At 34.8% G+C, this 55,682-nt stretch carries 64 protein-coding genes, 6 tRNA genes and 1 rRNA gene (2 of these 71 only partly in view); 43 read left to right on the top strand and 28 right to left on the bottom strand.

Annotated elements, in window-relative coordinates; genetic code table 11:
• The 3 genes in view from K5790_RS07425 to K5790_RS07435 are tightly spaced (each overlapping or abutting the next) and all read left to right on the top strand, a layout consistent with a single transcriptional unit that may run on beyond the window.
• Positions 1–979, top strand: the end of a protein-coding gene (locus tag K5790_RS07425; RefSeq protein ID WP_297593793.1) for a DEAD/DEAH box helicase. It extends 1,151 nt beyond the left edge of the window; the window shows 979 of its 2,130 coding nt (coding positions 1,152–2,130); its start codon lies beyond the left edge, outside the window; the stop codon is at positions 977–979.
• Entirely contained in the window at positions 976–1,968 is a 993-nt protein-coding gene (locus tag K5790_RS07430; RefSeq protein WP_297593795.1) for a glycosyltransferase 4 family protein, read from the top strand. The genes K5790_RS07425 and K5790_RS07430 overlap by 4 nt, the downstream gene beginning before the upstream one ends.
• A complete protein-coding gene (locus K5790_RS07435) occupies positions 1,965–2,195 on the top strand; it encodes a hypothetical protein (RefSeq protein WP_297593796.1) in 231 nt (76 codons plus the stop codon). Before K5790_RS07430 ends, K5790_RS07435 begins: the two co-directional genes overlap by 4 nt.
• Here K5790_RS07435 and K5790_RS07440 read toward each other — a convergent pair.
• The 6 genes from K5790_RS07440 to K5790_RS07465 form a co-directional block, all read right to left on the bottom strand.
• Complete coding sequence (locus K5790_RS07440; RefSeq protein ID WP_297593798.1) at positions 2,192–2,668, bottom strand: acyltransferase; 477 nt, start codon at positions 2,666–2,668, stop codon at positions 2,192–2,194. The two genes, K5790_RS07435 and K5790_RS07440, sit on opposite strands and share 4 nt — an antisense overlap.
• A 4-nt stretch (positions 2,669–2,672) precedes the next feature.
• Entirely contained in the window at positions 2,673–2,942 is a 270-nt protein-coding gene (locus tag K5790_RS07445; protein ID WP_297593800.1) for a Trm112 family protein, read from the bottom strand.
• A complete protein-coding gene (locus K5790_RS07450) occupies positions 2,939–3,874 on the bottom strand; it encodes a Gfo/Idh/MocA family oxidoreductase (protein WP_297593802.1) in 936 nt (311 codons plus the stop codon). Before K5790_RS07450 ends, K5790_RS07445 begins: the two co-directional genes overlap by 4 nt.
• Positions 3,875–4,792 (bottom strand): branched-chain amino acid transaminase, encoded by a 918-nt coding sequence (locus K5790_RS07455; RefSeq protein ID WP_297593804.1) that lies wholly within the window; start codon positions 4,790–4,792, stop codon positions 3,875–3,877.
• Positions 4,793–4,866: 74 nt separating this feature from the next.
• Positions 4,867–5,469, bottom strand: a complete 603-nt coding sequence (locus K5790_RS07460) for a hypothetical protein (RefSeq protein WP_297593805.1) — start codon at positions 5,467–5,469, stop codon at positions 4,867–4,869.
• A 51-nt stretch (positions 5,470–5,520) separates the two neighbouring features.
• Positions 5,521–6,366, bottom strand: a complete 846-nt coding sequence (locus K5790_RS07465; protein ID WP_297593806.1) for a ferredoxin--NADP reductase — start codon at positions 6,364–6,366, stop codon at positions 5,521–5,523.
• A 124-nt stretch (positions 6,367–6,490) separates the two neighbouring features.
• On the opposite strand from K5790_RS07465, the gene K5790_RS07470 reads away from it, so the two are divergent.
• Positions 6,491–6,564 (top strand) — tRNA-Ala (locus tag K5790_RS07470).
• Here K5790_RS07470 and K5790_RS07475 read toward each other — a convergent pair.
• Entirely contained in the window at positions 6,565–7,092 is a 528-nt protein-coding gene (locus K5790_RS07475) for a HEAT repeat domain-containing protein (protein ID WP_297593807.1), read from the bottom strand.
• 125 nt (positions 7,093–7,217) lie between these two features.
• On the opposite strand from K5790_RS07475, the gene K5790_RS07480 reads away from it, so the two are divergent.
• The gene (locus K5790_RS07480; RefSeq protein ID WP_297593808.1) at positions 7,218–7,505 is read left to right on the top strand and encodes a DNA-binding protein; all 288 of its coding nucleotides are present in this window, start codon (positions 7,218–7,220) and stop codon (positions 7,503–7,505) included.
• A 26-nt stretch (positions 7,506–7,531) separates the two neighbouring features.
• On the opposite strand, the gene K5790_RS07485 is transcribed toward K5790_RS07480, so the two are convergent.
• The 3 genes from K5790_RS07485 to K5790_RS07495 all read right to left on the bottom strand — a co-directional run bounded on the left by K5790_RS07485 (position 7,532) and on the right by K5790_RS07495 (position 9,461).
• Complete coding sequence (locus K5790_RS07485) at positions 7,532–8,380, bottom strand: oxaloacetate decarboxylase (RefSeq protein ID WP_367182877.1); 849 nt, start codon at positions 8,378–8,380, stop codon at positions 7,532–7,534.
• 179 nt (positions 8,381–8,559) lie between these two features.
• On the bottom strand, positions 8,560–8,895 hold the full coding sequence (locus K5790_RS07490; RefSeq protein WP_297593812.1) for a hypothetical protein: 336 nt from the start codon (positions 8,893–8,895) through the stop codon (positions 8,560–8,562).
• A gap of 44 nt (positions 8,896–8,939) precedes the next feature.
• Positions 8,940–9,461, bottom strand: a complete 522-nt coding sequence (locus K5790_RS07495) for a PadR family transcriptional regulator (protein WP_297593814.1) — start codon at positions 9,459–9,461, stop codon at positions 8,940–8,942.
• A gap of 78 nt (positions 9,462–9,539) precedes the next feature.
• On the opposite strand from K5790_RS07495, the gene K5790_RS07500 reads away from it, so the two are divergent.
• Genes K5790_RS07500 through K5790_RS07515 form a run of 4 tightly spaced genes read left to right on the top strand, consistent with a single transcriptional unit; the run spans position 9,540 to position 12,800 of the window.
• Positions 9,540–11,252: an FAD-binding protein gene (locus K5790_RS07500; protein ID WP_297593816.1), complete on the top strand. Its 1,713-nt coding sequence runs from the start codon at positions 9,540–9,542 to the stop codon at positions 11,250–11,252.
• On the top strand, positions 11,253–11,684 hold the full coding sequence (locus K5790_RS07505) for a succinate dehydrogenase (RefSeq protein ID WP_297593818.1): 432 nt from the start codon (positions 11,253–11,255) through the stop codon (positions 11,682–11,684). It begins immediately after the preceding gene.
• Position 11,685: 1 nt separating this feature from the next.
• Positions 11,686–12,030 (top strand): succinate dehydrogenase, encoded by a 345-nt coding sequence (locus tag K5790_RS07510; RefSeq protein ID WP_297593820.1) that lies wholly within the window; start codon positions 11,686–11,688, stop codon positions 12,028–12,030.
• Positions 12,031–12,032: 2 nt separating this feature from the next.
• The gene (locus tag K5790_RS07515; protein WP_297593822.1) at positions 12,033–12,800 is read left to right on the top strand and encodes a succinate dehydrogenase/fumarate reductase iron-sulfur subunit; all 768 of its coding nucleotides are present in this window, start codon (positions 12,033–12,035) and stop codon (positions 12,798–12,800) included.
• A 1-nt stretch (position 12,801) separates the two neighbouring features.
• Here K5790_RS07515 and K5790_RS07520 read toward each other — a convergent pair whose 3' ends face one another.
• Complete coding sequence (locus K5790_RS07520; protein ID WP_297593824.1) at positions 12,802–13,119, bottom strand: iron-sulfur cluster assembly protein; 318 nt, start codon at positions 13,117–13,119, stop codon at positions 12,802–12,804.
• A gap of 49 nt (positions 13,120–13,168) precedes the next feature.
• On the opposite strand from K5790_RS07520, the gene argH reads away from it, so the two are divergent.
• Complete coding sequence (argH, locus tag K5790_RS07525) at positions 13,169–14,629, top strand: argininosuccinate lyase (RefSeq protein WP_367182878.1); 1,461 nt, start codon at positions 13,169–13,171, stop codon at positions 14,627–14,629.
• Positions 14,630–14,645: 16 nt separating this feature from the next.
• Here argH and K5790_RS07530 read toward each other — a convergent pair.
• Positions 14,646–14,719: transfer RNA gene (locus tag K5790_RS07530), tRNA-Lys, on the bottom strand.
• 97 nt (positions 14,720–14,816) lie between these two features.
• Between K5790_RS07530 and K5790_RS07535 the strand changes: the two genes are divergently transcribed.
• The 3 genes from K5790_RS07535 (at position 14,817) to K5790_RS07545 (ending at position 16,939) form a co-directional block, all read left to right on the top strand.
• Positions 14,817–14,894, top strand: a tRNA-Asp gene (locus tag K5790_RS07535).
• A gap of 134 nt (positions 14,895–15,028) precedes the next feature.
• Positions 15,029–15,850, top strand: coding sequence for a hypothetical protein (locus K5790_RS07540; RefSeq protein ID WP_297593827.1), 822 nt, complete (start codon positions 15,029–15,031; stop codon positions 15,848–15,850).
• A 12-nt stretch (positions 15,851–15,862) separates the two neighbouring features.
• Entirely contained in the window at positions 15,863–16,939 is a 1,077-nt protein-coding gene (locus K5790_RS07545; RefSeq protein WP_297593828.1) for a glutamyl-tRNA reductase, read from the top strand.
• Between the two features lie 6 nt (positions 16,940–16,945).
• Here K5790_RS07545 and K5790_RS07550 read toward each other — a convergent pair whose 3' ends face one another.
• Complete coding sequence (locus K5790_RS07550; protein ID WP_297593830.1) at positions 16,946–17,113, bottom strand: DUF1059 domain-containing protein; 168 nt, start codon at positions 17,111–17,113, stop codon at positions 16,946–16,948.
• Positions 17,114–17,326: 213 nt separating this feature from the next.
• On the opposite strand from K5790_RS07550, the gene K5790_RS07555 reads away from it, so the two are divergent.
• Together K5790_RS07555 and K5790_RS07560 are read left to right on the top strand one after the other, a co-directional pair.
• On the top strand, positions 17,327–18,163 hold the full coding sequence (locus tag K5790_RS07555) for a hypothetical protein (protein WP_297593832.1): 837 nt from the start codon (positions 17,327–17,329) through the stop codon (positions 18,161–18,163).
• A 148-nt stretch (positions 18,164–18,311) separates the two neighbouring features.
• A complete protein-coding gene (locus K5790_RS07560; protein WP_297593834.1) occupies positions 18,312–19,772 on the top strand; it encodes a thrombospondin type 3 repeat-containing protein in 1,461 nt (486 codons plus the stop codon).
• A 28-nt stretch (positions 19,773–19,800) separates the two neighbouring features.
• Here K5790_RS07560 and K5790_RS07565 read toward each other — a convergent pair whose 3' ends face one another.
• The 3 genes from K5790_RS07565 to cas5 all read right to left on the bottom strand — a co-directional run bounded on the left by K5790_RS07565 (position 19,801) and on the right by cas5 (position 22,524).
• Positions 19,801–20,643, bottom strand: coding sequence for an FAD-binding oxidoreductase (locus tag K5790_RS07565; protein WP_297593836.1), 843 nt, complete (start codon positions 20,641–20,643; stop codon positions 19,801–19,803).
• A gap of 125 nt (positions 20,644–20,768) precedes the next feature.
• Positions 20,769–21,575: an inositol monophosphatase family protein gene (locus K5790_RS07570; RefSeq protein ID WP_297593838.1), complete on the bottom strand. Its 807-nt coding sequence runs from the start codon at positions 21,573–21,575 to the stop codon at positions 20,769–20,771.
• Positions 21,576–22,440: 865 nt separating this feature from the next.
• Entirely contained in the window at positions 22,441–22,524 is an 84-nt protein-coding gene (cas5, locus tag K5790_RS10795) for a CRISPR-associated protein Cas5 (protein WP_178157402.1), read from the bottom strand.
• Between the two features lie 258 nt (positions 22,525–22,782).
• On the opposite strand from cas5, the gene K5790_RS07580 reads away from it, so the two are divergent.
• The 5 genes from K5790_RS07580 to K5790_RS07600 all read left to right on the top strand — a co-directional run bounded on the left by K5790_RS07580 (position 22,783) and on the right by K5790_RS07600 (position 27,911).
• Positions 22,783–23,937: an AAA family ATPase gene (locus tag K5790_RS07580; protein WP_297593842.1), complete on the top strand. Its 1,155-nt coding sequence runs from the start codon at positions 22,783–22,785 to the stop codon at positions 23,935–23,937.
• Positions 23,934–24,245 (top strand): hypothetical protein, encoded by a 312-nt coding sequence (locus K5790_RS07585; protein ID WP_297593844.1) that lies wholly within the window; start codon positions 23,934–23,936, stop codon positions 24,243–24,245. The genes K5790_RS07580 and K5790_RS07585 overlap by 4 nt, the downstream gene beginning before the upstream one ends.
• A 105-nt stretch (positions 24,246–24,350) precedes the next feature.
• Complete coding sequence (locus K5790_RS07590) at positions 24,351–25,898, top strand: acyl-CoA carboxylase subunit beta (RefSeq protein WP_297593846.1); 1,548 nt, start codon at positions 24,351–24,353, stop codon at positions 25,896–25,898.
• 6 nt (positions 25,899–25,904) lie between these two features.
• A complete protein-coding gene (locus K5790_RS07595; protein WP_297593848.1) occupies positions 25,905–27,392 on the top strand; it encodes an acetyl/propionyl/methylcrotonyl-CoA carboxylase subunit alpha in 1,488 nt (495 codons plus the stop codon).
• 6 nt (positions 27,393–27,398) lie between these two features.
• Positions 27,399–27,911 carry an acetyl-CoA carboxylase biotin carboxyl carrier protein subunit gene (locus K5790_RS07600; RefSeq protein WP_297593849.1) on the top strand — a complete coding sequence of 171 codons (513 nt, stop codon included), beginning with the start codon at positions 27,399–27,401 and terminating at the stop codon, positions 27,909–27,911.
• A gap of 4 nt (positions 27,912–27,915) precedes the next feature.
• Here K5790_RS07600 and K5790_RS07605 read toward each other — a convergent pair whose 3' ends face one another.
• A complete protein-coding gene (locus K5790_RS07605; protein ID WP_297593852.1) occupies positions 27,916–28,389 on the bottom strand; it encodes a peroxiredoxin in 474 nt (157 codons plus the stop codon).
• Positions 28,390–28,544: 155 nt separating this feature from the next.
• Between K5790_RS07605 and K5790_RS07610 the strand changes: the two genes are divergently transcribed.
• Genes K5790_RS07610 through K5790_RS07660 form a run of 11 tightly spaced genes read left to right on the top strand, consistent with a single transcriptional unit; the run spans position 28,545 to position 38,908 of the window.
• Positions 28,545–28,877 (top strand): NADH-quinone oxidoreductase subunit A, encoded by a 333-nt coding sequence (locus K5790_RS07610; RefSeq protein ID WP_367182879.1) that lies wholly within the window; start codon positions 28,545–28,547, stop codon positions 28,875–28,877.
• 40 nt (positions 28,878–28,917) lie between these two features.
• Complete coding sequence (locus K5790_RS07615; RefSeq protein WP_297593855.1) at positions 28,918–29,442, top strand: NADH-quinone oxidoreductase subunit NuoB; 525 nt, start codon at positions 28,918–28,920, stop codon at positions 29,440–29,442.
• A complete protein-coding gene (locus K5790_RS07620) occupies positions 29,442–30,053 on the top strand; it encodes an NADH-quinone oxidoreductase subunit C (protein ID WP_297593857.1) in 612 nt (203 codons plus the stop codon). Before K5790_RS07615 ends, K5790_RS07620 begins: the two co-directional genes overlap by 1 nt.
• Before the next feature lie 2 nt (positions 30,054–30,055).
• Positions 30,056–31,189: an NADH-quinone oxidoreductase subunit D gene (locus K5790_RS07625; protein ID WP_297593859.1), complete on the top strand. Its 1,134-nt coding sequence runs from the start codon at positions 30,056–30,058 to the stop codon at positions 31,187–31,189.
• Entirely contained in the window at positions 31,190–32,488 is a 1,299-nt protein-coding gene (gene nuoH, locus K5790_RS07630) for an NADH-quinone oxidoreductase subunit NuoH (RefSeq protein WP_297593861.1), read from the top strand.
• Positions 32,488–32,985 (top strand): NADH-quinone oxidoreductase subunit I, encoded by a 498-nt coding sequence (locus K5790_RS07635; RefSeq protein WP_297593863.1) that lies wholly within the window; start codon positions 32,488–32,490, stop codon positions 32,983–32,985. The genes nuoH and K5790_RS07635 overlap by 1 nt, the downstream gene beginning before the upstream one ends.
• Positions 32,978–33,490, top strand: coding sequence for an NADH-quinone oxidoreductase subunit J (locus tag K5790_RS07640; protein ID WP_297593865.1), 513 nt, complete (start codon positions 32,978–32,980; stop codon positions 33,488–33,490). The genes K5790_RS07635 and K5790_RS07640 overlap by 8 nt, the downstream gene beginning before the upstream one ends.
• Entirely contained in the window at positions 33,471–33,776 is a 306-nt protein-coding gene (nuoK, locus tag K5790_RS07645) for an NADH-quinone oxidoreductase subunit NuoK (RefSeq protein WP_297593867.1), read from the top strand. The genes K5790_RS07640 and nuoK overlap by 20 nt, the downstream gene beginning before the upstream one ends.
• Positions 33,776–35,329, top strand: a complete 1,554-nt coding sequence (locus tag K5790_RS07650) for a NuoM family protein (RefSeq protein WP_297593869.1) — start codon at positions 33,776–33,778, stop codon at positions 35,327–35,329. Before nuoK ends, K5790_RS07650 begins: the two co-directional genes overlap by 1 nt.
• Before the next feature lie 3 nt (positions 35,330–35,332).
• The gene (locus tag K5790_RS07655; RefSeq protein WP_297593871.1) at positions 35,333–37,411 is read left to right on the top strand and encodes an NADH-quinone oxidoreductase subunit L; all 2,079 of its coding nucleotides are present in this window, start codon (positions 35,333–35,335) and stop codon (positions 37,409–37,411) included.
• 12 nt (positions 37,412–37,423) lie between these two features.
• Complete coding sequence (locus K5790_RS07660; RefSeq protein ID WP_297593873.1) at positions 37,424–38,908, top strand: NADH-quinone oxidoreductase subunit N; 1,485 nt, start codon at positions 37,424–37,426, stop codon at positions 38,906–38,908.
• Here the strand turns inward: K5790_RS07660 and K5790_RS07665 are convergent.
• Positions 38,898–39,749, bottom strand: a complete 852-nt coding sequence (locus tag K5790_RS07665) for a polyprenyl synthetase family protein (RefSeq protein WP_297593875.1) — start codon at positions 39,747–39,749, stop codon at positions 38,898–38,900. The two genes, K5790_RS07660 and K5790_RS07665, sit on opposite strands and share 11 nt — an antisense overlap.
• Positions 39,750–39,789: 40 nt before the next feature.
• A tRNA-Glu gene (locus K5790_RS07670) sits at positions 39,790–39,883 on the bottom strand.
• Positions 39,884–39,963: 80 nt separating this feature from the next.
• Here K5790_RS07670 and K5790_RS07675 point away from each other — a divergent pair.
• Positions 39,964–40,596 carry a TenA family transcriptional regulator gene (locus K5790_RS07675; RefSeq protein WP_297593877.1) on the top strand — a complete coding sequence of 211 codons (633 nt, stop codon included), beginning with the start codon at positions 39,964–39,966 and terminating at the stop codon, positions 40,594–40,596.
• A 41-nt stretch (positions 40,597–40,637) separates the two neighbouring features.
• Positions 40,638–40,711: transfer RNA gene (locus tag K5790_RS07680), tRNA-Ile, on the top strand.
• 112 nt (positions 40,712–40,823) lie between these two features.
• Here the strand turns inward: K5790_RS07680 and pyrE are convergent.
• A complete protein-coding gene (pyrE, locus tag K5790_RS07685; protein WP_297593879.1) occupies positions 40,824–41,429 on the bottom strand; it encodes an orotate phosphoribosyltransferase in 606 nt (201 codons plus the stop codon).
• Positions 41,430–41,479: 50 nt separating this feature from the next.
• Between pyrE and K5790_RS07690 the strand changes: the two genes are divergently transcribed.
• Positions 41,480–42,562, top strand: coding sequence for a transcriptional regulator (locus tag K5790_RS07690; protein WP_297593881.1), 1,083 nt, complete (start codon positions 41,480–41,482; stop codon positions 42,560–42,562).
• On the opposite strand, the gene K5790_RS07695 is transcribed toward K5790_RS07690, so the two are convergent.
• The gene (locus tag K5790_RS07695; protein WP_297593883.1) at positions 42,554–43,660 is read right to left on the bottom strand and encodes a site-2 protease family protein; all 1,107 of its coding nucleotides are present in this window, start codon (positions 43,658–43,660) and stop codon (positions 42,554–42,556) included. The two genes, K5790_RS07690 and K5790_RS07695, sit on opposite strands and share 9 nt — an antisense overlap.
• Before the next feature lie 72 nt (positions 43,661–43,732).
• Here K5790_RS07695 and rimI point away from each other — a divergent pair, with 72 nt between their 5' ends.
• Both rimI and K5790_RS07705 read left to right on the top strand, forming a co-directional pair.
• Positions 43,733–44,230: a ribosomal protein S18-alanine N-acetyltransferase gene (gene rimI, locus K5790_RS07700; protein WP_297593885.1), complete on the top strand. Its 498-nt coding sequence runs from the start codon at positions 43,733–43,735 to the stop codon at positions 44,228–44,230.
• 37 nt (positions 44,231–44,267) lie between these two features.
• The gene (locus K5790_RS07705; protein ID WP_297593887.1) at positions 44,268–44,486 is read left to right on the top strand and encodes a transcriptional regulator; all 219 of its coding nucleotides are present in this window, start codon (positions 44,268–44,270) and stop codon (positions 44,484–44,486) included.
• A gap of 1 nt (position 44,487) precedes the next feature.
• On the opposite strand, the gene K5790_RS07710 is transcribed toward K5790_RS07705, so the two are convergent.
• Both K5790_RS07710 and K5790_RS07715 read right to left on the bottom strand, forming a co-directional pair.
• The gene (locus tag K5790_RS07710; RefSeq protein ID WP_297594068.1) at positions 44,488–45,315 is read right to left on the bottom strand and encodes a class I SAM-dependent methyltransferase family protein; all 828 of its coding nucleotides are present in this window, start codon (positions 45,313–45,315) and stop codon (positions 44,488–44,490) included.
• A gap of 5 nt (positions 45,316–45,320) precedes the next feature.
• Complete coding sequence (locus K5790_RS07715) at positions 45,321–47,108, bottom strand: ribosome biogenesis/translation initiation ATPase RLI (protein WP_297593889.1); 1,788 nt, start codon at positions 47,106–47,108, stop codon at positions 45,321–45,323.
• A gap of 91 nt (positions 47,109–47,199) precedes the next feature.
• On the opposite strand from K5790_RS07715, the gene rrf reads away from it, so the two are divergent.
• Positions 47,200–47,319: ribosomal RNA gene (gene rrf / locus K5790_RS07720) — 5S ribosomal RNA — on the top strand.
• A gap of 41 nt (positions 47,320–47,360) precedes the next feature.
• Positions 47,361–47,489: a hypothetical protein gene (locus K5790_RS07725; RefSeq protein ID WP_297593891.1), complete on the top strand. Its 129-nt coding sequence runs from the start codon at positions 47,361–47,363 to the stop codon at positions 47,487–47,489.
• 1 nt (position 47,490) lies between these two features.
• Here K5790_RS07725 and K5790_RS07730 read toward each other — a convergent pair whose 3' ends face one another.
• The 3 genes from K5790_RS07730 to K5790_RS07740 are packed head-to-tail and all read right to left on the bottom strand — an operon-like array spanning position 47,491 to position 49,568.
• Positions 47,491–48,951, bottom strand: coding sequence for a leucyl aminopeptidase (locus K5790_RS07730; protein ID WP_297593893.1), 1,461 nt, complete (start codon positions 48,949–48,951; stop codon positions 47,491–47,493).
• A gap of 37 nt (positions 48,952–48,988) precedes the next feature.
• Entirely contained in the window at positions 48,989–49,132 is a 144-nt protein-coding gene (locus K5790_RS07735) for a hypothetical protein (RefSeq protein ID WP_297593895.1), read from the bottom strand.
• A 43-nt stretch (positions 49,133–49,175) separates the two neighbouring features.
• Positions 49,176–49,568 carry a hypothetical protein gene (locus K5790_RS07740; protein WP_297593897.1) on the bottom strand — a complete coding sequence of 131 codons (393 nt, stop codon included), beginning with the start codon at positions 49,566–49,568 and terminating at the stop codon, positions 49,176–49,178.
• Positions 49,569–49,641: 73 nt separating this feature from the next.
• Here K5790_RS07740 and K5790_RS07745 point away from each other — a divergent pair, with 73 nt between their 5' ends.
• The 3 genes from K5790_RS07745 to fsa are packed head-to-tail and all read left to right on the top strand — an operon-like array spanning position 49,642 to position 52,942.
• On the top strand, positions 49,642–51,309 hold the full coding sequence (locus K5790_RS07745) for a ribulose-phosphate 3-epimerase (RefSeq protein WP_297593899.1): 1,668 nt from the start codon (positions 49,642–49,644) through the stop codon (positions 51,307–51,309).
• Positions 51,306–52,280 carry a transketolase family protein gene (locus K5790_RS07750; protein ID WP_297593901.1) on the top strand — a complete coding sequence of 325 codons (975 nt, stop codon included), beginning with the start codon at positions 51,306–51,308 and terminating at the stop codon, positions 52,278–52,280. Before K5790_RS07745 ends, K5790_RS07750 begins: the two co-directional genes overlap by 4 nt.
• Complete coding sequence (fsa, locus tag K5790_RS07755; RefSeq protein WP_297593903.1) at positions 52,277–52,942, top strand: fructose-6-phosphate aldolase; 666 nt, start codon at positions 52,277–52,279, stop codon at positions 52,940–52,942. Before K5790_RS07750 ends, fsa begins: the two co-directional genes overlap by 4 nt.
• Before the next feature lie 50 nt (positions 52,943–52,992).
• On the opposite strand, the gene K5790_RS07760 is transcribed toward fsa, so the two are convergent.
• Together K5790_RS07760 and K5790_RS07765 are read right to left on the bottom strand one after the other, a co-directional pair.
• On the bottom strand, positions 52,993–53,265 hold the full coding sequence (locus K5790_RS07760; RefSeq protein ID WP_297593905.1) for a hypothetical protein: 273 nt from the start codon (positions 53,263–53,265) through the stop codon (positions 52,993–52,995).
• A gap of 89 nt (positions 53,266–53,354) precedes the next feature.
• Positions 53,355–54,380 (bottom strand): magnesium transporter CorA family protein, encoded by a 1,026-nt coding sequence (locus K5790_RS07765; protein WP_297593907.1) that lies wholly within the window; start codon positions 54,378–54,380, stop codon positions 53,355–53,357.
• 272 nt (positions 54,381–54,652) lie between these two features.
• Between K5790_RS07765 and K5790_RS07770 the strand changes: the two genes are divergently transcribed.
• Both K5790_RS07770 and K5790_RS07775 read left to right on the top strand, forming a co-directional pair.
• Positions 54,653–54,724: transfer RNA gene (locus K5790_RS07770), tRNA-His, on the top strand.
• 79 nt (positions 54,725–54,803) lie between these two features.
• Positions 54,804–55,682, top strand: partial view of a M20/M25/M40 family metallo-hydrolase gene (locus tag K5790_RS07775; protein ID WP_297593909.1) — the start only. 1,287 nt of this gene lie beyond the right edge of the window; the window shows 879 of its 2,166 coding nt (coding positions 1–879); the start codon lies at positions 54,804–54,806; its stop codon lies off the right edge, out of view.

A 55,682-nucleotide genomic window follows, 5' to 3' on the forward strand; every position in this document is an offset into this window, starting at 1 on the left:
CGGTAGAGCAGGAAGACCTCAGTATGATGATTTTGGTGAATCAATAATTGTTGGAAATGGTAACGCTGAAGATCTAACTGATTACTACATTTATGGAGAACCAGAACCAATTATCTCAAAAATTACTGAAGACAAATCACTACGAACTCACATACTTGCTGTAATTGTGACTCATCCAGGAATTAAAAAAGAAGAAATTCTGGAATTTTTTATGCAGACACTTGGTGGTTTGCAATCACGAAAATTAACAATAAAGTTTGCCTTAGATATCTCTTTGAGATTTTTATCAAGTGAATTTTTGGTTGTAAAGAAAGGTGAGAGGTATGCTGCAACAGAGTTTGGCAAAAAGACATCGATGCTTTACATTGATCCTCTTACTGCAACTTATTTCAGAGATGCAATTGAAAATGTATCTCAAGACCGAACTCATACATTTGGATTTTTACATCTAATTACAAACTGTGAGGAATTTTTCCCAAAGTTTGGAATGCGTAACAAGGATTACGAAACTGCAAGTTTGGAAATTGAAAACCACAAATCTGAATTACTAGAGCCAATTTCAGAATATGATTGCTCTAGAAGTCTTTTGGCACTTCAAGCCTGGATTACTGAATCATCAGAGTTGAGCCTATCTGATAATCTGGGAATAGAGTCAGGCGACATGCATAGAATGGTTGAGAATGGAAACTGGTTATGTTATTGCCTCAGGGAGATTTCAAAGCACGTGGAGAGAGTAGATTTGCTTGAAGAACTGGATAATTTGGCAAAAAGAATTGTTTATGGAATTAGAGAGGAGTTACTTGAGCTTGTTAAAGTCAAGGGAATTGGTCGTGTTAGGGCCAGAACTCTCTACAAACACAATATTAAGAATTTAGATGATTTGGCAAAGATTCCTGTGAATAAATTAGCAGAGATAGATAAAATTGGTTCAACCCTTGCAGATAACATAAAGTCTGAATTACGAAAGGTAAGATATTGATTGACTTAATAGTTCCAGCAGTTGTTTCATGCATCATTGCATTTGTTGTTGTTTTTGCATTAACTCCGCCTCTGATAAAATTTCTAGAAAAAAGAAATCTTGCAGTCAAAGACATGAACAAAAAAGAAGAGGTCATGGTAGTTCGACCTGGTGGACCATCAATAATTATTGGAATCATTGCATCTGAGATTGTTATTTATGCATTTTTACAACTAAATGAAATACTTGCACTAGTTTTTACAACAACTGCTGCATTTGTAATTGGGTATGTAGATGATAGAAAAGTAATGGGAGGTTGGTTCAAACCAGTAGCATTAGCAGTTGCAGCAATTCCAATAATTACACTTGGTGCATATGATTCTAATTTGGCATTTCCGTTATTTGGAACTGTTCAAATTCCAGTATTGTATTTGGTCTTGATAATTTTTATGATTCCGATTACTGGTAATACTATTAACTCCATTGATGTTCTAAATGGTGTTGCAAGCGGCTTTATGGTAATTGCAAGCTTTTCTCTTTCTATCTGCTTATTCATTGTACAAAATTATGAAATTGCAATTGTTAGTTTGCCGTTGGGATTTGTATCATTGGCATTTTACAAATACCACAAAATTCCAAGTAAAATATTTCCTGGAGACTCTGGTGCACTAACCCTTGGTGCAATGTATGGTTCTATAGCAATTATTGGAGGTGTCGAAATCATTGCTGCAGTAGCATTATTACCTGCAATAATCAATTCATTTCTATTTCTTTCAAGTGTCAAGAGAATTGTTGAACACAGAGAGGTAAAAGGCAAGCCTGTAGATCATACTGATGATTTCAAATTACAGGCTACAACTGATAAAACTGCACCTGTAACTCTAGTGAGATTAATTCTTGCAGGAGGACCAATGTCGGAAAAACAAGTAGGGTTTGCAATCTTCAAGTTAGCAGTATTCTCAGGAGTTTTAGCAGTGATTACTGCGTTCATGATGGGAGTAAAGATATGAAGTTTGGTCTTTTTGGATTCTTGTTTATAATGTGGCTTTTGATACTTGCAGGTGGTGCAATTGTTGTGACAATTTTAGGACCAATCTCTGTTTCAGGTTATGGGGATCTTGATTGGTTTATCTCATCAGTAATTAAAGCAGTAATTGCAATCCTTCTAGTCGTTATTTGGATACTGATTTTATCAAAAGTAAAGAATTGGATTTTTAGAAAAGAGATTAACTCCTAGCTTTCTTTCCATTCTCTTTGTTTCTTGTCGTATTCTTCTCTTGTATATCTGATGGTAGCAGGTGAACCAATTACTACTGTATTCTCAGGAACATCTCTAGTAACTACTGCCCCCATTGCAACAACACTGTTCTTGCCTACTGTAACTCCTGCCTTGATTACTGCACGTGCACCAATAATTGCATTATCCTCAATTGTTACTCCTATCATTTTATCACACATTGGATAAGGATCGTTTGTTAATGCAGCTGCTGGTCCAATGAAAACATTTTTTCCAATTCTAGAAAGTGGTGGAATGTATGCTTGTCCTTCTATCTTTGTGTTTTCACCAATCTTTACATTATAATCAATGTGTGCAAGGGATCCTATCTTGACATTATTGCCAATCTCTACATCATCTCCAACATATGTAAAATGCCAGATCTGAACGTTTTGTCCAATTTTTGCTTTCTCAGAAATATAGTTAGTAACCATTATCTCACAAGTGCCATGGGTTTGCCTGTGTAATAATTTTTTCAGGAAGTTTGTCTTTGTTGTTTTTTAGAAATTCTATCTCTTGTTTTTTATCTCTTAGCTCATCAGGAAGCATAATTGGAATCTCTTCAATTATTGGATAAAATCTAGAACATTTTGGGCAAAATATTGCCCCTTCAGAAACTATGCTATCTTTTTGCTTTATCTCAAATAATTCCAAAGGGTGGGTTTTGTCAATTGGACAAGCCAAAATATCCATCATTGTTTTGTTCATTTTAGATCCAGATAGATTGGTATTCCTTTTTGACTAGATAAAAGTGCAGCTTCGGCAATCATAGTAACATTAACTGCCTGCTGAGATGTAACAATGTGTTCATTTTTTCCTTCAATAGCTCCAAGAAAACTTTTGATCTCCAATGATAGTGGTTCTTCTTTTTCATTTTGAACAGTTTGTGTATCATCATCTCTCTCAACAATAATTTCTTGTGTGATGAAATCTGATGAGATAATTGCATCAGTACAGACTGCATTGAATTTTCTTACTCTTTTTGGAGTTATCCAGTTTGATGAAATAATTGCTATTTTGTCATTTTTGTATCCTAGCATTATACTTGCAAAGTCTTCATGTTCATGCTTGATTTTTCCTGCTCTTGCAAATACGACATTTGGCATCTCATCAAATAGCCAATTAGCCGTATCAATATCATGAACTGAAGTATCATAAATTATTCCGACATCTTTGATATGAAGAGGCATTCTGTTTTCACGATGAAATTCAAGCATTACTAATTCGCCATATTTTTTTTCTCTGACTAGTTTTTTTACAACGTCAACTGCTGGATTGAATCTCTCAATATATCCACATGTTAGAATTACTTTATTTTTTTCTGCTAGTCTTACAAGTGCTTCACCATCTTCGGATTTGTATGTCATTGGTTTTTCTACAAAGACATGTTTTTTTGCTTGCAATAGTTTTGTTGCAATTTTTGCATGTGTTGATGTTGGAGTTACAACAAATGCTCCATCAAATTCTTCAGACTCTAGTAAATTATCTAATGAATCATAATGATTGACAGAATATTTTTCTCCATATTCCTTGCTTTTCTGAGAATCAGCATCACATACGGCAGTAAGTACACCTAATTGTGATAAAATTCTGGTGTGGTTTTTACCCCAACCACCGGTTCCAATTTGTACAATTTTCATCTAGTATACCTCAGTTAACCAATGAGAATAATCATTATTTTTGTTCATTACTATATCTGTATACTCTTGCATCATCTTTTTAGTAATATCCCCTGGTTTTCCATCTCCAATCTTCTTTGAATCTATTGAAATGATTGGAGTGATCTCTGCTGCAGTTCCTGTAAGAAAGATCTCATCTGAAATTGCTAATTCACTTCTTGTAACATCTCTTTCCACAACATCTAGATCCAAATCTCTTGCAATTCTAATTATTGCATCTCGTGTAATCCCCTCAAGTGCTGATGATGCTAATGATGGTGTTACTAGCTGACCATTTCTAACAATAAAAATATTCTCACCTGGTGCCTCACTTACATTTCCATTTTGATCAAGTAAGATTGCCTCGTCAAATCCATTTCTCTTTGCTTCCTGAGTTGCTATGATGGAATTGAGATAGTTGCCACCCATTTTGGCTTGTGGAGGTGTTGACATATCTGAAAATTTTCTCCATGATACCACCCCTGCTGTTATACCATTTTTGTTAAATAAATCTCCAAAAGGAAAAGTAAAGATTGCAACTCTTGTTGGAGCCTTTTCTGTTACATGAAGATTTATTCCATAATCGCCAATAAAATAAAATGGTCTTATGTAACATGATTTTTTTAAATTATTTTTCTTACAAATTCCAGTAATTGCATTTGTAATTTCCTTGTCTGTAAAGTTTAATGATATGTTATAAAACTGACCAGATCTTCTAAATCGCTTTACGTGTTCATCTAATCTGAATACATTAAGATTTTTTCCATTCCAATATGCTCTAATTCCTTCAAAGATCGATGTTCCGTAATGAATTGCATGTGTTGTAATTGGGACCTGAGCTTTTTCAGTTAGTACATACTTTCCATCAAACCAAACATATTTTGAGAGTGGAAGCTTCATAGAAAAATTCCAGCATGTGTGTATTAATTTATTTTCAATTCACTGTTTTAACTAGTCTTATCGAAAACCAATAATTATTTTGACCATCCTTCTTTAGGGAATTTCATTCCTGCAACCCTTGTAGTCAAATCCTCTGAATTTGCAAATTTCTCTATTGTTTTCCATTCATTTTGAATTATCTCGGCAATGCTTTCTGGAACGTCTTCTCTCCATGAAGTTTCCTTCCCAAGTGCAGCTTCATACAATTTCTCTTTAACTGCAGTAGCAGAGATTTTCCTTCTTTGCCCGACTTTTGGTTTTAATCGATAAATTCTTAACATTATTCCTTCAGCTTTATCCCCTGTGTATGAAAAATAATCCCCCTGAACCCCTCGTAGTACTTGCTTTCGCAGTTCCCATGATTTTGGTGCCAAAAGTGGTGGCATGTATTTTTTAAATGGAGCAAAGAATGCATAGTCTTCTGTAATTTGAATAGAATCTCCAAATATCGATTCTAACATTTTTTTTCTTGTTTGAAAATTAAACGGAAAACTTTTACTATTGATCTCAGTATCAGCATCCTTGAAAACCACAGGCATGACTTTAACAACATCTGCTTGTTTTTGCAAATCTAAAATTATTTCAACATGAGCTTTAGTTACAGGATTTAGATGTGCAAGATATAGTGCAGTAATCAATTAGATCCTCTAGATAAATCTCATATTTCAATGATTGATTCTTGAAAAATTCTAACCGTATGATTCGTATTTGACTTCAAAGCTTCCATCTTCACGTTTGTCATGTTCAGTGACAAAGCCTTTTGGATTCAAGAAGTCCATAACACCATCAATTGTTCCTTGCCATCCACAAACATAGAATATGGTATTTTCTTTGGTGATTTTATCTCCAATTAGTTCTTCTAGTGGTGACAAACCATTTTCTCTTGGTCTTAGGAACGTTTCAACTCTTCCTACCTGACCTGCCCATGATCTGTTAAACCATTCTTGAGGTCTACTAATTGCTGCTCTATATCTAAAGTTCCATTCTTCCTTTCCTCTTTTGATACTCTCATTTTCAAGATTGGTTAGCAAGTCTTTGTAGCTAAGCTCGTCAACATAACTGGCTCCATGTAGAACAATTATCTCCCGTTTATCTCCTGTATCATGGAGGTGTTGTGCAAAGCTTACAAATGGTGCAAGACCTGTACCTCCTCCAATACAAATAATTCTTCTGTTATCTTTTTGTCCATTAGGAAGTTCTTCATTAATTAATAAAGCACGCCCTGTTGGTTTTAACCAAAGTATCTCGTCACCTTCTTTTGCGTTAAACAATTGTGTTGTTAATCTTCCAGGAAGTGGTTTTCTTACCCATCTAATTACAAGTTCAATGTAATCTCTATTCTCTGGATGAGATGCAATAGAATAAGCTCTTCTTACAATCTTTCCACCTTCAGCGGGATTTGGTAATCCTAATGTGATGAATTGACCAGCTTGATATTCTGGAACTGGACCATCTTTAGGAACTATTCTGATAATAACTAAATCTTCTTTTAATAATTGAACATATGTCACTGTTGCCTTGTTATCTACTACCATAACGATTCAATCATATTTTTCACGGTTAAATATATTGTGTTAATTCTATTGTTGGATTACAATTTTACCGCTAAACGTTAATAACCAATTTGAAAAATGTTATTCAATCAGATTTCTGATTAATGGGCCGGTCGTCTAGCCTGGTAGGATAGGTGCATGGCATGCATCGGATCAAGGGTTCAAATCCCTTCCGGTCCACTATTTTTTCTTTATCTTCAAGAGTAGTTTTTCAATTTCAAGATCGTTCTCAGTATTGATCTCTCTGATTTTCTCATCAGACAATGAAACATTTAGATTAATTATTGATTGCAAGGCACTCTTTCTAACTTCTAAATTGGAATCAGATAGTGATTTTAGAAAAATTTCTTGAGCTTCCTGTGCTCTAAGATGACCAAGTGCACCAATTACACATGATCTAACCATAGAACTTTCGTCGTTTGCAAGTTTAATTATTTCATGAATTGCAGACATTTCTTTTCTGTTTGCTAAAACAAGTACTGCGTATCCTCTGATATTTTTACTTGTAGATTTTAAACTATCGATTAAGAAATTTGAAATTTTATTTTTATTTAATACTAATGCACTAAATGCTTCTCCTCTTACCTGAATATCATCATCATTTAATTTTGAAATTATTTTTTCTAAAATTTCTGGATTGTCAACTGTATCTAATCTTTCTAAAATTTTGATTTTCTCTTTACTGTTATCTGATTCTAGAATCTCCACTATGTTTTCCAACTTTGAATGAAATCGCTAATTCTTCTTAATAATGGTTAAAATTTTTCAAATTTTTTATCTGATTCGAAAAAAATCCTTTTAGCTTTAAATTATCCTTAAATAGCAATTTTCTCATGTCAAACGAAGCCAGAGACACCATATTCATTGGTAAGAAACCATTGATGGCATATGTTACATCAACATTAATTCAATTGGCAAACTTACCTGCCGTCAACATCAAAGCTAGGGGACTCAGCATAGGTCGTGCTGTCGATGTAGCTCAAATCATTGCACGAAAGACAGAAAATGCAGGATACTCTATCGGAAATATCAAAATTGGCTCAGAATCTTTAGAGTCACAAGATGGTAGAACCAGAAACGTTTCAACAATAGAAATTGAAGTAAAGAGAAACGCAGCATAACTGCACTTTACTTGAAATTTTTTCTTTTATTCTCGTTTAGAACTACCGTACTTCTTTTCCATTTTTCTGAACTTGGAAAGATCAACTAGTTCATTGAATTGATCAAAATTTACAACTTTTTGTTTTGATTTTTTAGTTGTACCTGTCTTCTTTAACTCCTTTAAGATTTCCATTGTTGCAAATGTATTTGCAAACAATACTGATAGTGGATAAAGAATAATATTGAATCCCATTTTGTGTAAGGTATCAGTTGAGCTTATTGGAGTTGCACCACCTTCTATCATATTAGCTACAAGTGGAGCTTTGATTGATTTTCCAATCTTTTTCATCTCATCAATTGATTTTGGAGCTTCAACAAATATCGCATCTGCACCTGTCTTTTTATTTTGTAAACCACGTTCAATAGCAGCATCTAATCCTTCTGTTGCTCTAGCATCTGTTCGTGCAACAACGATGAAATCTTTACTTTCTCTAGCATCAATTGCAGCTCCAAGCTTTTCAGTGTACTCTTCTTGTGAAATTACTTCTTTCCCACTCATATGACCACATCTCTTTGGCCATCTCTGATCTTCAAGAAAAATTCCTGATGCACCTGCTGTTTCTAATTCTTTTACAAGCTTCCAAACACTTAATGCATTACCATATCCCGTATCTGAATCAACAATTACTGGAACTGAAACTGCTCTACAAATTCTTCTTGCATTGTCTAGAGTCTCTGTTGCACCAATAAAACCATAGTCTGGCATTCCAAATAGAGTTGCAGATGTTCCATATCCTGTTTGAAACATTGCATCAAATCCAACCTTCTCTGCAATTTTAGCTCCAATTGCATCATAAACACCAGGAATAACAAGTGGCTTGTTTGATTTTAGCATACTACGTAAATTTTTCATGAATCTTCTCTTAATCTGAATTATTTATGATTTTAAAATCTGACTTATTGGGTAATACCCACATCTTTTGTTTCAGGATTAATTTTAGAACCAATTAAGATGATAATTGATCCAATGATTACATTAATTCCAAGCAATATGGGAATCAATTCAGCTCCTGCTTATAGCATTGCTATTGCAATTAGTGGTGCCCACGAACCAAAAATCAATCCACCGTTGTAAATAAAACCACTAGCACTGTTTCTTATTTCTGTTGGGAATCTCTCAGAAAGAAATACAGGAATTGGACCAAATCCTGTGGTTGCAATAATCATCAATACAACTGTATATGCTGCAAATGTTGCTAATAGTGAAAATGTTGGATCTTCTGCAGGAAAAAATAGTATACTGATTAATGGAGTTACTAATAACATCAAAACTAGATCATAACCATCTAGTGACCATCCAAGCCAAGATCCAAAAACTATGGCTTTTTGTTGCTTTGTTAATCCTGTCATAAGAATTTGTTAAAATACAAATAATTATTGCTTTTTGAAAATAATTAGTCTATTTTGATCTTTTTGCCTTTCTTGGTAGTATTATCATCAATTTTTTTGAGTTCCTCTTCTAGGAATTTCCTATACTTTTGAGTCTCCTCTTCAGTCATCTTTGTAACATTTGAGCTAAGAATTGATCCCATTGTGAATATTTTCTCTAGCAAATCAATTGCAACAAATCTTCCAACATTTCCTAATCTGAATAAAACCTCTAACTGTTTTTTTACAATATCATTTACCTTATCTACATCCTGTGCTGTTTCTGCACCTTTTTTTGTTAGTTGATACTTGCCATCCTTTGTCTCATCGATTAGCCCTTCATCTAGTAGTCTTCCCAATAATGGATAGATCAACCCAGGAGATGGTTTCCAAATTCCATTACTTTGCTCAATTGCATAATCGATAATCTCTTTTCCTGTGTGAGCTTTGTTTTTGAGCAATTCTAAGATGAAATATCTTGAGAATCCTCTAGGAACTGAACTTCCGACTCTCTGAAACCATTCAGATATCATCACTAGTGATATCACTAGTGATATATTTTAATTTTGTGATTTGAGGCTGAATTACTACATATTTAACTCACCCCTAGCAAGTTTGTCTGAAAAATGGTAGATTCTCTTGAATACGATCTGATTATTTGTGGTTCTGGGCTTGCTGGGTTAAGAGCAGCAATTGCTGCAGCAAAAAAAGGCCCTAACCTCAAAATTGGAATTGTATCCAAAGTCCAAGTTATGCGTTCGCACTCAGTATCAGCTGAGGGTGGTACTGCAGCAGTTCTCTTTGAAGATGAAGGCGATACTATAGAATCTCATATTTATGATACTGTAAAAGGAAGTGACTTTCTTGCAGACCAAGATGTAGCAGAAAGACTTTGTGTTGAGATGCCAAAAGAAATTCATCAACTTGATCATTGGGGAATGCCTTGGTCAAGACGAGATGATGGAAGAATTGATCAAAGAAATTTTGGTGGTTATAGTTTTCCTAGAGCAACTTATGCATCTGATAAAGTTGGCTTTTTTGAGATGCAAACATTGTATGATACATGTCAGAAGTTTGAAAATATTGAATATCTTAACGAGTGGTTTGCAACTGCAATTATTCATGATGGAAAACGATTCATGGGATTAACTGCGATTGAATTATCAACTGGAACATTTTACACAATCAAAGGCAAAGCGTTAATCATTGCAACAGGTGGAGCTGGAAGATTATACAGCTTTTCAACTTATGCATTATCATCAACACCGGATGGTTTGGATATGGGGCTACGAGCTGGAATGGCTCTCAAAGATATGGAGTTTGTACAATTCCATCCCACAGGAATTTTACCGTCTGGAATTTTAATTACAGAAGGTGCTCGTGGTGAAGGAGGTTATCTCTTAAACAACAAAGGCGAGAGATTTATGAAAAAATATGCAGCAGGGAAAATGGAATTAGCTCCAAGAGATATTGTATCAAGAGCTATCATGACAGAGATTCAAGAAGGTAATGGATTCAAACATGAAACAGGAGTTGATTGCATGAAACTTGATTTGAGACATTTAGGTGATGAAAAAATAAAAGAAAAGTTGGGTGGAATTAGAGAGATATCAATTAAGTTTTCAGGACTTGATCCTGCGACTGATTTGTTAGACATCAGACCAGTATGTCACTATATGATGGGAGGACTTCATACTGATATTGATGGGGCAACTGAAATCATGGGAGTTTGGGCAGCAGGTGAGGCTGCGTGCAATAGCGTTCATGGCTCAAACAGACTAGGTGCAAATTCAACTTCGGAATGCATAGTTTGGGGCAAAATTACAGGTGAATTAGCAGTAGAGTATATTCAAAAAGGAATTCCATCTAATCCATGGCCACATCATTTGGTTTCAGCTGAAGAGAAGAGAATCTATGATGGAATCTTTAGGGGAAATGGTGATGTTAATCCATATGAAATTAGACAGGAATTAACTGATACAATGACTGAGAAAGCATATGTGTATAGAAATGAAACTGATCTTGTTGCGGGTCTCAAAAGAATTCGTGAATTAAAGACAATGACATGGAAACATGTAGATGATAAAGCAAAAGAGTACAATACTAATTTTGCAAATGTAATGGAGCTTGATTCAATGTTCAGAGTTGCAGAAATTGTTTTGCTTGGAGCAATTAATAGAAAAGAATCACGTGGAGCACACTCTAGAACCGATTACACTAAACGTGATGATGCTAATTTCTTGCATCATACACTTGCTTACTATGATCCAACTGAGCCAATCATGAAAACATTTCCAGTAACAATTACTAAGTATCAGCCAGTGGAGAGGAAGTATTAGATGGATAACGAGAATAGACGAGAAGGAATATTTGGAATGGCCAATCCAGGTCGTTTTGGAATTGAACGTGTTGCATATTGGTTAATGAGATTGAGTGGTTTAGGATTATTAGCATATTTTGTAGCTCACATTTATGAAACTAGTACTATTTTACGTGGAAGAGCTGGATGGGATGATTTTCTAGCATTAACTCAAACCACTGAAGGACACATTGTTTTAGCAATTGTAATTGCAATGTGTGTATTTCACACTGTCAATGGAATTAGAGTGATGCTAGGACATGGTGGAGTTGGTGTTGGAAAACCAGCAAGACCTGATTATCCATATGATCCAGCATCACAAAATTACAGACACAAAATTGGAATCTACTCGGCTATTATTCTTGCAGCAATTGCAATGATGTATGGTCTGGCAGTTATGTTTGGTGAATGATATGAGAGAAAGCACAATAATGAAAATTCACTACGGGACTGCCTTAGCAGCCGTAGCCTTAGTGGCAGTGCATATTCTTATGCGTCTAACGCAGGGATTTGCAGAATCTCTTGAATTTGAGAGTGTTTTGGCAAATTACAAGTTCCTACCATATGCTCTAATGCTTGAATTAATTTTGATCTTACTTTCAATTCATGGTTTCAATGGACTTCGTGTAATTTTGCTTGAGCTAAAACAAGGACCAACTTATGAAAAAGCAGTATCGTATGGCTGCATTGCTGCAATGGTTGGATTAATAGCCTACGGCTCAAGAACAATTATTATGACTAACATGGGGATGGTTTAGAAATGGCACAAGTCTCTAGTATTGCAAACGAGCAAACCTCAACACCATTGTCTTCTCCAAAAACAATTCTTCTTAGAATCTCAAGGTATAATCCAGAACATGACGAATCAAGTAGATTCATGGAGTTTGATGTTCCATATCAGAGATGGACTACTGTCTTAGAAGCAATTCTTGAAGTCAAAAAGCACTTTGATCATTCAGTTGCGGTAAGATATTCTTGCAGACAAGCAACATGTGGATCTTGTGGAATGATAATTAATGGAAAACCAAGACTTGCATGCTTTACAAAAATTAGTGAACTAAATTCTGAAGTAGTTACAGTCGAACCAATGAATAACTTCCCAATTATTAGAGATTTAGCTGTAAAGTTTGAAAAATTATTTGAATCCCATCAAAAAATCAAACCATATCTAGTTAGAGATGACACTGAACTAGAAACAGATCAAAAAGAATTCTTACAATCTCCTGAAGAAGTTGAGCAGTACATCCAGTTTGCAAACTGCATCAAATGTGGCTTATGTAATTCTGCATGTCCTACCATGGCAACTGATTCGTCATTTGTTGGGCCACAAGCATTGGCTCAAGCCTATCGCTATGTTGCAGATAGCAGAGATAAGGGCAAAGATTCTAGATTAAAAATAATAGATGATTCTCACGGTATTTGGAGATGTCATTTTGCTGGATCTTGTAGTCAGGTATGTCCAAAAGGAGTTGATCCTGCTATGGGAATTCAACTACTTCGAGGATATTTACTAGGTTTTAGAAGTTAACCTACTTTTTTGGGTTTGGGCTATTGTTAACCTGATTGTTAATTTGTTCAGCCATAAAGTGATTTGAAACATTTACTTTAACATCATTTACACCATCTACTTTCAGTAGGTTGTCATGAATGTCTTGGCAAATTTTAAAACCAAATACTGCTGGACAAAATGGACTTGTTAGATGCAAATCGACTTTAACATCATTGTTGCTGATATCAACTTCATCAATTAATTCTAATTCCACAATTGATGTGTTAATTTCTGGATCCACAATCTTTGATAATTCATCGAAGATTTTTACTCGAAGCTGTTTGATATCTTGGCTCATGTGGGCAAAAGCGTCGATGCTATATATAACCATTATAGAACCATTGGTGATGTATCGGTCACGTCTTGATACTGATTTGAGTGATATCACTTTAGATTATGTTTCATCAATTAATGATGATTCTCAAATTGCACTTTATGATATTATTGGCAGTCAAGCTCACACATTGATGCTTCATCAACAAAATATTATTACAAAAAATGATGCAAAAAAAATTTTATCAGCACTAGAGAAATTGAAAAAACAAAAATTTGATAGCTCATCAGGTGCAGAAGATATTCATGAATTAATTGAATCACTTGTAATCAAAAATGTAGGTATGGCAAGCGGTGGGAAAATGCATACTGCAAGATCAAGAAATGATCAAGTTGTATTAGATATTCGAATGAAGATTCGAGACGACATTAACATCACTTGTAATTGCCTTCTAGATACTATCGAAGCTCTGGTTTCCGTGGCTAAAAATCACCAAAAAACCATCATGCCTTTGTATACTCATCTCCAACAAGCTCAAGCTGGACTGTTTTCTCATTATTTACTTGCACATGCAGATGTTTTATCTCGTGATTTTCAAAGACTTTACCAAACATATGATAGGGTTAATCAAAGTCCATTAGGAGCAGGACCTGTTGGTGGAACAAGTATTCCCATTAATCGAGATACAACTGCAAAACTTTTAGGCTTTGATTCACTAGTTGAAAATTCAATTGATGCAACAAGTACACGTGATTTTGTAGCAGAATACGTATCTGTAATTGCGATTTTGATGACTAATCTAAGTAAGATAGCAGAAGACTTTGTAATATGGTCTACTTCAGAATTTTCCTTTATTGAACTTGCAGATGAATTTACATCACCATCAAGTGTAATGCCACAAAAGAAAAATCCAGACATTTTAGAATTAACTCGAGGAAAAACTGCTGAAATTATTGGAACACTTACTGCAATACTAACTACCATCAAAGGTTTAGCTTCAGGTTATGGAAGAGATCTACAACAAATCAAATCTTCAATCTGGTCTACTTCAAAAACATCTATTAGTGCATTACTGATTTTAAAATCGCTTTTACTAACACTAAAAGTAAATGAAAAGCAAATGAAAAAAGTTACAGAATCTAGTAATTTAATTGCACTAGACATTGCTGAAAAATTAGTTCAAGAAGGAATTCCATTTAGAGTGACTCATAAAATTTCAGGAATTTTAGTTCAACTAGCACATCAATCAAAAAAACCGATCTCAAAACTAACATCTGTAGATATAAAAAAATCAGTAAGTGGCACAAATGTAGATCCTAAATTAGTCTCAAAAATTATCGGTACGACTACTGTGATATCTTCTCTAAAAGATAGAAATTCTCTTGGATCCTCAGGCTATGATGAGCAAAAAAGAATGATTTCCGATAGAACCCAAATGATAAACAACTATAGAATCGATGTGTCTTCAAGAGAAAATAAAATTAATTCATCAATTGATGAAATGACAAAACAAATTCAGAAGATCATAAAATAGTTAATAAAAAGAGCAGCGGGTCTAGTGGGATTCGGACCCACGACAACCGGATTAAAAGTCCGGTGCGCTACCTGGCTGCGCCATAGACCCCTGATGAAAAATGCTTTTCGTGTATAATTTAGTCTTTTACAAAATTTTTTGTTGTGACAGAAACTTTTAATCTGGCAATTTGATTCAAACAACTTGTGCCCTTGTAGTATAGCCCGGTCTAGAATTCGGCCCTGTCACGGCTGAGACGCGTGTTCAAATCCCGCCGAGGGCGCCATTATTTCTTAATTATTTCATTGAAAATGATTTTTTAACCGATCATACATGATAGATTTCGTTGTTACTGAAATTGAAATTATGATATAATTTCTTACAAGAATATTAAAATTCAGGCAATTTTAGTAAAAATTGATGTCTGAGGAGAAAAAAGAATCTGAAATTAAATCAGAAGACAAATCAGCATCAGAAAAAGTTACTGCACAAGAAAATGCAGACGTCAAAGTTAAAGCTGCAGAAGAAGCAAAGGCTGTTGTAGAAGAAAAAACAATAGAAACAACAGAAGCAGCTGAAGAAGCAGCAGAAAAAACTAAAGCTGCTGAAAAGGCCGCAGAGTCTACCAAAGCTGCAGATGAAGCAAAAATTGCTGCTGAAGCTGCAGCCAAAGCAATGGCTGCAGCAAAGGCCGCTGAAGAAGCAGAAGCTGCCGCAAAAGAAGCAATTGCAAAGGCACAAGCAGCAAAGGAAGCCGCAGAGAAAGCAGCTGAAGAAGAATACAAGGCAATTACCGCTGAGGTTAAGGCAGATACAGCAAAACCTGTTGAATATACGTTTAAGCGACAAGGCGAAGAGATCTTCCGTCGTGATATGGGTGAGCCAGAATTTTTCTTAGATAAAAAAGATAGATTTCCACGTCCCATACTATCACAAGAACAGCAAGAATCACTTACAAGAAAAGCAGAAATTCCACAGGATCAAACCCCAAAATATAATCCAGAACATGTTCTTAGTCCAGAATTTGGTGGTTTATCAAACTATGAACGTGGTGTTGATTCATTTTTAGCAGAAGCAAAAGCAACTCTTGCAAAATTAAAATCTGATCCTGAATCATCACTCAAACAAATTAGAGATGCAGAAAACGATATTAAATATTTAGAATCTATTCACGAAAATTATTTTATTGGCATGAATGTATTTAGAACAGCAAAAGGCGGACGAAGTAAACTAAAGGCATAATTGGTGATGATGATGGGTAAAGTAAATTTTGATGTTATGAATACACGAGTCACTTTCAAAAATATTCCACTTCATACATTATCAAAATTCACATTCAAAGATGTAACTGCTGCATGTCAAGAATTCAAAAAAATTCCAAATGTTGATGAATGCATAATTATTCAAACAGCAAGTAGAGTTGAAATCTTTACTGTTAGTAATGTGGAATCTGAAGATTCTCCAGATGCAAGACGTCCTGAAGGAAAAGGATTGGTGTTAAATCAAATTAAAGATACTTGGATTTCTTTGTCATCATTAGAACAAATAGACATTGATCATTTTGATCAAACATTAGAAGTTTACAAGGGTGATGATGTTTACCGAAATCTATTACGATTAGCAGCAGGACTGGATTCAGTAGTTGTAGGAAAAAGAGAAATTTTAAATGAAGTTTCCCAATCATTGGCCACTGCAAAATCTGCAGGCACCTCTGGAGACATACTCCACAAATTATTTGATAGTGTGATTAGATTAGCCGAGAAAATGAGAACAAGCACTGGAATTGAAAATAATGTGATCTCAATAGGTGATGTTGCTGTAAAACTAGTTGATGAGAAAGCAGGATTGGATGATAAAAAGAAAGTACTCTTAATTGGAACTGGTGAATCTGCCGCTCGAGTTGCTAAAACTTTGAACAAAAGAGGAATAAAATTTGATGTGACAAGTAGAACAGTTGATCGTGCTACAGGTTTTTCAGTAATCTTAGGTGGAACACCTGTCGATTTTAATGATGTGTTGGCTGGATTTGACAAGTATGATATTGTCTTTGTTGCAACAACAGCAGATTATTTCTTAATTACATTTGATCGAATTCATTTAGTAATGGAGGATAAGAAGAAAGGTACACTGATCATGGATTTGTCAGAACCAAGAGCCGTTGAAGAAGGAATAACTGCGTTACCTGGAATAAAATTGCTCTTCAAAGATCAGATAGCAGAAATTTATGAGGAAAATGTTAGAGCAAGAGTAGGTATTGTACCTGCTGTTGAGAAAATTATTGAAAAAGAACTACCTGTTTTATCTGCTAGAATGACTATACTAGAAGCGTAGTTTTTCTTAAAGACCCTGTTTTCTTAATAGGAATTGCATAATGGCTTCTTTTGAATAATCGATTCCGTGTTCTTCTTCTGTATGATTTCTAAAATTTTCAATTACTTCTTCCATCTCTCCTTCGGCAATAAAATCACATTCAAAACCGTAATCAATACACTTGAGATTTGCCATAATTTGATGAAAAATACTCAATATAAAAATCCACAGGTAAACACCATAATAGAGACAATGATCTTATTCGTAAATCAAATTTTTCTAGTTGACAAATTTGTTCTTCATAAATTGGAAAACATCCTCAAAGCATCTTGTATTAAAACCATCAGAATGATTTAGTCTGATAATTTCTACGAATCCCTATTAAGCAATTTTTCATTTCTGAGTTTAATGACTAGACTACTGTATGCATCAATCATTGCTTCAATAATTTTGATGTCTATTTTTAGTATCGATGCCTTCGCCCAGTCAAATTTTAAAAAAATTGAAGGTGACGAAATACAAAAAAATTCTGTTTCACAAGACATTCTTGCAAAAATAGAACTATCAAAAAAACAATTTCTAAAAGCAAAAGAGACTGAACAAAAGCGCAATGCCCAACAAAAATTCATTGAGGAACAACGAATTCTAGCACAAGAATCTCTAAAACAAGAGCTCCAAAGAATGGAAAAAACATACGAAGAATTTACTCCTAGAAATGCATTTGCAAAATATGTTTCAAATCTTAATGTGACAAATCATGGAATATTCTGGGATCAGTTTGATTATCTTCAAACAAAAATTGTTCTAGCAAGAGATGCAAGAGATTCTGTTCTTAAACAGGGAGGAACATTTTCTGATGCCATGAAGCAATATGTTCAATTTGCCAAGATGTCAAAAATTGAAATGCAAAACATTGTGCGTGAACTTAACATAAAACACAATCTTGCACAAGAAGACATCCAGTCTAATTTTGACATTAATGGAAAATTGCCAAGATATGAAAATGATCTTGAAGCTCCATGTTATGGATGTACCGCAAAAATATCTAAGGTTCAAATTGACTCAAATCAATCAGTCCCAATAACTAGGATTGTGTATGAGCCAAAACCTACACAAATTACTGAACTACAAGATTCTCTTTCAGATCTCCAAAAACAATTCCTAGAATCAAGAAACATTGTAGCTCAGAAAAAAATGGTATTTGAGATGAATGAAATCATAAAACAAATTCAAATTCTCAGATAATCCTTTCTTTTTTACTTAAAATTTTGATGTTGTTATCATTTTTTTTACTACGATTTCTTTATCGGAAATTAACCTAAAAATTAATCACTAGTTAAACTCTAAGTTCAAATATGTCTTCATTTAATTGGGCTTACTCTAGTGTATTTCTATGTTTGAAAAAAAATTCAAATTTTTACTTGGCATACTAGTCATATCAATTTCTATTTCTTTTCTAACTTGGGCTAATGTTATTTCTTTTGGAGATATGGATGATGATGGAATAATTGATTCAATTGATAATTGTCCAAGGAATTTTAATCAAGACCAAGAAGATTCTGATTTTGATAAAATAGGAAATTATTGTGATTCAGATGATGACAATGACGGAATAGTTGATTTTCTTGATTCCTTTGATATTGAACCTCTAGATTGGGCTGATTTTGATTTTGATGGTATAGGAAATTCAAAAGATGAAGATGATGACAATGACGGAATATTAGATTCAGAAGATTCTGAACCAATATTGGCCTCAGAAATTCTTGCTACAAAATATCTTGATGACATACAAGACTGTGCAAACATCAATGATGATACATCACGACATCTATGTTATACGGTATTTTTTGGTAAAATAACAAAGAATGAACAAAATAATTCTAATGCTCTTGAACTATCTATAGCATTATCTAAGATTGGAGCTATTGATGATTGTCATTTTGTTTCTCATGAAATTGGCCACGTGGCTTTTGAGGAGAACCCCAATGTCATTTCAAATTTGATAGGAATGGATGGAACAATGTGTAGAGGTGGATATTTTCATGGAGTCTTGGCATCCTATTTCCATAGTATCAAAGAACACAATGAATCATTTCCAAGTGATTACAATTTAGTTTGCAATGAATTAATTGGATCTTCAAATTACCAGGACTGTGTACATGGATTAGGACATGGTCTAGTTCATTACTTTGGTAATGATCTGGATTCTTCTTTGGAGCTATGTCATGAAATGTCATTTTATCAAAATATCCTATGTGTAAAAGGTGTGATGATGCAATACACAGACAATACTATGACCCAAAAGGGAATTTCTCAAAATGTTGTCTCTGATCTTTGCGATGAATCACAACTAGAGAAACTTGATTTTATTGAATGCAGTATGTCTTTAGGTACCACTTTGTCCTTTTTTAACAACCATGATTATGATAAAAGTTCAAAATTTTGTGAATATGTTGAAAATGAAAAAGGACAGTCTTATTGTCTTGATGGTTTAAGGTTAGAAATTTCTGATTCTGAAAACTACAAAACCAAACCTCTAACTGAAGAGATTAGAGAAAAATTCCAACCCCAGTTTGAATCAGATTATGTTATTGATATAAGAAGTCCCGCAATAGTTTCAAACTTTGATCATATTCAAGAGATTGACCTGATCACATTTTCTATAGACTCTCCACAATATGTCATAATGTATGTCCCAAGTGAGTTTGTATCATCCGATTTATGGATAACAGTAAATGGTCAAATCCCAAACAACTTAGTTGTAAAAAATAATATCTTAGATGAAGAAATTACAATGTTTAGTTTTGTTCCCAAAACCAAAGGAATTGTAATGATTTCTCCTTTCTCTGACTAAATTATGCCTGGATTATCTTTAAAATATTCTATCCGTAAGACTCAAACTTGATTGCAAAACTACCGTCAGGCTTTTTCTCATGTTCTGTTACAAAGCCTTTAGGCCCTAGGTACTCTATTACTCCATCAATGGTTCCTTGGTAGCCACAAATGTAGATTATGGTATTATCGGGTGTGATCTCCTCTCCTACCATCTCCTCAACTGGTGACAGACCTGTTTTTTTATCGGGTTTAAAAAAAGATTCAACTCTACCTACGTGTCCATTCCATGATCTGTTAAAGAATTCTTTTGGTCTGCTTATTGCTGCTCTGTATCTAAAGTTCCACTGGTCTCTCCCTCTCTTCTTACTTTCATTTTCTAAATCAGTTAACAATCTCTTGTAGCTTAACTCGTCAACATAACTTGCACCATGTAAAACAATTATTTCTCGTTTATCATTAGTGTCATGGAAATGTTTTGCAAATGCAATAAATGGTGCAAGACCTGTGCCTCCACCTACACAAATTACTCTACGATTATCTTTTTTTCCATTTGGTAATGTATCGCTAATTTGTAAAGCAGCGCCTGTTGGATCTCCAAGATAAACTTCATCGCCAACACTCGCATAAAACAATTCAGTAGTAACTCTTCCTGGAAGTGGTTTTCTTACCCATCTAATTACAAATTCATAATAATCTCTGTTTTCTGGATGTGATGCAATTGAATATGCTCTTCGTACAATTTTTTTTTCAGAAGGAATTGGCAAACCAATTGTTAGAAATTGACCAGTTTTGTACTGAGGCATTCCAGTATCTGGGACCAATCGTATGATTACAAGATCCTCTTTTAATAATTCCATATAGGTTACTTTTGCCTTGGTCTCAGTTACCATACAGAATCTTTTTTCGCTACTTTGGATAAATATATTTCTCTTGAAAATTGATTAAAAATTCAATTTCTATTCTAAAACATAAAAATTAGTTTGAAATCAATCAAAAAAATTGATTTTCCATCTAATCAACACTCATTGATATGTGACATTATTTCATTAAGAATTTCTTGATTTGAAGCTGCAATAAAAGAAACTCTTGTTTCATAACTCAGATCTGCATCAAGTGGTTTCAAGTTTGCATCAAGTAGTAATCCTCCAGCCTCTTTTACAATTAGATATCCTGCTGCGATATCTTGAATTCTAATCTTATCTCTTAAGTCAATAAAAATATCCATATATCCTCTGGCAAAAAATGCCATCTCAAGTGCATTTGCACCAAAATGTCTGGTATGGTGATTATGATTCTCAAAAATTGCATCCATTCTCCTCATCAATTCCTTTGACGCACCTGATGTGTTAATGCCAATTATTTTGTAAATTGGATCTTTATTGTGTACCTGAATTTTAACATCATTAAAAAATGAACCCTTGTTTTTTGATGCCCAATATGTATCCCCATTATCTAGATTAGTAATGACCCCATCAGTAATTGAGCTAAGTTTATCTTCAGTTGCAAATGCTAACGAACTACAAAAAAATGGAACTCCTCTTACTGCATTTGCAGAACCATCAATTGCATCCATGATGACATATCCTTTTGGATTCTCAGATAGATCAACTCTTCCACATTCTTCTCCTAGAACAATACATTCAAAATTAATTTCTTTAAGATAATCAAGTACTGTTTTCTCTGCAACAATATCGATATTTCTTGAAACATCTCCGCCTGCACCAATTCCAAAATCTCCTGCAGCATGATCTGTTCCTGCAAGATGTTTTACATTTTCATAAATTCTATCTGATGCTTCTCGTAGGATTTCAATTATTTCCATATTGCACATTTTTTGCTTCGTAATTTAAGTGAAGAATAATATTTTATTTGAAAGCATAAATAACAATAAAGAAGCTTACGTTTGTGAGTGGTAAAGATCAGTCTGTTGTAAGTAAAGAAGCTCTGATGAGCACAAAACCTGGAAAACAAATTATGAAACAGGGTTTATTCAAATCTAAAGGATATAAATTATTTAACAAATACAAAGAGGAAACTGAAAATGAATTTCCAAACTTTGCTCAAAGATTTGCTGAAGGATTATTGCATGAAATAAAATCTGATACAAATCCAAATGCAACTCAGCAAGCATTTGGTAATGAGGTAGGTTCTACTGAGATAATTCTTAATGCATCTGAAATTGAGCCTATTAAATCAAAATTAGAAAGTCCTGATGTTCTAAAAGATAGAGTATTGAGAATTTTAAATTCTAATTTCGTTAAAATGACTTTTCCTGTATTTAATGCACTATTTGACGGAGCAGCAGAGTATTCTGGAAAAAATGATCCTCATCTAAGACAAGATATGGTTGAAGGACACATCTTGGCAATTGATCTTAGCGAGCCAATGGATAGAATTGTAGATAAGGATGAAGACTTGGATTATTTGGATGATTACAAATTGATGAATCCTTACATTTTGAAATTAGCTAGAGATAAAATTGCAAAAGGAGGAGATCAGGTTCTAAAAGAATTTGAAGAGGGATTTAAAGATGCACGAGTTGGACAATATCTTGATGAGAAATTAAAATCAAAACCAACAACCATTACTGAAGAAGAAATGACACTATCTTACAAAAAATATCGCGCAGTTATGGGAACTGCAGGAAGAAACATGGCTTTAGCTGAAAGACCACTTGGTGAGATTTTCTATTTGGGCATGGCAAGAGCTGCAGAAGGTGTAGGATGTGGAAATGAGATTGAAGATTCTATTAAAAATGGATTTGTAAAGATTCCATCATGGCCTTTATACTACTCGCTATTGGCTAATGATGTCAAAAAAGGATTTGAACTAACACTTGAGAAAAGCAATCTATATCTACAAGATGCAAGACTTGCACTAGAACTACTTCCAGAAGAATTCACTCACAAGGAGTTCTTAGAATTTTTGTTTTTGACAGTTGAACATTATAATCAATATTGGTACAATCAATTACAGAAAGCCAATAAATGGTCAGAGTTTGAATCAAAACTTCCTAGGTGATTAAATTGATGTGGTCAGAAAAATACCGGCCTCAGATTATTTCTGACATGGTAGGAAATGAAGAATCTCGTGCAGCAATTATGGAATGGTTTGCCAAATGGAAGAAAGGAACAAAGCCTTTACTTATAGTTGGTCCACCTGGAATTGGAAAAACAACCATAGCATATCTTGTAGCTAAACAATTCAACTATGATATGATTGGCCTAAATGCAAGTGATGTTAGAAGTAAATCAAGAATTAATGAAATTCTCACGCCTGTATTGGCAAATGATACTGTTATTGGAACTCCAATGATATTTGTTGATGAAGTAGATGGTATTCATGGACGAGGAGATTATGGGGGAGCATCAGCCCTTATTGATATTCTAAAAGAGCCAACAGTTCCAATCATTCTTGCAGCAAACGATGACTCTTCAGATAAAATGAAGAGTATTAAAAAAGTTGTAAAAACAATTTCATTTAAAAAAATACCTCCACGATTATTGCGAATTTATCTAGAAAATATTTTGAATAAAGAAAGTGCAAAACTTAGTCCCGGTTCACTTATCAAAGTAATTGACAAATCTCGTGGAGATATTCGCTCAATGATTAATTTAGCTCAGTCTCAAGTTACGGGGTTCAATCCACAAACAGAAACTACATTTGAGAATATCAATGTAGAAGATGGTGTTAATGCATTCTTTAAAGCAAATTCAATTGAAGAAGCTAGGATAATTTTATATTCAATGCAAATTGATCCTAGAGAAAAAATTAATGCATTTTATTCTAGCATTATTACAAGTAATCTTGATAATGAAACACTTGCAAAATGTTTAGAAATTATTTCAAATGCAGATATGCTTTATGGTAAAATAATGAAACATCAAAACTGGCGTTTATTGCGTTATCTTAATGACATTTTGATAAATCTATACCAAAATGATGATCGAATTCGATATTCACAATACAATCTTTCATGGCCATTACTTAATAGAATTCGTTGGGATGGAGCAAAAATAAAATCATTATCTTCTGTCATGGCAAAAAAATTACATCTGTCATCAAGTGCATTTGTTACTATTTGTCTTCCATTTGTTTTGTTTTGCATTAAAAATAACACATTGGTGTTAGATCTTCAGGAAACGTATGGCGATATTATTGAAAAGGAGATTGAACTAATATGAGCTGGAGGAAAATTCCGATGAAGTTTCCAGGAACATGTATTGTTTGTAATGAAAAAATTGAAATCAATGAAATTGGTTTGTGGGCAAAAGGAATTGGAGTAAAGCACGAAAAATGTGCTCAAATCAATGAATTGCAATGTGTAGTTTGTGGTGGCCCTGCAGGATGTCAAAGTTGTGAGTTTCAAGAGATATGTAATATACAAAATGTCTCTCAATTATGCATATGCAAGAGTTGCAGTGAGAAAAAAGATGCTTATCTGACATATGTAAAATCTGTAAAAAAGAAATTTACAATTCTTAACTCCTGATTTTCTAAAATTATCAATGATCCATGATTTTTTATAAAATATTAGTCAAGTCATCAATTTCAAACTAAATTAATATAGGAAACCATCTTGCTTTAGATCACTGTTATGCATTCTGAAAAGATTGAAGGATATACTAAAAGAATTAACACAGCATTACAGGGTGGCGGTCAAGATCGAATAAAGGCCCAACATGATAAGGGTAAATTAACTGCTAGAGAAAGAATCGATCTCTTACTAGATGAAGGAACTTTTACTGAAATTGACCCATTGACAACTCATCACTATCACGAATATGACATGCAGAAGAAAAAATTCTTTACAGATGGTGTAGTTGGTGGATATGGTAATGTAAACGGCAGACAAATCTTTGTCTTTGCTTATGATTTTACAGTTTTAGGTGGAACCCTAAGTCAAATGGGAGCCAAAAAAATTACAAAATTAATGGATCATGCAGTTAGAACAGGTTGTCCAATTATTGGTATAATGGATTCTGGCGGTGCTAGAATTCAAGAAGGAATCATGAGTCTTGATGGATTTGCAGATATATTTTATCATAACCAATTAGCTTCTGGTGTAATTCCACAAATTACTGCAAGTATTGGACCATCAGCAGGTGGTTCTGTTTACTCACCAGCAATGACTGACTTTGTAATTATGGTAGAAAAAGTTGGAACAATGTTTGTTACAGGCCCAGATGTGGTCAAAACTGTTCTTGGTGAAGAAATTTCATTTGATGATCTTGGCGGTGCAATGACTCATGGAACTAAAAGTGGTGTCGCACATTTTGTTGCACAAAATGAATACGAATGCATGGATTACATCAAAAAACTAATCTCTTATCTTCCACAAAACAATACCGAATCTCCACCAAAAATCAAAACTGATGATGATCCAAACAGATTAGATCATAACTTGATCAACATTATTCCTGAAAATCCATTGCAACCATATGATATGAAAGAAATTATTAATTCGATTGTAGATAATCATGAATTCTTTGAAGTTCATGAACTCTTTGCTCCAAATGTTGTTGTAGGTTATGGTAGAATGGATGGCCAAGTTGTAGGAATTGTTGCAAACCAACCAATTCATCTTGCAGGTGCACTTGATATTGACTCTTCAAACAAAGCAGCAAGATTTATCAGATTTTGTGATGCATTTAACATTCCAATTATTACGTTAGTTGATACACCAGGATACATGCCCGGTTCTAACCAAGAACATAATGGCATCATTAGACATGGTAGTAAACTACTTTATGCATATTGTGAGGCAACAGTTCCAAGAATTACTTTGGTAATTGGAAAAGCATATGGTGGTGCTTACATTGCAATGGGCAGTAAAAATCTTAGAACCGACATTAATTATGCATGGCCAACTGCAAGATGTGCAGTTTTGGGAGGAGAGGCTGCAGTCAAAATCATGTATAGAAAAGAACTCGATGGTGCAGATGATGCTGAGGCACTAAAAAAACAATTAATTGATGAATTTGCAGAAAAATTTGAAAATCCATACGTTGCAGCATCTCATGGAACTGTGGATAATGTTATTGATCCAGCTGAAACACGACCTATGCTTATCAAAGCATTACAAATGCTTGCAAATAAACGTGAAAAACAACTTCCAAGAAAACACGGAAACATTAACCTGTGATTTGATATGATTGAAAAAGTACTGATTGCAAACAGAGGAGAGATTGCCTTGCGTGTCATTAGAACATGTAAGAGACTTGGAATTAAGACAGTTGCAGTTTATTCTGATGAAGATTATGATTCATTGCATGTTAAACAAGCAACAGAAGCATATCATATTGGAGAAGCAGCACCTGCAAAATCCTATCTTAATCAAGAAAAAATTCTTGAAGTTATTTTGTCATCAGGTGCAGATGCAGTTCATCCTGGTTATGGATTTCTTTCAGAAAATTCAGATTTTGCAAATACATGTGAAAAAAATAACATAAACTTTATTGGACCATCAGCTAAATCCATGGATCTTTGTGGTGATAAAATGCAATGTAAAGCAGCAATGCTTAAAGCTAAAGTACCAACAGTTCCTGGAAGTCCGGGACTTGTAAAAGATGTTGAAGAGGCATTAAAAATTGCAAATGATATTGAATACCCTGTAATGTTAAAATCAGTTTATGGTGGAGGCGGTCGTGGAATTAGAATTGTTACTAATGATAAAGAATTGCGTGAAGGTTTTGAAACTGTAACTAGTGAATCTATATCTGCAGTTGGTAAATCTGCAATTATTGTAGAAAAATTTCTTGAAAAAACTCGACACATTGAATATCAAATGTGTAGGGATAAGCATGGTAATGCAGTTCACATTTTTGAAAGAGAATGCTCTATTCAGAGAAGAAATCAAAAACTTATTGAACAAACACCTTCTCCAGTAGTTGATCAAGAAACACGAGACAGAGTAGGCGAATTAGTTGTAAAAGCATCTGAAGCAGTAGATTACACTAACTTGGGAACTGCTGAATTTCTTAGAGCTGATAATGGTGAATTTTACTTTATTGAAATTAATGCTAGATTGCAAGTAGAACACCCAATCTCTGAAATGGTTTCTGGTTTGGACTTTGTTAAACTTCAAATAGATATTGCAAATGGTGAACCATTACCATTCAAGCAAAAAGATCTTAAAATGAAAGGTTATGCAATTGAATGCAGAATTAATGCTGAAGATACTTTCTTAGATTTTGCACCTTCTACTGGACCAGTTCCAGACGTAACAATTCCATCTGGACCTAGTGTTAGATGTGATACTTACTTGTATCCTGGATGTACTGTTTCTCCATTTTATGACTCTTTAATGGCTAAATTGTGTACCTGGGGTCAAACATTTGAAGAATCTCGAACTCGTATGCTAACAGCACTAAATGATTTTTACATTCAAGGAGTTGAAACATCAATTCCATTATACAAAACAATTCTCAATTCAGAAGAATACAAAAGTGGTGATCTCTCTACTGATTTCTTAAAACGATATGAGATGATTGATAGATTAACTGAAGATCTAAAGAAAGAAAAAGTAGAAAAGAGTGAGGCTGCTATTGCTGCAGCAATAGTTCATTCTGAATACTTTAAGAGTCGTGTACAAAATGAAGCATCTGCAAGTTCTAATTGGAAATATAAATTGGATTGATGATAAATGGATTACAAAATAGCTGATATTGAAAAGTCATTTGAAGGAAAAATTGTCCAAAACCTAGGAAACAATGATTATGTAATTAAAATAAATGATGATGAACATCAGCTAAAAATTATTAATATGAATTCTAACGGAATTGAATTTCTTTTAGATCAAAAATATCATAAAGCAAAATATCTTGAACAATCAACTAACGAAATGTACATAGTAATTGATAATGTTCCAATTAGTATCAATCGCCACACTCACTTTGATGAAGTTGTGTACAAGCACTCTGGAGGCGCTGGTGCCAGCAATGCACAACTGTCATTGAAGAGCCAAATTCCTGGTAAGGTAGTTTCAATTGCAATAGCTGAAGGTGATACCGTAAAGAAGGGTGATGTTATTTGTACATTGGAATCTATGAAGATGCAAGTATCCGTAAAGGCTCACAAAGATGGAGTTGTAACATCAATTAAAATTAAAGAAACAGCAACTGTTGCCAAAGGCGACGCAATTGCTGATATAGAATAAAAAATTATTTTTCCGATTTCAGGAAATTTTTAATTTCTTCATAGTTTGGTTCCTTTAATGGATCTTCTGAAACCCATTTGTAACCAATTTTTCCATCTTCATTAATTACAAAGACAGAACGTTTTGCTGCATTGTAGCCTTTAATGTGCAGTAAGTCTGGCATTAGAATTCCGTAATCTCGAATTGTTTTACTACTGTAATCCCCCAATAATGGAAAATTAAAGTGATTTTTTTCTGCAAATGCTTTGTTTGCAAATGGACCATCATTACTGATTGCTACTACTTTTGCACCTAAATCTGAAATTTCTTTCCAAGAGTCTCTGAAATTGCACAGTTCAGTTTCACAAACTGGAGAGCTTGCAGCAACTATGAATGATAAAACGATTTTTCCGCCTTTAAAATCATCCAAAGTCCGCAATTTCAATTCTGTGTCTGGAAGCTCAAAGTTAGGAGCAATATCTCCGATATTCAATGACATGATCGCTATTTGATAATGTCCTATAAAGTACTTTAGAAAAATTTCTTTTTGAAAAAATTGATCGAAAAAAGGAAGAATACCTTTTTATACAAAAATCAGAGTCAGAAGATAAATTGGTCGGGGAATTAGCGGGCAATTATAGTACCGTGGTGTTAATGTTTGGTTTTGCAGTAGTAGCAATGGCACCTGCGTTGATTATTTCACGAATGATCTCTCCTCGAAGAAAAAGTAATCCTGTCAAGTTCTTGCCAATGGAATGTGGTCAAGTTCCTACAGGTGAAGGAAGAACTCACTTTATGATGCAGTATTATCCGTATATTCTGATGTTTGTAATATTTGATGTAATGGCAATTTTCTTATATGCATGGGGAAGTTCATTATTAGAACTTCCAAAGAGTGCAACATTGCCTATGATGGGATTTCTAGCAATAATGTTTGGTGCAATGGCCTTTGCATTATATCAATCAGGGAGACGTAACATATGGTAGTTATTTATACAAATTACATTTATGGGGATAGGGGATAAGATTGCTCAAAGACTTAGTAACACCAGAAAATGCAAATGTCTTCATAGGTAAGTTAGGGGATATTTTAGAAAAAGCAATCGACAAACCATTGGGCTATGCCATCAATTGGGGTAGAATTTGGTCACTCTGGCCTGTCCACATTGAAACAGCTTGTTGCAGTGTAGAATTTGGCGCAGCATCAAGTCCTAGATATGATGTTGAAAGATTTGGAATCATTGAAGCATTTGGATCACTACGACAATGTGATCTGATTGTAGTTCAAGGAACTATTACAAGAAAAATGGCGCCACGTCTCAGATTAGTTTATGATCAAATGCCAGAACCAAAGTATGTTATTGCTATGGGAGCTTGTGCTATTACTGGAGGATTGTATTTTGATTCATACAATGTACTTCCAGGAATTGACGGAGTAATTCCAGTTGATGTCTATGTTCCAGGTTGCCCACCTAGACCTGAAACTCTCATACAAGGTTGTATGTTATTGCAAGAAAAAATCAAGAGAATGAAGGCTAGGAAGTTTGTATAATGAGTTCGGATTCTGAAAAACCTGTTGCAGAAGCAAAACCTGAAACTAAACCAACTTCGCCACCACCAGCTAAACCTGCACCAAAACCAGCAGCAAAAAAACAAGAAGAAAAACCAATTCCTGTATTTGAGAAAGGAATCTCTGAAAAAATAGTTGAAAAGTTTGGTGATAAAGTCAAAGTCACATTTGTTAAAGAAGATAGGGTTGGAATCAATGCCACTAAAGAGAGTGTTCATGAAGTCGCAGAATTTATTCGTGATGCACTAAACTATGATCACGTAGAGTCTGTTTCAGGAGTAGACTATCCGGCAGATAACGAAATTGAGGTTGTTTATCATATTGGCTCTTATTCTGATAATACTCTAGCAAGACAAGTTCTTGAATTAACAACTAGAGCACCTCGAGAATCAAATCCTATTCCTGGAAATGATGCAACCAAACTACCAAGTCTTAGAGATATATTTTACAGTGTAGAATTTCATGAAAGAGAGATTTTTGAAATGCTAGGAGTTTACTTTGAAGGACATCCTGATAATAGACGATTACTTTTACCAGAAGACTGGGCAGATTTACCACCACTTCGAAAGGACTTTGCAATAAAGGGAAGATAGAGATGACTGCAGAACTGCCACCAGGATTAGCACTCCAAAAAGTTGACGAGAGAATAATGACTCTCAATGTCGGACCACAACATCCAGGTTCTGGACATATGAGAATTATTGTTCAAATTGATGGTGATTATATTGTTGCATGTGATCCTGATCCAGGATATGTACATCGAGGAGAAGAAAAGATGGCAGAGTATAGAAATTACATTACAAATATTCCACACTTAGAAAGACCGGTAATTCATGATTCATGTAATGTTTTGTATCCATATGTTTTGGGTGCAGAAGAACTGCTAGGAATTGAAGTTCCAGAACGAGCAAAATATGTCCGAGTTATTGCATCTGAACTAAACCGTTGTATCTACACAATGTATTGGCTTGCCATTTATGGAATTTTCCTAGGACACTCTACAATGTTTATGTGGCCAGCAGGTGATCGTGAACTCTTAATTGATTTAATGGAGAAGATGACTGGCGCAAGAGTAACACATGCACATTTTGTTCCAGGTGGAGTTCGAAATGACTTACCACCAAACTTTGAAGATGTTTGTTTACGTCAGGTGAATTATTTTGAAAAGCGTATCAAAGAATATGCAGCAATTTTTTATGATAATCCAATTCTAATCTCAAGAACTAAAGATACTGGTGTGTTATCACGCCAAGATGCAATTAGACTTGGAACAACTGGTTCTGTGCTTCGTGCTAGTGGTGTTGATTATGATCTTAGAAAGAAAGAACCCTATGATGTCTATGATGAACTAGACTTCCAAACAAATGTCATGAAAGAAGGAGACTCTTATGCAAGATCCAGAGTTCCATGGCTTGACATGATGGAGAGTTGCAATATTATTCGTCAAGCGTTACAAAAGATGCCAAAATCTGGTTCTGTTAGAGTAAAACTAAAACCAAACCCAAAAGGAATTGTAGGTTCTGTATACAAACGTGTAGAGTCTGGACGAGGCTCACTTGGTTGTTATATTGTATCTGATGGAAAACCAGAGCCATACAGAGTAAAGATGAGTGTTGGTTCTTTTAGAAATCTAATTGCATTACCCTATCTTCTAAAAGGAGAAAAACTTGGTAACATGCCCTCAGTTTATTGGAGTCTTAATTATTGGCCAGTGGAGGCAGACCGATAAATGTCAGTTATTGCACCAAATTTCAAGCTAAGTGAATTCATCAAATCCTTACTGGATAATGCATTCTGGGGATTGCTGCTGATGGTATTAATTGGCATCCCAGCAGTTATGATGGTTCTCTTTGTAATTGAGATGCCAGTAATTGATGGTGAGTTACTAACACCATTTCTTGCATTTACTTGGATTGCAGATCCATCACGTATTCTTCCACTTGTTCATGCGTTTATGGCAACTGATATGTTCAGAGTCATGGCATTTCCAGGATTTGGTTTTGCCGCGTTGCTTGCTGCTGGAACAATTTTTGTTGAAAGAAAGATGCTTGCAAAATTACAATTAAGAGTTGGTCCATTTTACTGTGGAAAAATCGAAGGTATTTTACAATTAATGGGAGATGGTTTGAAATTAATCTCAAAAGAAATCATTATTCCTGCAAAGGCAGACAAACCAATTTTCTGGGCAGCACCTGTTTTGTTTGTTGGAGCAGCTGCTGCATTTGTTGCACTTATTCCTGTTGCACCGGGTTGGGTTGTAGCAGACGTTGATCTTGGATTAATTGGTGTATTTGCAGTAATTGGTTTCTTCCCAATCATTACAATTCTATCTGCATGGTCTGCAAACAGCAAGTTCCCATTCATTGGTGGTATTAGAGCACTATTCCAAATGGTATCATTTGAAATTCCATTAATCTTGTCATTACTTGGTGTTGTAATTCTAACTGGTACACTTAACCTATCTGAAATTGCAGCAAGTCAGTCAAGTTTCCCATGGATTGTCTTCTTACCTGTTGGCGCAATTGTATTCTTTATCACAATGTTAGCTGAATTAGAAAGAATTCCATTTGATCTTCCAGAAGCAGAATCTGAAATTGTTGCAGGCTGGTTAACAGAACTTTCTGGAATGATGTATGGTCTTGTTCAATTAGGAACATATCTGAAACTTTATGCATTTGCAGCTTTGTTTGTTGTACTATTTCTTGGCGGTTGGAATGGTCCAATGGTTGTTCCACCATTCCCAGCAGAAATTCTAACTGACGGAATTGTAATGGGCCCAATCACAGCAAAGATTCCAGGATTACCATTATTCACTCAAGATATGCTCAATGGAACATTATGGTTTGTTATCAAAACAGTTGGGGTGATCTTCTTTATACTATTACCAAGAGGTGTTTTTCCAAGAATCAGAATTGATATGTTGTTAAGTCTTGGATGGACTAAATTAATTGGTCTTGCATTTGTTAACATCTTTATTGCACTAGGCTTGCTTTACGCTGGCGTGTTGGGTCCAGGAGGCTTACAATAATGGGAACTGCAACCGGAATTATCCGCGCATTAAACTCCGGAATTAAACACTTAGCAATTAAACGATTTACACTTCGTTATCCTGAAGAGAAACTAAAGTTTGTAGGAGACGGATACCAATTTGATCCATCAACAGGTGTTGGAATTGCAGGACTAAAGGGACGTCATATGTTGTTCCATGATCACTGCACAGGATGTCAATTATGTTCAATTGCATGTGAAGGTGTTGCAGAAGCCATTGCAATGGTCAAGGTTCCAGAAGAACACAAACAAAACAAAAAAGCAATCATGCCACAAATTGATTATGGCAAATGTGTCTTTTGTGGTCTATGTGTTGATGCATGTCCATTTTATGCACTATACATGACAAATGATTATGAATTATCTTCATTTTCTAAAGAAGGATTAATCTATACTCCTGCACAACTTGCTGTAAAGCCATACGTTACACAAGACAGTGAAATCCAAATTACTGACAGAGGTGCAACACATGGCTGATGCTGTATTTCTTGCATTATCTGTAATTACAATTGGTTCTGCAATTGCAGCACTAGAACTACGTTCATTAATTTATGGCTCTATTGCTTTAATGGGAACACTTGGTGGAATTGCAGGATTCTTCTTCTTGTTAGATTCACCTTTTGTTGCATTATTCCAATTAGCAGTTTATGTTGGCTCTATTGCAGTACTGATTCTCTTTACTGTTATGCTAGTAAAGCGTGAATTAATTTTCAAAAATATTGAAGATAAAAGAAGAAAGTTTGCAGGGTTTGGATTGATGTTGGTTGTAATGGTAGCACTTGGTGCTGTCTTTTTGGATTCAGGAATTAAGAGTATGAATACAGATGAGCCTGCAGTTGACTTTAGGGATATTGGTACTGACTTTGTAACATACTATTGGCCAGCATTAATTTTGATGGCCTTAATTTTAGCAGGCTCTGTAACTGGAGCACTAGTTTTAGCCAAACGAGAGGATGTGGAGAATGACCAGCGAACTAATTGACTTTACACTAGTTTCAGTAGCCCTATTGGGAATAGGAATTTACGGACTTGCCGTTAAACGAAATTTCATCCGTATGCTATTTGCAGTTGAAATAATCATCAACGCTGCAAATCTAAATCTGGTTGCATTTGCTAGATTCCTACCAGACAGTGGTGGTCAATCATTAGCATTATTCTCAATTGCAATTGCAGCTGCAGAAGTTGGAGTTGGATTATCTTTAATCATTGTAGCATACCGTATGTATCAGAATGTCGATATTGCAGACTTTAGGAGCTTGAAGGGTTAATGGAGTATGCATTATTACAGGCAGTTTTCTTGCCATTATTGTTATCGCCAGTAGCATACATTATCGGAAGAAAAGCTGGTCCAACTCCTGCAATGTGGTTTACATTTGCAATTCTATTATACACTACAGTTCTAGTAATTACATCCGCACTTTCTGGAACTGTCGAAGAACATTATCCGTGGACTGATATGTTTGGTGAGTTTGGATTTGTCTTAGATGGATTAGCATCACCATTTGCAATTATCATCTATGTATTATCTACCATTTTGGTTCTTTACTCCAAACCATACATGATTCACAAGTTCCATGAGCAGTTTGAAGAAGAACAAAACATCAATCATTCTGGAAGTGGTCAGACTTCGGTTGTTGAATCATCCTCTCTTTCTAATTATGTCAATGCAAAGTCAGGACTTTACTTTGCACTATATCTTGTCTTTGCAATGGGAATGCTTGGAACTGTCCTTGCAACAAATCTGATTGAATTTTACATCTTCTTTGAGGTAATGCTAATTCCAGGTTTCTTCCTAGTTGCACTTTGGGGTGATGGTCCACGAAGAAAGATTGGTTTAATGTTCTTGTTTTGGACTCACGCAGGAGCAGTAGTCTTACTCTTAGGATTCTTAATGATTGGCCTAACGATAGGCAGTTTTGACTTTGCAGACATTAACGAAGCAGAAATTCCAGCAGATATTGCGTTAATTTCTGCAGTAGCAATTGCTATTGGACTTGGGGTAAAACTTGCAGTCTTTATGTTCCATGTATGGCTTCCTTATGTCCACGGTTCAGCACCTACTCCAATTAGTGCACTCTTATCCCCTGCAATGATCGGAATTGGAGCTTATGGTATCTTTAGATTAATTGTTGAATTTTTGCCTTTAACATTTGCAGAACTTTCAATTTGGTTCCACATCTGGGGATTGGTTACAATGATTTATGGTGGCGCAATGGCGTTAATGCAAGATGATCTAAAACGCCTACTTGCTTATTCTAGTATCAGTCAAATGGGATATCTCTTGTTTGGAATTGGATCATTTTCTGTTCTTGGATTATCAGGAGCTGAGATGATGTATGTTACTCACGGTATTGGTAAAGGTATTCTCTTCATGATGGCTGGAGTAATTATTGTTAAAGTTGGAACTCGAAGCATCTCTAAACTTGGAGGATTAGCTGGTAAGATGCCAATCACTGCAACATGTGCAGTTATTGGTGCACTAACAATTATGGGTGTTCCACCAACAAGTGGATTTATGGGAGAATGGATTCTATTTTACGGAGCATTAGAAACTGCTATTGAAGAAGGCTCAACAATTAGAGCAGTAACATTTGGTTTAGGTCTTGTTGCAACAGCACTAACAATGTCTTACATGTTATGGATGCTAAAGCGTGTATTCTTTGGAAAAACACCTGAACATCTTGAGAATGTAAAAGAAGGAAGTTGGTACATGACAGCACCAATGATGGTATTAGCAGGATTTACAATTGTAGTTGGAATTTATCCAGACATTTTCTTGAAGACAATTATTCCGTACATGAATGGAGTGTTGGGAGTTTAGATTATGGCAACAGAATCTATTGGATTACCATTTGAAGTTGGGGCAGCAAGTGCTTGGTTAGTTTGGATTTTACCATTTATTGCGGCTCTGATTATGCCTGGAATAGGAAAGGCATCAAAGAGAGCAACTGGGTATGTAGCAGTTGGATTTGCTTTGATGAGTGCATTATCAGCTGCATCAATGTTGCCACTTGCACTAGAAGCACATGAGATTCATGATCAAATCATGTGGATTGAAGCAATTGGATTAAAGGGAGGAGTATTAGCTGATCCTCTTTCAATAATTATGGCAAATGTTGTAGGTTGGATTTCATTTCTCATTATGATTTACAGTACTGGATACATGAAAGGCGATAAAGACATTACACGATTCTGGTTTTGGATGATGTTCTTTATTGGTTCAATGCAATTAATTGTTTTATCTGATAACTTACTCCAAGTCTTCTTTGGATGGGAAGGAGTAGGACTTGCATCATATGCATTGATCAGCTTTTGGTATCGTGATAAAAAGAAAGATCATGTTGGTACAGAAGGAAGAACAGTTCTTGGAATGCTAGATTACTATGCACCAACACATGCCGGCATGAAGGCTTTCATCATGACCAAAGTCGGTGATGTGATGATGATAGCGGGAATGCTGTTGATATTTTTGTTTGCAGGAACATTTGGATTTAAAGAATTGATGGGTGATACAGAGTGGGCAACCACAATGGCTGCACAAGGATTGCTGGTTCCTGCATTTGTTTTACTATTTGGTGGAGCTGTAGGAAAATCAGCACAATTCCCACTAAACGAATGGCTCTTAGAGGCAATGACTGGTCCAACTGCAGTTTCTGCATTGATTCATGCTGCAACAATGGTAAAGGCAGGTGTCTTCTTGGTTGCAAGAATCGGCCCTCTTGTATTTGCATTAGGTGCAGCAGGAATTCTAGCTGATCAGTTCTTTGAGATTGTTGCATGGGTTGGAGCAATTACTGCATTACTTCTTGCAACACAAGGTATGGTTAATCCAGAAATTAAGAAAGTACTTGCATATTCTACAGGTTCACAAATTGGCTATATGATGATGGCATTAGGTGTAGCAGGACTATCTCATCAATATGTCGATGGATATACTGCAGGATTCTTCCATTTGATTTCTCATGCAATGTTTAAGGCTTCTCTATTCATGGCAGCAGGATCTCTGTTGCATATTGTTGGTTCTAGATTTATGACAGATATGGGTGGTCTGCGAAAACAGATGAAAAAAACGTATGCCTTCATGTGGGCAGCAGGTCTTGGATTAATGGGTGCACCATTTATCACAACAGGTTTCTGGAGTAAAGATGCAATCTTTGCAGCAGTCTATGAATCAGGAAATGAATGGGCATTGCCATTGTATGCTATTGCAGTAATAACTGCAGTAATTACAGCATTTTATACAACAAGAATGATTGGAATGGTTTTCTTTGGGAAGAAGAGCAAACACATCGAGAAGATGGAAGAAGAAGGTCATCATATTCATGAAGCATCACTATCAATGTGGGTACCTTATGGAATTTTAGCTGTACTAACTATTGGAATTGGATTAATTGGATTATCAACAGAAGAAGGACTACACCACTTGTTTACTGAATATCTAGAACACTCATTTGGCATTCACACTGAACATATTGCAGCTGAATCTTCAATACTCCCAGAATTCTTACAAGGACTTAACCCCGTTGCACTAGGATCATCACTTGCAGCATTTGCAATAGGAATTGGACTGGGATACATATTCTATATTGGCAGATGGGTGGATCCTGTCAAATTTGTAAATTCAAATCTATTCTTTTATGGAATTCACAAACTTATCTTAAACAGATGGTATCTTAATGCAATAATTTACTGGTGCTTTGTTGTAGCACCACTATGGTTAGCAAGAGGTGTATACAGATACTTTGAAAAGACCGCTATCGATTATGGTATGAATGATGGAGTCCAGAAAGCAGTTGGATGGAGCGCTAGAGTCGTCCAAGGCACTCAAACTGGTGTATCTCAGTCATATCTATTCGTATTTGGAGCAGGACTGCTATTCGTAGTTCTGATATTGTTGATTTAGGAGATTGATGAAATGTTAGAGATTACTTCCACACCATTGGTACTAATTGCAATACTAGGTACAGTTGGAGTAGTATTACCAATAATTAGCATTGCCAGAAAAGAGAGAGGTTCTAATTCATTTTATGCAGTAATTGCATTTGCTGCATTACTCGTATCCATGGGATATGTTGGATATCAATTCCTATCTGATAATGTATCGCCATCTGCACTATTTTCTGAAGATGTAATTGTAGATGATGCATTTGGTGGATTCTTTGCAATTGCAATGCTAATTGTTGCTCTGTTCACTACTGTTGGCTCTTTTAATTATATGAGAAAGCATAATGCTCCAGCAGTTTACTATTCTCTTATTTTACTTGCAACAATTGGTATGGTTCTTGTTGCATATTCGACTGACTTGGTAATGTTATTTGTTGCATGGGAGCTAATGAGTATTCCAACATATGTCTTGGTTGGATTTATGAAAAAGAATCCAAGCTCTAATGAGGCAGCATTAAAGTACTTCTTGTTTGGTGCACTCTCATCAGCCATCATTGTCTACGGAATTTCAATCTCATATGGGTTAACAGGTTCTACTAACATTGGCGAAGTGATTCAAGGATATTCAACACTTGATCCTTCATTACTTCCACTTGCATTACTTTCAGTTGGAATGTTTATTGCAGGATTTGGATTTAAGATGGGACTTGTGCCATTCCATCAATGGTTGCCTGATACATACGAGGGAGCTCCACCAACAATCACTGCATTACTAGCAGCTGCAACAAAGAAAGCTGGATTTGCAGCAACAATTAGAATTGTTATTTTGGGAATGGTTGTCCTTAATCTTGATTGGACACTTGCATTAGGAATTTTAGCAATAATGACTATGACTATTGGTAACGTTGCAGCAATTATGCAAAAGAATCTCTCAAGAATGCTTGCATACTCTAGTATTGCACACGCAGGATACATACTGATTGGTTTGGCAGTTGCACCTCACACCTCACTAGGTTTGCAAGGATCTCTTTACCAGATAATGAATCACGCCGTAATGAAAGGAGCAGCATTCATTGCAGTTGCAGGAATTATAACAACTTTGGCAGTTACTCATATTGATAAACTAAAGGGACTAGGACGTAGAATGCCAATAACTGCTTTAGGATTGGTAATTTCATTATTTGCATTAGCTGGAGTTCCACCACTTTCGGGATTCTGGAGTAAACTAATGTTGTTTGGAAGTGCACTTGATGCAAGCTCTGCATTATGGTGGGCACCATGGCTTGCAATTGCAGGAGTTCTAAATAGTGCATTATCACTTGCTTACTATGGTTGGATTACACGAAAGATGTACTTTGAAGGAGAAACAGAGAAGAGAGTTTCAGAACCAAAATCAGTTATTGGTGTTGTAATATTTTCAATTATATTCCTAGTTGGATTTGGTGTTTATCCAGATCCACTAATCAAGTTTGTAGAACTAGCATCCCCAGTAATTAGTTTAGGTATTATGCCTTAAACGAAGTAAATTTAATTAAATTCTCTAAATTATTTTTAGCATCATTTTCTGGAATCTTTCTTAATCCAACTCTTGCTTTTTCTGAATACTCTTTTAGTAACTCTTCCATTTTGTTAAAGACGTCTCTTGGATCAGAACTTTTCTTAATTAGTAAATTGAAAAGCTTGTCTTCGTTTTTCCAATCAAGTAAGTCATCTCTAATTTGATATGCAATTCCGATATTTTTTCCATATTCAGTTAATGCCTCTATTTGCTCTTCAGTTCCATTTGCAATAATTGCTCCTGTTCTAGCTGCTACTTCAAATGCTGTTGCAGTTTTGTATTCTATTACTTTTAGATAATCATCAAATGTAACATCTTCACTTGTCTCTAACCTGCTTTCAATCATCTCGCCTTCACTCATCAACATTGCAGTTGTTGCCAAATCTTTTGTAATTCTTGGATTATTAAGTCTTGAACAAATTGCAAGAATTAATCCTAAAACAAAATCCCCCGTAAGTACGCTAGTATTGTATCCATATTTGATATGAAAAGGATCCTTTTGCCTTCTCATTGTTTCATTATCTATGATGTCATCATGGATTATTGATTCCATGTGAAGAAACTCAACAGCACAAGATGCTGATAGAGTATTATCATCTATTTTACCTACACTTTCAGCAGATAGGGTCAAAATAATAGGCCTAATTCGTTTTCCGCCATCTAGAGAATATTTCAACGGTTCGATGAATTCTGATTCAGAATAAAGATCAAGTTCCTTCTCTAAAGCATGGTCTATTTTTTCAATATACTTGCCATAGGTTTCAAGTAAAGGATTAATCTCGATGTTTTTCCTGTCCAAGATGCCTGATCAAAAAATTTTCTCATTAGTAATTAAATCTTGGTGCTCCAGCCGGGATTTTCATCGATTGATTTTGAACCCGGGATCACTGCCTTGAAAGGGCAGTATGCTTGACCGGTCTACACCACTGGAACCCAAGAAAATTCAGTATTTTGACCATAAAATCTTTTGTAAACCACAAAGATTTTTTTATTGGCATCTTTGGAGATGAATTATGAATATAATAAAACAAATTGATCAAATGATTGAAGAGAGAAGTTTACTAAAACATCCATTTTACCAAATGTGGTCTGATGGAAAATTAACAAAGGAATCTTTAGCAGGTTATTCAAAAGAATATTTCCAACTTGTAAAAGCAGTTCCATCATTTATGACTTCCATCATAGAAAAAGCATCAGATAATCACGTAGAGGAATTAATTGAAAATCAAAAAGAGGAATCTGATCATATCAAACCATGGATTTCATTTGCTGGAGAGTTAGGTATTTCTGAAGAAGAACTTCTCCAATACACTGGATTGCCAAAAACCCAAAAAGCAGTATCTGATTTGAATGAATTAATGACTAGCTTTGAAGGCGGTGCATGTGCAATGTATGCATTTGAAAAAGAAATCCCAAAAATTAGTCAAACAAAACTTGATGGATTAGCACAATTCTATGGAATGTCAAATGATGAAGCAACTCAATACTTTAAGCTCCACACTGAAGCAGACATTAGACATGCTGCCTCTTGGCAAAATATTCTAGAAAAGTCATCAACTGATCCAGCAAAATTAATTGAAATTGCTGAGAAATCTATCACTGCACAAAACTTGTTGCTTGATAGTTGTTATGAAGCATATTGTTAATCTAATAACATTTTTTAGCCCAGGAAAAATTCATCTGCTTAGGGCCCGTAACTCAGCTTGGTAGAGTAACCGGCTCATAACCGGTGAGCCAAGGGATCGAAGCCCTTCGGGCCCATATATTTTCCATTAGTTTTAAAATGAGCAACTTCAAATTTTACTGGCTGCAATGAAGAATCAGAGTTATATCTGACTGATGATTGGAAGGCATTTGACTGAGCTGCCAATACTTATTTTCCTAATTGATTTTTCACTTTATCTAAAATGCTCTGATCCACAAGATTTTGCTCATGTAATGCTTCTGTAATTTGTAATATGTTCAACATTGAATGCATCTTTACTCCCAGTTCAGATAAAGCCTCATCTGCTCCTTCCATTCTATTTACAATTACATATGCATCTGAAATTGAAATGTTAACTTCTTTTAGAGATTTTATTGCATTAACTACTGAACCGCCAGTAGTTGCAACATCATCAATCATTACCACTTTCATTCCGTCATGGATTAGACCTTCAACTGATTTTGAAGTGCCATAGTCTTTTGGCTTGTTTCTAACATAGATTAGCGGTTTGACTGTCTCAATTGCAAGAGCTGATGCAATCACTAATCCTCCTGTTGGAACAGATACAATAGAATCAAATTCATCTAATCCTATTTCTTGTGCAATTTGATTTTCAAGATATTTCACCATTTTTCTGAATTCATGTGGATAGCTAGGAACTAATCTCAAATCTACATAGTAGGAACTCTTTTTTCCGCTTGCAAGCGTAAAATCTCCAAATTTTATTATGCCTTTTTTGTGCAAAAATGTTGCAAACTCTTTCACAAACTCCATACCAAAATTAACTACACTGGATTTATTTTGGTTTGTATTGTGTATTTATTATGCCTGAAATCTGGTTAAATTATGGTATTACAGACGTAGTTTTGGATATTAGGGCTGAGAATTTAGAGCAAAAAATTGATTCTGATGGCAAAATTTTAGACGATTCTGTAATTAATGAAAAACTTGGAACCTTAGATTTATCAAAACCAATGGAATTAGTTGTATTACATAATTCAAAATCAATTCAGAAAATCATCTCAATGTTATTTAGTTTATGTGAACAAAAATCAAAACCATTTCCAAAAATTTTAACTGATAAACGAATACTAAATCAGGTCAAAGCAGGCTTGCCTGAAGGAACCTCGATTAACGAATTTGATGATGTAGAAATTTCAAACTCAAATCTTGTTTTTATGAGTGAAATGGAATTTGATGGATTATTTGGCTATGAAACAATCTCTACTAGACTAATCAAAAAGTTTGGGCAAGATTCTATGTTATCTGCATATGCCAAAAGACAGGGAAATCTCCCAACTCCTGGTCAATATCCTGAAAGTTTAGGTGAGGCAAAAAAATTCTCAGATAATTTTGAAATTCAAGGAATAGAGATTATTGCAAACTCTCAGGGAATTGTAGATTTCTCAATTGGGCATCCCTCTCAAACAATGTCATCTACTAAAATTTTAGAATCACAATCAATCAAAGATGTTGGTCAACATAAGACCATGATAATTAGTTCTGGAAAAGATTCAAGTAATGATAATTTAGGAAAATCCCTTTCATCTTTATGGAATTGTGCAAATGCAATCAAAAAGGATGGATTAGCAATTTTAGTTGCAGAATGCAAAGGGGGTCTTGGTTCTGATGCATTGCAGCAATACATTGAAGACAGATTAACATTAGACCAATTAAAAAATCCCACAAAATACATTACTGGAATGGAGGATTTACTGTTTCTGTCAGAAATCCAAAAGAATTTCCAAATAGGCTTGGTATCTATTCTTCCAGAGTTTTATGCAAAGAAACTAAACATGCTATCAATGCAGGGGATAAAATATTCAATGGATTATATTCTAAAGACACAAGGTGCACGACAAAAAGTTGCAGTTGTTACTGATGGTGCTAGATTACTCCTAAGGTAAAAAGAAAGGCATAAAATCTGATGGTAGTGGTGCACACAAAATTGCTAGTCCAATAATTCCAATATATGCAAGTTTTCTATTTCTTGAAAGTGGAGAAATATCATCAAGTGGAGTTGCACCAGAATTTCGAGAACTCATTATTAGGATTAGCATTGCCATTAGCCAATAATTAAGCAAAACAAGAATTGCCATACTGCCATATGTTGCATATCTGTGAAGTTTTGGACCAAGTAGTGTTCTTGCCATATGTCCACCGTCTAGCTGCCATGCAGGTAGTAAATTCAAAAACGTTATCAAAAATCCAATCCATGCAGCAAACATTACTGGAGTCATAATCACTTCATGTCCATCTCCCCCTTTCCCAAACAAAGCTAGACTTGCAGTCATTAGTAATGGCTCACCTTGATTCCACTCAATCAATCTTGATTCGGCAAACAGTCCTGCAGCTACGTCTTGATCTAAAATTGGAGCAGTATATGCAGCAAAAATTGAAACAATTATTGCAATAACTAATCCGGCAATTGGACCTGCAATGGCCACATCAAATAAAATTTCTCTGTTAATTGTGAGCCCCTTTGATTGGATAAAAGCACCAAATGTGGGAATTCCTACTACAGGCAATCCTGGAATAAAGTATGGCCACGTTGTTTTTAGCCTATGAAGTTTTGCCGCAACAATATGTCCTAGCTCATGAATCCCTAGTATCCCAAGCAATGATAATGTATAGACTGCTGCCATCTCAAGAGGATCACCTATTTCAATTATAGAATTAGTTCCAGAGGTTCTATAGTATCCATCAATCATTACAAATGCAACTACAATTGCAAACAAAATTCTTGGAGTCCATGATATGTTTAACCATTTTCGTTGTTTCTTTGGAGCAAATTTCTGAATTATGATATATTTTCCATCATCCATCTGTTCTAACTTACATACATAATTCATATTTTCTAATTTTCTTGCCAACTGTTCAAATTTTTCCTTAAATTCTAAATCATTAATTTTAAATTCTAAAGAAAATTCCGCCTTTGTAAAATCACTTACCGTAAATATTGAATTGACTATGTCAATGATTTCTTCTTTAGAAGGATCTTCCATATCTAGGGCTATTTTATTTCCATTAATGGTCTTTTGGTTTAAAATTAAATATTGATACTTTTATCATATAGCATGCAGGTAATTCTAAGACAATTAGGAGATTGTAATATTCGAAGGGCAGAGCCAAGCGATCTTATACCTGTAATGGAGATTAATCTCAAAACACTGCCAGAACACTATTCAGATTATTTCTATGAAAGCCTACTTGCAGAACTTCCTGAGGCATTTATTGTAGCAGAAATTGGTGGAAAACATGTTGGCTATATCATGTGTAAAACAGAATATGGATTCTCAAACTTTAAGAAATTAGGATTTGTCAAAAAAGGACATGTTGTCTCTATTGCAGTTCTAGAAGAATATCGAAGACGTGGAATTGGAAATGCTCTAGTTGAAGAATCTGTCAAAGGTGTAAAATCACGAAAATGTGATGAATTCTACTTGGAAGTTAGATGCAGCAATAACGAGGCCGTTAGATTGTACGAAAAGCTTGGATTTGTAATAAGACAGCAACTTAATGCCTATTATCGTGATGGTGAAGATGCATATCTTATGGCAATTGAGTTAGATTAGATAAAAACAATAAATAACTCACAAAAAATTCTTGGCCATGGATAAACGCAAAGGCATGGGGGTAACAATTTTTATTCTCTGCATTGGTGGATTTTTCCTTTATGCATATCTATTGATGTTATCTGAATGGAGTCCTATTGTCTTGCAATTATCTGTATTGATGATTGCAGGTGGGATTCTTGGTGTAATTGCATGGATTGGTTATGTGATGGCAACAACAAAACCCACAACAGCATCAATTACATCTGATGATTAGTTTACTTTGAAATTCTTACATCGACTACTGTTTGATAATATCTAGGTCCAACAGGTCTGACTATTTTTGATCCTAGTATTTCTGATTTAACAGGAGTTACTTGAAGATAATGTTCTTCAGATAGTTTTCCTGCCTCTGATTTTTTATCCGCATGAATATGACAATAGTAATGAATTATCCCTCCGCTTTTTGTTGCATCAATTGCAGATTGTAAAAATTCGTCCGATCTCTCAGGTAGTAACATTAGTGTTCTATCTGATTTATCAATTAATTTCTCTGATACAATCTTTGATGCATCTCCGTTGATAGAAATTACCTTTCCGACTAATTTGTTTAATTCAATATTTTTCTCACATAGTTGTGATGCAACTGGGTTGATATCGATACTATAAACAGTACAGTTTTTCTTTTTTGCAGCCATTATCGAGAACATCCCAACTCCTGCAAACATGTTGGTTACTACCTCCCCGTCTTGAACTAAATTTGCAATTCTTTCCCTCTCCGTAGACAGTCTAGGTGAGAAAAATGCATTCTCTACATCTACTACAAATCTACAGCCAAATTCCTTGTATTCTGTCTCAGTTTTATCATCTCCAGCTAATATCTCCAAGTTTCTTGTTCGAAAATCCCCCTCTACTGCTGATGACTGATAAAATACACTTTTTGCAATCTTTACTTCTTTTAACAATGTTTCTCCAATGATCTTTTTCTTTGATAATAATGAATCAGGAATTCTTACAATTATAATGTCTCCAATTTGATCAAAGGCAGAGATTAATTCTGCGCTTTCTTTTTCAGAAATTACACTCTCCAGTGCTTTTTTTAACATTCGAGTCAATGCTTGTAATAGAAATTTCCAGATGCTTTTTGATCTTTATCCAGTCTACTTTCAATCTTGTTAACTCTTGGTCTGAGGCTTTTTTCATCTCTTCTAAATGACATATCTAATGATCTGAGAAATCTGTTCATTGCCTCGGGCTTTGGCATTGGAGATGTTGCCTTTCCTGCCATACCCGATTCACCTTCAAATATTATTATTGAATCTGAGATTAAATCCATTAACTGCAAGTCATGATCAATTACAATTGCTGATTTTCCAAAGGAGCGGACAAATTTCTGCAAAAACTTTGCAACTGCAATTCTATCTTCTACATCTAAAAATGCAGATGGCTCATCTAATGCATACACGTCAACTTTTTGTAAAAGGCATGATGCAACTGCAACTTTTTGCAATTCTCCTCCTGATAGGTTCTTTGCAGATTTGTTGTATAGTTTTTTAATTTTTAGTGGTTCGAGAATTTGTTCTTCTTCCATACTTCCTTCAACTAGATTTCCGTTTGCTTTGTTTAGCAAAGAGATTACTTCCTCATCAATATCATTTTGAAGATATTGTGGTTTGTATGCAATCTTTACTTTTTTATCAATAGAGCCAATATCGGGTTTCTCAACTCCTGCAATCATCTTCATCATGGTAGTCTTTCCAAGTGCATTGGCACCCATTATTCCCAAGACTTCACCTTTTCTGACTCTTCCAGGCTCAATTGTTACTGAGAATTTAGCGTATTTCTTTTCTAGTTTTGGATAAACGATAATATCGCTTCCCTCTTGGAAAGTATCAGTAGATGATGATGATACATCAAAAGAGAATTTTTTGTCTCTAAATCTCACGTTTTCAGTTGGTAAATAACCGTCAAGAAAGACATTGATTCCCACTTTGGTAGACAGAACACTTGAAACAATTCCGTAAGCTGTTGGCTCACCATATAATACTTCAATAAAATCACTAAGAAAGTCAAGTAGTGTCAAGTCATGTTCTACTACCATCACACTTTTTCCAAGTGTAGCCAAACTTTGAATCACACGTGCAACTCCTGTTCTTTGAAATACGTCGTTGTATGATGATGGCTCATCAAAAAAGTAAAATTCTGCATCCTTTGATGCAGCAGCAGCTACTGCCAATCTTTGAAGTTCTCCTCCACTTAATTCCTTTAAATTCTGCTCCATAGAATTTTGTAATCCTAGTTCTTTGATTAGATCACGTGTCACTCCTCTCTCATCATATTTGTCTAATAGTTCTTTTCCAGTTCCATCAAATGCCTGTGCAATGTGATGAACTTGTTGAGGTTTTATTGATGCTCTAATCTCTTTGTTTTGTATTTTTGCAAAGTGCTGTTTTAGTTCTGTTCCACTATAATATTTTAAAATCTCATCCCATTCAGGTGGATTATCATATCTTCCAAGATTTGGTTTTAGATTTCCTGAAAGTATGTTGACAACTGTACTTTTCCCCATTCCATTTCTTCCAAGTAGTCCAACAACTTCTCCTTTCTTTGGAGTTGGTAATTTGTAAATTCTAAATGAGTTTGGTCCATATTGATGAATTTTATCTGATGCTAACTCACTAGCTAAATTAACAATCGTAATAGCATCAAAGGGGCATACTTTGACACAGATTCCACATCCATTGCAGATATCCTCATCTATCTGGGCTTTCTTTGTCTCCTCATTGAGAACGATACATTCTGCACCCGATTTGTTTACTGGGCAGTACTTTATGCACTCCAAACCGCATTTTTTTGGCTGGCACAAATCCTGATCTAGAACTGCTACACGATGTGTCATGTCGTAATCGAGTATTTTCTTTGCTTTATACCTATTTTGAGACCTTTTTTATTGCCGTTACGTTAATAGATGAGAATTTGACATTGATTTTCAAGCCGGCCATAGCGTTAGGGTGCGACCCAATCCCTTTCCGAACTTGGAAGTCAAACCTATCGTCGCTGTTGTGCTACTAAGATGCGAGAGCCCTTGGGAAGCAACAGTGCTGGCATTCTAATCTTTTAATATCGAGTTCTTTGAGCTTATGTGATTTCAATGCCAAACTGTTCAGTATGTGGAGAATCATTCTCTGATGATATCAGATTTCTGAATCATATGATGGAAAAACATGGGTTTAGAAATCCAAATGTTGGAACCCCTGATAGAAACAGCAGAGGATATTGATTTACAAATTTTGTAAATAATCTAAAATTAATCTAACCCCAAATCCAGTTGCTCCTTTAGGATTATATGGTTTTTCTTTAGTTGCAGTCTGTGTCCATGCAACTCCCGCAATATCAACATGTGCCCATGGTGTCTTCTCTACAGCATTTTTCAAAAATGCTGCAGCTGTAATTGTTCCAGCTGCTCTTCCTATTCCAACATTTTTCATATCTGCAACATCTGATTTTATCATATCCATATAGTCTTGATTTAATGGCAACTCCCAAACTTCTTCTGTTGTTCTCTTTGAAGAGTTTGTAATTTTCTTTGTCAAGTTTTCATTGTTTGAAATTATGGCAGCCACATTAGTTCCTAATGCAACAATGCATGCACCAGTTAGTGTTGCAAAATCAATAATTGCTTTAGGTGAATAATGTTTTTCACCATATGCTAACGCATCAGCTAAAATCAGTCTTCCTTCAGCATCCGTATTTAAAATCTCAACTGTCTTTCCATTGTATAGTTTTATGATGTCCCCTGGTCTGTAAGATTCACCACCTGGCATGTTTTCTACTGATGGAATAATTCCAACTAAATTAATTGGCAATTTTAATTCCGAAATTGCTTTCATAATACCTAAAACCGTACATCCACCACACTTGTCAAATTTCATTTCATCCATTTTGTCTCCTGGCTTTAGTGAAATTCCACCGGTATCAAATGTGACAGCTTTTCCAACTAGAACTATTGGTTTTTCATTTCTTGCATTTTTATAATCAAGAACAATTAGTTTCGGTTCGTTTTTACTTCCTTGTCCTACTGCAGAAATGCCACCAAAACCTCTCTTTTTTAATTCTGACTTTGAGAAAATTGTACATTTCATCTTGCTATTTGATATTGTTTTAGCAAAATTTGCTAGAGTACTTGGAGTGCACTCATTTGGAGGCAAATTTGCAATGCTTTTTGTAAATATTGTGCCATCTGCAGTGATTTCTGCATTTTTAATTGCAGACAGAATTTTCTTTGATTTTGAAATTACGATGGTTAAATCAGGAGAATCTTGATCTTTTTCAGACTTGAATTTATCAAATTTGTACAGTGACATCTTACAACCTTCAACTATTTGAGTTACAGATGAAACTGGATCTGATACAAAATTTGGTGGAGATATTATGGTGAATTCTTTTAATTTTAGTTCCTTTGCCTTTTGTGCAATTTTTCCTGAAACAAATCTTATTGTATCATTCGTTATACTCTCTTTGCTTCCTAATCCTGCTAGTAAAATTCTTTGAGTAGATTTGGAAGGTGTTGGGATTACGTTAATTCTTCCTAATTTCCCTTCATTATCCTTAATTGCTTGTGATATCACTAGGTCTGTTTTTGAATCTATTTTTCCAATTCCTAATATTTTGTCATATTTTTCAACAATAAATCCACACAATAACTGGGTTTTTCTTGCGGAACTCTCAGTCTTTATCTTCATAAAAATGTCTAATTTGATGTGTTATTTAGATTTATGACTATTTTACACACTCTTTAAGAGAGTCGTTAATTATTGCTGAAAAACTAATTGCATTTGCAGTTTCTTTAATTTTTTTTGCTTGTTTAGAACGTAATTTCTTTACGACTTCATCATCAAGCATTACTGTTATTCTTTGAGCCACGTTCCTGAACGATTCTTCAGATTAAAATACCTATTCTTGTTATTCAAATAATACTTTCATCATAATCTATGACTCTGCTATTTCTTAAAAGACTAGACGAACGTACAAACACTGCTTTGACTGTTTTACAATCTTGCTGACAAACTTCCTCCAACGAGATACTAGGATATTTTTTTTCATTTTTTGAAAAAATAATTTTAATCAATGGTAATAATGCTGCTCTTCCTCCATAAGCTGTTTTTTTATTAATGAACCAAAACATTTCCAAAGCAGTCTCATCTAAGATCTCTTCTCTGATCTTTTCTCCAAACTCTGAATGATGACCTATCATTGTAATTTTACCTCTAGAAAAATAATTTACAATTTTTGCAAATTTTACACATAGGTAGCATTGATTATCAAAAAGAACAATTGGAACACTTTGTCTTATTTCCATAATATGATCAATCTCAGATCACCTTAATATTTTCAAGTAGATTTTTATTCAATTTACCAAGATAACGAACGAGATGCGGCTTAATTACTATGATATCAAAAAGCATGTGCTTAGAGCCAGAAAATTAGTAATAAAGGGCACAAATACTGCAGGATCTGGACATCCTGGTGGATCTTTTTCAATGGCTGAAATCTTGGGATGCCTATTTGTAAAGTATCTCAAATTTGATCCTAAAAATCCACAATGGGAAGATCGAGACCGATTGGTGTTGTCAAAAGGCCATGCAGCACCTGGACTATTCTCAAACATGGCAGTTGCAGGATATTTTCCTGAATCCGAAATAGAAACATTGAGAAAGTTTGGCAGTAAATTGCAAGGTCATCCTGATTTGAAATGTCCTGGCGTAGAATTTTGTGGGGGCTCACTAGGCACTGGATTGTCCTATTCTATTGGAATTGCACTTGCTGGAAAGATTGACTCAAAAAATTATCATGTTTACACAATAATTGGAGATGGTGAATCTGATGAAGGACAAATTTGGGAAGCTGCAATGACTGCTGCAAAATACAAAGTGGATAACCTAACCGTTTTTCTTGACAGAAATTTTATCCAGCAGGATTCTTACACTGAAAAAATTATGCCACTTGATGAAAGATTGGAAGGCGATGATCTCTCTGAAATGTGGAAAGATGCCTCCAGATGGAAGACTGGTGATAAGTGGAGATCATTTGGATGGAATGTAATTGAAATTGATGGACATAGAATAGAACAAATTGATGCAGCAATTGCAAAAGCAAATGCAACTAAAGGAGTTCCAACTATGATCATTTCTAGAACAATCAAAGGAAAAGCAGTAGAACACATGGAGGATAATCCTCAATGGCATGGAAAAGCACCTGATTCCGATGTTGTTCCGATAATTAATCTTGAATTGGATTCTCAATTTATGATTGCCCCATCAATTATTGCTGGAGATATGACCAATCTTGAAAACGAGATCAAGAGATGTGTTTCAGGCAGAGCTGATTACATTCATCTTGATGTTATGGATGGCCAATTTGTTCCAAACAAAACATTTGATCATAATAAAATTAAAGAATTAAGACCATTAACCGTAATTCCTTTTGATTCACATCTAATGATTAACGAACCAGTAAAACATGTTAAAGATTACATTGATGCTGGAAGTGATATTATTACTGTTCATGCTGAAGTAACTGATGAATCTAGTTTTGGAGAAATTTCTGATTTACTAAAACAAAATGGCGTTGGTGTTGGATTTGCAATAAATCCTGAAACTGAATTGCCAGAGTGGTTCTACAAATTTATTCCATATTTAGATCAACTGATTGTAATGTCAGTAGTTCCTGGCAAATCTGGTCAGAAATACATTGAGGAAACTCATACAAAGATGGCTAGACTAAATTCAATTCTCAAAGAGAATAATTTTTCAGGTTATATCGAGGCTGATGGTGGCGTGAATCTTGAAAATATAGGCTCAATTTTTGCTGATGGTGCAAGAGCTTTTGTTGGTGGGGGCGCAATTGTTGGCCAATCTGATGTCAGAGCTGCAATTAGGGACTTTAGATCTGAAGTTCTAAAATCAAGAAGAAGAATCCTGCTTGATAAAGCAAATGAGTTAGGTGGAGAAGAATTGGTAAACAAATGGATTGAATTGCATGTTGTTGGTGAAAAGAAAGATCAAATTAGAAAAATTGCAGAGGAGGCCAAATACATTTGAATGAACCAATACTGACTGATATGCGTTCAGAGTATTCCAAATCTCTGATTCAAGCTGGAAAAGATAACCCTAATGTCGTAGTTTTGGGTGCTGATACTACTGATTCACTAAAGACATCCAGTTTTGAAAAAGAATTTCCAAATAGATTCTTTAATGTTGGAATTGCAGAAGCAAACCTTGTTACTACTTCAGCTGGATTAGCAGCATCAGGAAAAATTTCATTTGCCAGTACTTATGCTATATTCTTACCTGGAAGAGCAGTTGATCAGATAAGAAATAACATTGCATATCCTTCACCACCTGGAAAAAAAGGTCTTAATGTAAAATTAGTAGTATCTCATGGAGGATTATCAGTAGGACCTGATGGCGGCTCACACCAACAAATTGAAGATATTGCTATTATGAGGGTAATTCCTAATTTTAGAGTCTTTATTCCAGCTGATACTGTTGCAGTTTCTAAATTAACTCAATTAATGGCAAGAGAGTATGGTCCATTTTACATGAGAATGGCAAGATCAAAAACTCCACTAGTTCATTCAGAAAATCAAGAATTTCAGACAGGTAAAGCAATTACACTAAGGGATGGCTCGGATTGTACAATTGCGGCATGTGGAATTACTGTAAGGATGGCATTAGAGGCAGCTGAGACATTACAAAAAGAAGGAATTTCTTGTAGGGTGTTGGATATGTTTTCAATAAAACCAATTGATAATCAACTACTAGAAAAGGCTGCAAGAGAAACAGGCTCTATAGTTACCACTGAAGAGCATAATATTTTTGGTGGAATGGGCTCAGCGGTAGCAGAATCTGTTTCTGAATCTTATCCAGTCCCAATCAAAAGAATTGGCGCACAAGATATGTTTGGAGAATCAGCACGAGATGATGAAATTCCACTACTCTTAGAAAAACACGGAATAACATCTTTTAATATAGCAAAACAAGTCAAAGAAATTAGGAGCAAAAAGTTATGAAGATATTTCTTGATACTGCTAATCTTGAATCTATAAAAAAATTCAATGACATGGGTTTGCTTGATGGCATTACTACAAACCCCTCATTAATGTCAAAAGAAGGCGGTAATCCTAAAGATGCTATGGAAGAGATTACAAAAATTATCAAAGGAGATGTAAGCTTAGAAGTTGTAAGCACTGAATATTCTGGAATGATGGAAGAAGGAAAACGATTACGTGAGTATGGTGATAATGTTGTAGTTAAAGTTCCAATGACTCCTGATGGCCTAAAAGCTTGTAAATCATTATCATCTGAAGGAATTCCTGTAAATGTTACTTTGATTTTTTCTCCCAACCAAGCTTTACTTGCTGCAAAATCTGGCGCAAAATATGTTAGTCCATTTATTGGAAGGCTAGATGATGTAGGACAAGATGGAATGAATCTAATAAAAGAGATTAAAGAAATTTTCTCCAATTATGATTTTAAAACACAAATTCTTGTTGCAAGTGTTCGTCATCCAATTCATGTAGTTGATGCAGCTAAAATTGGTGCAGATGTAGTGACACTACCTCCTGCTGTACTAGACAAAATGCTTCAGCACCCATTAACTAAAATTGGATTGGATAATTTCCTAGCAGACTGGGAAAAACTCAAAGCTGGAAATCCAGATGTCAAAATCTAAAAGCGCACTATGCACTAGAAGAAAAATCTAAAAATGAAAATTATAGGTTTTTAATCTGAACCTTTGTTCTTGCTTTTTCTTGAACCGGTTCCTCTACCTGTTATTCTGGTCATTCCTTCTGTAGAAGGTCTTGGTTTTGGATCAGGTTCATCTCCTAGTCTTCTTGAACCAGTACCCCTACCTGTGTGAACCATTCTATTTGAGGCAGCTTTTTTCCTTGCTTCTTGAATTTTTCTAAATTCGTCACCAGACCATTTTGTTGGATCATCATCAACTTCAATAGTTCCAGTGCCTCTTCCGGTTCGAATTCTAATTTTACCCATAATTTAGGTTAAATTATCTCGTATTTAATTAAGCTCATTTAATTTATCAAATGTGGATCTAACCCGATAATAATTTTGAAAAATAATTTTTAATTATTAATCCATCCCAATTTTTTAAAATATGCAAACATCAGGATAGCTGGAATAGCTGATGCTAAAATTATTATGATTAGCGTTGTATATGGACCCAAAAACACTGGGCTTTCACTTGTGATCCCCCCAGGTAGATGAATGTTCATTCCATAAAATGTTCCTATAACCGTTGATGGAATTGCTAATGTAAAGATAATTGTTAATACTGCAAGAACTTTGTTTGTTTTTTCAGTACTTAACACAAAATCAGTATCTTTGTAAATTTCCATAGTTTCCCTTGATTCTTCTAATGTTTCAATGACTTTGTCTATGTGGTCAATTACATCATCATAAAACAATGTGAGTTCATCATCTTCGGTATCAGAAAATCCTTTGATATTTTTTGCAATCTCCAATACAAATTTCTTTAATGGATTAGCTATTCTTCTTAATCTATTGATTTCTCTTCTTTGTAATGCAATACTTCTAGCAACCGGTTTTGTTTCATCAAATACTCTGTCTTCTAGTTCATCTAAATTAGCAATTATTTTTCTGGATGTGTGTAAAAGATCATCTACTAGCACGTCTATGATTTCATGAAGTAGTAGTCCTGATGATTTTTCCAATAGTTTTTCTTTTCTTTGTTGATCTGAGTCAGATTTACAAACATTTACCAAATCCACTAATGGTTTTAGATCTCCTTGGTGAACTGTAACTAGAAAACCTTTTCCTACAAAAAGGGATAATTGGCTATTTTTGGACTCTCCCACTTTTCCAGATAGTGGTGGGAAATGTAAAATTACAAAGAAATGATTATCATATCTATCCAATTTTGGTAATTCAAATTTAGTCATACAGTCTTCAATGTTTAATGAATTGAAATTATATTTTTCAGCTAATTTTTCGACTTCCTCTCTGTCAGGATTCTGCAAATCTATCCAAACAAATTCTTTACCTTGAATGGTCTCCATTTTACTCTCAACAATTATTTCAGATGGTTTCCTACTGGAACGTAATCTGTTTGTGATGAATCCTTTTCTCAAGTTGAAAAATACCCTAATTTAACAAATTTAAAGCGATCGATAATTTTTGAATTGAAATTATATTTACATTTAATCTAAAATATGAAATATCTTGAGGCTAATGCCAAGGAAGTAAATAATTCATACCAACCCATGTGAGTCCAATTGCTATTGCCATGGCAACCCACCATAATCGCATAATATTATTTCCAACTAGTCAATAATAAATCTACAGTATAATTCTCAGCAGAACTCAAAGATTATTACAGGATTAATTAGTTATCTTTCTCGTGGCCCTTGTAGTATAGTGGTTAGTATAGAGGATTGTGGATCCTCGGACAGGAGTTCGATTCCCCTCAGGGGCCCTCTTTCATTTAAACTCTTTACATTAATTAAAGCAGGATCTTTAATAGTCTAGAAACAAAGTTACTTTAGGTTTCTTATTTGAAAGTAGCTCTAATCTACAATGAAACACAAATTGATCCAAATGATGTAATCAATGTCTTTGGAATGACTACCAAAGAACATTATAGCTCAAAAGCAGTTGAAAGAGTTGCAAGAGCTTTAGAAAAAGGAGGTCACACTGTAAAAGTTATTGAAGGAGACATCCATCTTGCTGATGAATTAAAAGAATTCATGCCAAAAGTAGTTGCAGGTGAAACACCTGGAATGGTTTTCAATATGGCGTATGGTATTCAGGGACAAAATAGGTACACACATGTACCTGCAATGATGGAGATGCTTGGAATTCCATACATAGGTTCTGGACCAGCTGGTCACGCAATTGTTCAAGATAAAGTAATGACAAAAATAATTTTACAGAAAAATAATATTCCAACTCCTGGCTTTTGGGTATTTCGAACACCTGAAGACATTCATGATGATTTAGTTTTTCCTGTGATTGTAAAACCAAAACTGGAATCTACTTCTATGGGGATGGAAGTTGTAGATAATTGGGATGATCTTAGGAAAGCAGTTAAAGTCCAGATTGAAAAATTCCAACAAGATATACTTGTAGAACAGTTCATTTCAGGAAGGGAATTTGCAGTAGGAGTATTAGGTAATAATCCTAACATAGACATTCTTCCAATTGTTGAAATTAATCTTGATACTCCAGATCAAATTCAAACGATTTCGGATAAAAAGAAAGCGGGCGGTGTTGACAAAACATGTCCTGCTAAATTATCTAAAGAAAAAACTGAGGAGATGAGACAAATGTGTATAAAGGCATTTGCGTCTTTGGGGCTAAATGATTACAGTAGAGTGGATTTTAGAATGGATAAAGATGAAAATCTCTACATTCTTGAATTGAACTCTATGGCA

This window comes from Nitrosopumilus sp. (assembly GCF_025698945.1).
GTDB lineage: Archaea > Thermoproteota > Nitrososphaeria > Nitrososphaerales > Nitrosopumilaceae > Nitrosopumilus.

What these genes read in the sequence shown, in the direction of transcription:
- K5790_RS07435 (WP_297593796.1), top strand. Translation starts at nt 1,965, where the DNA reads ATGAAGTTTGGTCTTTTTGGATTCTTGTTTATAATGTGGCTTTTGATA.
- K5790_RS07440 (WP_297593798.1), bottom strand. Translation starts at nt 2,668, where the DNA reads ATGGTTACTAACTATATTTCTGAGAAAGCAAAAATTGGACAAAACGTT.
- K5790_RS07445 (WP_297593800.1), bottom strand. Translation starts at nt 2,942, where the DNA reads ATGAACAAAACAATGATGGATATTTTGGCTTGTCCAATTGACAAAACC.
- K5790_RS07450 (WP_297593802.1), bottom strand. Translation starts at nt 3,874, where the DNA reads ATGAAAATTGTACAAATTGGAACCGGTGGTTGGGGTAAAAACCACACC.
- K5790_RS07455 (WP_297593804.1), bottom strand. Translation starts at nt 4,792, where the DNA reads ATGAAGCTTCCACTCTCAAAATATGTTTGGTTTGATGGAAAGTATGTA.
- K5790_RS07465 (WP_297593806.1), bottom strand. Translation starts at nt 6,366, where the DNA reads ATGGTAGTAGATAACAAGGCAACAGTGACATATGTTCAATTATTAAAA.
- K5790_RS07480 (WP_297593808.1), top strand. Translation starts at nt 7,218, where the DNA reads ATGTCAAACGAAGCCAGAGACACCATATTCATTGGTAAGAAACCATTG.
- K5790_RS07485 (WP_367182877.1), bottom strand. Translation starts at nt 8,380, where the DNA reads ATGCTAAAATCAAACAAGCCACTTGTTATTCCTGGTGTTTATGATGCA.
- K5790_RS07490 (WP_297593812.1), bottom strand. Translation starts at nt 8,895, where the DNA reads ATGACAGGATTAACAAAGCAACAAAAAGCCATAGTTTTTGGATCTTGG.
- K5790_RS07500 (WP_297593816.1), top strand. Translation starts at nt 9,540, where the DNA reads ATGGTAGATTCTCTTGAATACGATCTGATTATTTGTGGTTCTGGGCTT.
- K5790_RS07505 (WP_297593818.1), top strand. Translation starts at nt 11,253, where the DNA reads ATGGATAACGAGAATAGACGAGAAGGAATATTTGGAATGGCCAATCCA.
- K5790_RS07510 (WP_297593820.1), top strand. Translation starts at nt 11,686, where the DNA reads ATGAGAGAAAGCACAATAATGAAAATTCACTACGGGACTGCCTTAGCA.
- K5790_RS07515 (WP_297593822.1), top strand. Translation starts at nt 12,033, where the DNA reads ATGGCACAAGTCTCTAGTATTGCAAACGAGCAAACCTCAACACCATTG.
- K5790_RS07520 (WP_297593824.1), bottom strand. Translation starts at nt 13,119, where the DNA reads ATGAGCCAAGATATCAAACAGCTTCGAGTAAAAATCTTCGATGAATTA.
- argH (WP_367182878.1), top strand. Translation starts at nt 13,169, where the DNA reads ATGTATCGGTCACGTCTTGATACTGATTTGAGTGATATCACTTTAGAT.
- K5790_RS07540 (WP_297593827.1), top strand. Translation starts at nt 15,029, where the DNA reads ATGTCTGAGGAGAAAAAAGAATCTGAAATTAAATCAGAAGACAAATCA.
- K5790_RS07545 (WP_297593828.1), top strand. Translation starts at nt 15,863, where the DNA reads ATGGGTAAAGTAAATTTTGATGTTATGAATACACGAGTCACTTTCAAA.
- K5790_RS07550 (WP_297593830.1), bottom strand. Translation starts at nt 17,113, where the DNA reads ATGGCAAATCTCAAGTGTATTGATTACGGTTTTGAATGTGATTTTATT.
- K5790_RS07555 (WP_297593832.1), top strand. Translation starts at nt 17,327, where the DNA reads ATGACTAGACTACTGTATGCATCAATCATTGCTTCAATAATTTTGATG.
- K5790_RS07560 (WP_297593834.1), top strand. Translation starts at nt 18,312, where the DNA reads ATGTTTGAAAAAAAATTCAAATTTTTACTTGGCATACTAGTCATATCA.
- K5790_RS07565 (WP_297593836.1), bottom strand. Translation starts at nt 20,643, where the DNA reads ATGGTAACTGAGACCAAGGCAAAAGTAACCTATATGGAATTATTAAAA.
- K5790_RS07570 (WP_297593838.1), bottom strand. Translation starts at nt 21,575, where the DNA reads ATGGAAATAATTGAAATCCTACGAGAAGCATCAGATAGAATTTATGAA.
- K5790_RS07580 (WP_297593842.1), top strand. Translation starts at nt 22,783, where the DNA reads ATGTGGTCAGAAAAATACCGGCCTCAGATTATTTCTGACATGGTAGGA.
- K5790_RS07585 (WP_297593844.1), top strand. Translation starts at nt 23,934, where the DNA reads ATGAGCTGGAGGAAAATTCCGATGAAGTTTCCAGGAACATGTATTGTT.
- K5790_RS07590 (WP_297593846.1), top strand. Translation starts at nt 24,351, where the DNA reads ATGCATTCTGAAAAGATTGAAGGATATACTAAAAGAATTAACACAGCA.
- K5790_RS07595 (WP_297593848.1), top strand. Translation starts at nt 25,905, where the DNA reads ATGATTGAAAAAGTACTGATTGCAAACAGAGGAGAGATTGCCTTGCGT.
- K5790_RS07600 (WP_297593849.1), top strand. Translation starts at nt 27,399, where the DNA reads ATGGATTACAAAATAGCTGATATTGAAAAGTCATTTGAAGGAAAAATT.
- K5790_RS07605 (WP_297593852.1), bottom strand. Translation starts at nt 28,389, where the DNA reads ATGTCATTGAATATCGGAGATATTGCTCCTAACTTTGAGCTTCCAGAC.
- K5790_RS07610 (WP_367182879.1), top strand. Translation starts at nt 28,545, where the DNA reads ATGTTTGGTTTTGCAGTAGTAGCAATGGCACCTGCGTTGATTATTTCA.
- K5790_RS07620 (WP_297593857.1), top strand. Translation starts at nt 29,442, where the DNA reads ATGAGTTCGGATTCTGAAAAACCTGTTGCAGAAGCAAAACCTGAAACT.
- K5790_RS07625 (WP_297593859.1), top strand. Translation starts at nt 30,056, where the DNA reads ATGACTGCAGAACTGCCACCAGGATTAGCACTCCAAAAAGTTGACGAG.
- nuoH (WP_297593861.1), top strand. Translation starts at nt 31,190, where the DNA reads ATGTCAGTTATTGCACCAAATTTCAAGCTAAGTGAATTCATCAAATCC.
- K5790_RS07635 (WP_297593863.1), top strand. Translation starts at nt 32,488, where the DNA reads ATGGGAACTGCAACCGGAATTATCCGCGCATTAAACTCCGGAATTAAA.
- K5790_RS07640 (WP_297593865.1), top strand. Translation starts at nt 32,978, where the DNA reads ATGGCTGATGCTGTATTTCTTGCATTATCTGTAATTACAATTGGTTCT.
- nuoK (WP_297593867.1), top strand. Translation starts at nt 33,471, where the DNA reads ATGACCAGCGAACTAATTGACTTTACACTAGTTTCAGTAGCCCTATTG.
- K5790_RS07650 (WP_297593869.1), top strand. Translation starts at nt 33,776, where the DNA reads ATGGAGTATGCATTATTACAGGCAGTTTTCTTGCCATTATTGTTATCG.
- K5790_RS07655 (WP_297593871.1), top strand. Translation starts at nt 35,333, where the DNA reads ATGGCAACAGAATCTATTGGATTACCATTTGAAGTTGGGGCAGCAAGT.
- K5790_RS07660 (WP_297593873.1), top strand. Translation starts at nt 37,424, where the DNA reads ATGTTAGAGATTACTTCCACACCATTGGTACTAATTGCAATACTAGGT.
- K5790_RS07675 (WP_297593877.1), top strand. Translation starts at nt 39,964, where the DNA reads ATGAATATAATAAAACAAATTGATCAAATGATTGAAGAGAGAAGTTTA.
- pyrE (WP_297593879.1), bottom strand. Translation starts at nt 41,429, where the DNA reads ATGGAGTTTGTGAAAGAGTTTGCAACATTTTTGCACAAAAAAGGCATA.
- K5790_RS07690 (WP_297593881.1), top strand. Translation starts at nt 41,480, where the DNA reads ATGCCTGAAATCTGGTTAAATTATGGTATTACAGACGTAGTTTTGGAT.
- K5790_RS07695 (WP_297593883.1), bottom strand. Translation starts at nt 43,660, where the DNA reads ATGGAAGATCCTTCTAAAGAAGAAATCATTGACATAGTCAATTCAATA.
- rimI (WP_297593885.1), top strand. Translation starts at nt 43,733, where the DNA reads ATGCAGGTAATTCTAAGACAATTAGGAGATTGTAATATTCGAAGGGCA.
- K5790_RS07705 (WP_297593887.1), top strand. Translation starts at nt 44,268, where the DNA reads ATGGATAAACGCAAAGGCATGGGGGTAACAATTTTTATTCTCTGCATT.
- K5790_RS07710 (WP_297594068.1), bottom strand. Translation starts at nt 45,315, where the DNA reads ATGTTAAAAAAAGCACTGGAGAGTGTAATTTCTGAAAAAGAAAGCGCA.
- K5790_RS07715 (WP_297593889.1), bottom strand. Translation starts at nt 47,108, where the DNA reads ATGACACATCGTGTAGCAGTTCTAGATCAGGATTTGTGCCAGCCAAAA.
- K5790_RS07725 (WP_297593891.1), top strand. Translation starts at nt 47,361, where the DNA reads ATGCCAAACTGTTCAGTATGTGGAGAATCATTCTCTGATGATATCAGA.
- K5790_RS07730 (WP_297593893.1), bottom strand. Translation starts at nt 48,951, where the DNA reads ATGAAGATAAAGACTGAGAGTTCCGCAAGAAAAACCCAGTTATTGTGT.
- K5790_RS07740 (WP_297593897.1), bottom strand. Translation starts at nt 49,568, where the DNA reads ATGGAAATAAGACAAAGTGTTCCAATTGTTCTTTTTGATAATCAATGC.
- K5790_RS07745 (WP_297593899.1), top strand. Translation starts at nt 49,642, where the DNA reads ATGCGGCTTAATTACTATGATATCAAAAAGCATGTGCTTAGAGCCAGA.
- fsa (WP_297593903.1), top strand. Translation starts at nt 52,277, where the DNA reads ATGAAGATATTTCTTGATACTGCTAATCTTGAATCTATAAAAAAATTC.
- K5790_RS07760 (WP_297593905.1), bottom strand. Translation starts at nt 53,265, where the DNA reads ATGGGTAAAATTAGAATTCGAACCGGAAGAGGCACTGGAACTATTGAA.